The following is a 48,578-nucleotide window of genomic DNA, read 5'->3' as shown; positions in this document are numbered from 1 at the left end:
CGCGACACCCGCGAGCTTCTGACCTCGCGCGGCTACGAGGAGGGCAACCACGGCGAGGCCGCCCATTACGTCATCGAGAAGGCCTTCGTCGAGAAGTAGCCCGCCGCACAGGCCGGTTCGGTTTCAGCCCGGTGCGGTCCGCCGCGCCGGGCTTTTCTGTGCCGGCGCGGACCCGGTCGCGGGGGCGGGGCGCAGGATCGCCCCGTAGCCCTCCTGCGGGTCGCCGACGAAGCGGATGCCCGCCCCTTCGAGGACCGTGCGGATCGCCGCGAGGGTCCGCGTGCGGGGCTGGACCTGCTCGCTCTCGATCATGTTCAGGGTGACGACTGAGACCGCGGCGCGGCTCGCGAGAACCCCTTGCGTCCATTTGAGAAGTCCGCGGCCGGCGCGGATCTGGGCGGCAGTGATCATGGCTCCGGGATCGCCCGAACTGAAAGAATTATCAAGTTTCCGGTTGACGCAGGCCGAGCGCGACCGTATCCACCGCGCCATCGGCCTGCCGGGCCGGTGATCCGAGGGTCTCGCACCTTCGGGACGTCCGCGGTCCGCGTGCCGCGGGGGCGCCACGCCCCGTCCGCCGTGAGCGGTCACGACCGGCAGACCGTCGACCTTCACCGGCGCGGGCCGGAGACGCTCGGTTATCCCTGTCACGGATCACCTCCGAGCCTCATCGACACGCCCGCGTCACCCGCAGCCCCGTTCGGACGGAGCCTGGCATGAGACAGCACGACGGCATCGGCGTCGCGGCGTTCGCCCGTCCCGGGCTGACGCGACCGTTACGGTCGTATCGCGGGGCTCTCGGCCCGAGAGGCTGAGCGCGTCTCGAGGACCCTGCGGGCCGGCAGGGGACGGTTATCATCGGTAGAGCGCCGCGGGCTTGTCCCGCGGAGGTTGCGGGTTCGATCCCCGCCGGGGGCCGCGCGGTCGCCGGAGCTCATGCCCGTCCCCGACACCACGACCGCAGGGCCCCGCGAGACGAGCGCGGAGCCGACCGCGCGGATTCCGGCCGACGATGCGGGCCGGAGAGGAACGGTTATCCTTACGTAAGGGAGGTCGCGGGTTCGAATCCCGCCGGGCCGGGAGGCCCGTAGCTCAGCCCGGATAGAGCGCCCAGACATCGTTCCTCACGCCACGCCCGCATCGCCCGGACGCGGGCCGGAAGACGAAGGTTATCGGGATCCGAGGGGTGCGGGTGCGAGTCCCGCCGGGCCGTCAGGCCCGTAGCTCAAGCAGAGCATCGGACAAGCCCTTCGTCGCCGCCACGCCCGCCCCGCGGCCGGACGGAACCCCGACCCCGACGACACGAGAGACCGGCCGCCCGCGGGCGGCGGTGGACGACGCGCCGCGGCCGCGTCCCCGCCCAACCGCGCGCGCCGGAACGCGCCACCGGCCGGCGATCGGCCGCGATGGAGAGAGGAGAGACAGAGAGGAGCCCGCCATGACGAAGCTTGCACAGATGTTCCGGCTCCGCGCCACGCCGCAGTCGGAGCCGATCCCCGGCACGGTGCCGAACGCCGCCGGAGGCCACGCCTTCGCGGTCGGCGACTGGGCGCGGCTTGACCGCTTCCTGGTGCTCGGCTCCGAGGGCGGCTCGTACTACGCGAGCCCGCGCACCCTGACTGCCGCGAACGCGGCGGCGGTGCAGCGGTGCATCGCGCAGGACGGTGCCCGCGCGGTCGCCGCCATCGTGGCGGTGAGCGAGGCGGGCCGGGCTCCGAAGCAGGATCCGGCGATCTTCGCCCTGGCGCTAGCCGCCGCCTCGGCGGACCTCGCGACCCGGCGCGCGGCGCTCGCGGCCCTGCCCCGGGTCTGCCGCACCGGCACGCACCTGTTCCAGTTCGCCGAGGCGGTCGAGGCGATGCGGGGCTGGGGCCGAGGCCTGCGCCGGGCGGTCGGCGGCTGGTACGCCGACAAGCCCGTGGAAGCCCTGGCCTTCCAGGCGGTGAAGTACCGGACGCGTCAGGGCTGGTCGCACCGCGACCTGCTGCGGCTGGCCCACCCGGAGACGGAGGAGCCCGCCCGGAAGGCGCTGTTCGACTGGATCTGCCGCGGCACCGTGACCGAGGCCGCCCCCGGGATCGTCCACGCCTTCGCGCGGGTGCAGGCGGAGGGCGTCGACGGGGCGGTGGCCGCCGCACTGGTGCGCTCGCACGGCCTGCCGTGGGAGGCGCTGCCGACCGGGCTGATGGGCAGCCGCGCAGTGAACGAGGCCCTGATCGAGCGGATGCCGGTCGGCGCTCTCGTGCGCCAGCTCGGGCGTATGACGGCCGCGGGGGTGCTCGCGCCCTTCTCGGAGGGCACCGAGCATGTCCGGTCGGTCCTGTCGGACCGGGAGCGCATCCTCCGGGCGCGCCTGCACCCGATGGCGCTGCTGCTGGCCCTGAAGACCTACGCCTCCGGGCGCGGTCAGCGGGGCAAGCTCACCTGGGAGCCAGTGGCGGCGATCGTCGAGGCGCTGAACGCCGCGTTCTACACGGCGTTCGGCGCGGTCGAGCCCACGGGCCGGCGCCTCGTGCTGGCGCTGGACGTCTCGGGTTCGATGGGCGCAAGCACGGTCGCGGGCTCGACGCTCACGGCCCGGGAGGCGGCCGCCGCGATGGCGCTCGTCACCGCGGCGACCGAGGAGCGCTGGCAGGTGCTCGGCTTCACCGCCGAGGGCGGCCGGGCCTGGAGCCAGGGGGCTGCGCTGACGCCGCTGCCGATCGGGCCGTCGACGCGGCTCGATCAGGCGGTGCGGGCGACTGCCGACCTGCCGTTCGGCGCCACCGACTGCGGCCTGCCGATACGCTGGGCGCTGGAGCGGGGCGTCAAGGCCGACGCGTTCGTGGTCTACACGGACTCGGAGACCTGGGCGGGGCCGGTCCACCCGGTCCAGGCGCTGCGGGCGTACCGGGAGAAGACCGGGATTCCGGCGAAGCTGGTGGTCGTGGGGTTGGTCTCCAACGGCTTCAGCATCGCCGACCCGGAGGATCCCGGCATGCTCGACGTGGTCGGCTTCGACGCGGCGGCACCGGCCGTAATCGCGGATTTCATCCGCGCGTGAGACAGGGGCGGGCGGCTCTTCCGGGCTGCCCGTCCTATTGCTGCGGCACGCCCGGCAGCCCGTCCGCGAAGGGCCCGCCGCCGGCGCTGAACAGCTTGCGCAGGAAGCCCGGGGCGATCGCCGAGAGCGGGTTCACGCTCACGTCCGGCGAGGCGAGCTTGCCGGAGACGCGGAAATTGACCGCGAACAGGCCCTCGTTGTGTCCGCCCCCGAGGAGCGGCCCGAGCAGCGGCAGCTGCGAGGCCACGTTGTTCAGGCCGTAGAGCGGCACGAAGGTGCCGGTCATGTCGGTGCGCTCGCGGCCGGTATCGAGCCAGCCCGACAGGGTGAAGCCCATGGCGGCGTTCGAGATCGCGGCGTCGCTGAAATCGACGCGGGTGCCGGTGCGCACGAAATTGGCGCGCATGCGGTCGAAGGTGACGTCGCCGGCCCCCCGCCCCGGCGTGACCCGGCGGCCGCGGGCCGTCTCGGTGTCGGTCGGCTCCGGGCCCTGCGCCATGATGCTCGACAGCGCCGGCTCGTTGCGCAGGATGAAGTCGCGGATCTGCACGACGCCCGATTGCGGACCGTCGTTGAGGCCGATCCCGGCATTGAGCCGGCCGCCATACATCCGCCGGTACACGTCGACGAACCGCAGCGTGGCGCCGGCATCGGCCGAGTCCACCGCGAGCGTCGGCACGCCGCGCTCGCCGCGCGTGACCGTGGCGGCGAAGGGCGCCGCGCGGAAGCGCCCGGTGATGTTGGCGGCCCGCAGGGTCTTCCCGTGCAGGGAGAGCTTCAGATTGGCGCCGGTCAGCGCCTCCTCGTTGAAGCCGGCGACGATGGGCACCTGGATGTCGGCCTCGATATCCCTCGGGTTCGCGTCCTTCGATTCCCGGCCACCCTTGGGATCGGGGGCGCCCAGCGATTTCAGGAAGGGCCGGGCATCGACCACCGCGCCCCGGACCACGACCTTGTAGCCGCTGTTGGTCCGGTCGAGGCTCACGCGCAGGTCGTCGCCGGGGGAGAGCTTGACGCTGGTCAGGTCCGCCCGTTCCAGGCCGCCCTCGGGCGTGATCGAGACGGTGCCGCGCGCGCTGGCCGGGGCCGCGTCGAGGGCGAAGTCGCGCAGGTCGAAGCTCTGGCCGCTGTCGACGAGGGTAAAGGTGAGCCGCCCCGGCTTGCCCGGGGACTTCGTCAGCCCCGGGATCAGCCCGTCGATCCCGGCCTTCGCCAGATCCGCCTCGACCCGGATCGGCGGCTTGCCGGATCCCGGCCGGCCGATCTGCACCACCGCGCGGACCGGGATCGTGCCGGTGAGCTGCGGCGCGGTCGGCAGGCCCTTCCGGCCGCGGACCGCCTCGTCGAGCGACACGTTGATCACTGCCTCGCCGGGCTGCCCGACCTTCGGCTGGCGCAGGTCGACCGACATCGGCGCGCCCGCGACCCGGCCGTCGCCCTTCAGCGTGAAGGCGCCCCGGTCGTAGACGAGGTTGAACCGGCCCGATTCGAGCCGGTCCCGGCCCATCACCTTGTCGACCGAGAGGTCGGCCAGCGAGCCGGTCAGCGTCACCGGCAGGTCCGGCAGGTCGGGGATGTGCTTGAGGTCGAGGGGGAAGTCGACGCGCAGGTCGGCGCTGCCCTTGATCGTGGCCGGCTCGAGGTCGACGCTCATCACGCTCTTGAACAGCTTGGCCTGCAGAACCGAGGCCATGCCGTCGGCGCCGCCCGAGAGCCGCATCCCGATCTGCGCCACGACCCGGTCCGGGGTGATCTGCGGGATGACGAAGCTGCCGTCCGAGATGGCGAGCCCCCGCCCGTCCGGCCCGTGGACCTCGGCGGTCACGTTGCGCACCGTGGTCGAGCGCCCGGTGATCACGCCGACGACGTTGCCCTTGGTCACCGGCGGCGCGTCGGCGGTGACGTCGATGGCCGCGTCCGTGACGTGGAAGTCGATATGGACCGCGTCGTCCGGGGCGGGGTCACCGCGGGTCGCGGCGGCCAGGACCGAGCCCGACATCTTCACCTTGATGTCGACGGACTCGATCCGGCCGCGGCGGAGCTGGTCCACCAGGTAGGTGCGGGCCGGCGGCGCGATGTGCTCGGGCCAGAGCCGCAGACCGGTGCGGACCTCGCCGTCGTGGCCGGCGAGGTGGAGGGTCAGGCCGCCGTCGTCGGCACTGGTGCCGATCGTGCCGGTGATCGCGCCCTTCACGCCGGGACCCGACAGGCTGAGCGCGTCGATGGCGATCCCGCCGTCGCGGCCGGAGAGCTGCGCGTCCAGGGCGTCGATCTTCACCGGCGCGTCCTGCGGGGTCGCCCCGCGCAAGGTGGCGTCGCGACCCGCGAAACTCGCGGTCCAAGTCGTGCTCGCGTCCGCGGGGCTTCCCTTCCACGTCCCCGTGAGGTGCACGGCGTTGCCGGCCCCGCGATAGTCCAGGCCGGTCAGCGACATCACCCGGTTGGCCTCGTCCCAGTCCAGGGACGCGTCGAGGCTCTCGACCGTGACGGGGTTGAAGTCCTTCTCCTCGATCAGGAACGTGCCGTCGCCGGTGTGGAGCTTGGCGTTCATGGTCCGGATGCGGCCGGCCGTCAGGCTCACATCGGCGCGGGCCGAGAGCTTCAGGTCCGTGGTCAGCGGCAGACCAGAGTGGCCGGAGAGCAGCAGGAGATCGGTGACCGGCAAGTCGTCGAGAGTGATGACGCCTGAGCGCTCTTGCCCGTCCGCGCCGTCGCGCAGCGTGCCGCCGAAGCGCCACTCGCCGTGCGGCCCGTCGAGCCGCAATTCGAAGTTCCGGGTCCCGTTGACCGGATCGCGCCCGAACAGGCCGTTGACCCGCGCGAACACCGCGCGCTCGTGGCCGTCCTCGTCGATCAGCCGCAGCCGCGCATCGGTGACGCGGGCGCGGTCGAGGGCGCCGACGACGCCGCTCGGATCGAGGACGATCCCGAAGATCGACGCGATCGCGGCGGAGAGGGGCGAGACGCTGCCCCGCACCCCTTCCACGCTCGGCGGCGTGTGCGGCGCGACGTCGGCCGGATGGTTGGCCTCCGAGGCCGCGAAGGCGATGGAGCCGTCCCGGTGCAGCAGCGCGGTGGTCTGCGTCTCGCGGAACTCGATCGAGCGCGGCTGGAGGTTGAGCCGCAGGAGCCCCCAGGGGTCGAGGCTGACGAGCGCCAGGGGCGCGCGCACCACGAGGTCGCCCTGAGGATTGCGGATGTCGAGGCCGGAGAAGCGGAGGCTCAGGGCGTTCTCGCGGTCGAGTTCCAGGCTGCTACCGCGCAGCCCGATGCTCCAGCCGGGTCCGATCCGCTCGGCCACCGCGGCCGCGACGCGGCGCGACAGGCCGTCGATCTGCAGCGGGCCGTTCGACAGGCGCAGGGCCACGAGACCGACACCGGCGCCGAGGAGCAGCACCAGCGCGAGGGCGCTGACGAGGCAGACGCCACCCACGCGTCGCGCCCGCCCCCGAGGCCTGCCTGCCGACGTTGTCTCGTCCGCCATCGGGACCTTTGTTCCGGGGGCTCTGCACACGGTGCCGTCGGGCTCCGCGGCCGGTGGATCGAAGCGCGCCCGCGCTTTACAGCGGCCGCGACTCCGGGCTTGGCTCGGACGTGCGCGGCGCAATCGCTCGAGGCCGCGCACGAGATCGGTTGCACATCATCAATCGGCCGAAAGGAAGGCACGATGCCGCTGTCAGAGGGGGATGTCGCCCCTGATTTCGACCTTCCCGCCTCGGGCGGAGGGCGCGTCGGATTGTCCGCGCTCAAAGGTCACAAAGTCGTGCTCTACTTCTACCCGAAGGACGACACGAGCGGATGCACGCTTGAGGCACAGGACTTCAACGGTCTGCTGCCGGCCTTCGCGGAGTCCGACGCCAAGGTCATCGGCCTTTCACCGGACCCGGTGAAGAGCCATGACAAATTCTGCGGAAAGTACGGGCTCACCTTTCCGCTCGCTGCCGACGAGGCCAAGACCGTACTCGAAGCCTACGGTGTTTGGGTCGAGAAGAGCATGTACGGGCGCAAATACATGGGCGTGGAGCGCACCACCGTGCTGGTCGACCGCGAGGGGCGCATTGCCAGGATCTGGCCGAAGGTGAAGGTGCCGGGACATGCCGAGGCTGTGCTGGCGGCTGCTCGCGCCCTGCCTTGACGCGTCTTCCCTTGACCGGCCGGACGACCCGGCGCGCGACGGATCCTTAACCCTACTGAGGTCTGAGTGGCGGCTCTCCCGGGGCCGTCCCGATGCATCCTCCGAAGTTCCTCGAGCGTCTCATACTGCACCGGCCGGCTCCTTGGCTCGCCGTTGGCCTCGCCCTGGCGCTGGTCTGGGCGCTCGGCGCCACCTACCTGATTGTGTTCCACGACGACGTGCTCGCCGGCTTCGTGGCACGGCAGGCCGCCCTGCGCGACGCCTACGAGGCACGCATCGGTGAGCTTCAGGACCGCCTCGACGGCGATCGGCGCGACAGGGTCGGCAGCGAGGCGGGGTTGGCCGACCGCGTCGCGGCCGCCCTGGAGCGCCAGGCCGAGCTGGAACGGCGCACCGCGGCCCTCGCCGACCTTGAGCGGCAGGCGCTGTCCGAGCCCGTCACCACCGGCGCCCTGCCCGGGCGGTCCGATGGGGGGCACAGCGAGGGCTACGACGATCTCTTCCTGCGCCCGACCGAGGCCCCGGCTCCGGCGCCGCGATCTGCCCTCGATCCCCTGCCCGGCCGCGGCGCGCGCGAGGCGGAAACCGGGCTGATCCGGCTGCAGGCCCGGCTCGACGGCCTGCAGGCCGCCCAGGGCGAGCGCCTCGCCGGCCTGGCTGTCCGGGCCGGGAACGCAGTGCGGCGGTTACGCAGCCTGATCGGCCGCACCGGCCTCGATCCGGACGGCTTCGACGCGGCGGTGCCGGCCGCGGGCCTCGGCGGTCCTCTGGTCCCCCTGGACGGCCGCGCCCTGGACGGCGCCGGCTTTACCGAGGGGCTGGCGCTGGCCCGGCGGACCCTCGATGATGGCGAGCGGCTGCGCCGGCTCGCCGCCACCCTGCCCCTGGCACGTCCGATCCGTGGGCACTCGGCCGTGTCGAGCCCGTTCGGCACGCGCGCCGACCCCTTCACCCGCGGCCTCGCCCAGCATACCGGGCTGGACCTGAAGGCGGAGTACGGCGAGCCCGCCCGCGCCACCGCGCCGGGCCGGGTGGTCGCCGCCGAGGCCGTCGGCGGCTACGGCAACATGGTCGAGATCGATCACGGCCACGGCCTCACCACCCGGTTCGGCCACCTCGCCCGCATCGCGGTGCGCCCGGGACAGCGCGTGGCCGCGGGCGACGTGGTCGGCGCCGTCGGCTCGACGGGGCGCTCCACCGGCGCGCACCTCCACTACGAGACCCGCATCGACGGCGAGCCGGTGGATCCGCAGCGCTTCCTGGAGGCCGGCGCCACCGTCGCGGCGGCCCGGCTCGGCGCCGACTGAGTCCGTCGCCGCGCCGGCCGCCGCGTGCAGGCCTCCGCGTCGCGATCGGAGGCCGCCCTGGCATGGGCCGTGAAGCGCGAGCGCGCGCTGCCGGTGCTGTTGCGGGCGGCCGGCGCGATGCTACCATCCGGCCGAGGTGGGGATCGGCGATGGCTCTGGCCGCGAAGCGCGACGCGCGGATGGATGTGTCCGAGTTCAGGCTCTGGGTTGAGGGCCGGCCCGCGCACGAGCGCTGGGAGCTGCTCGACGGCGAGCCCGTACCCATGGCGCCGCCGCGGGAGAGGCATCAGGCGATCGTCGCGAACCTGATCCCCCGAATCGGCGACCTCGTGGACGCCAAGGACTGCCGCGCCATGCCGGGTCTGGCGATCCTCAGCGCCGCGATGGACGATTTCGCCCCCGTTCCCGACGTGGTCGTGCGGTGCGGGCCGCCCCTGCCGGAGGGCTACGCCGCCGACCCGCTCCTCGTCCCCGAGGTGCTCTCGCCCTCGTCGATGAGCCTCGACCGCGGCCGGAAGATCGACTTCTACCGGACCGTGCCGAGCCTCGCGGTGCTGCCGATCGTCTATTCCGACGAGGCGCGGGTCGAGGTCCGGCGACTCGAAGGCGACGACTGGAGCGTCGCGGCCCTCGGGCTCGACGGTACCGTGACGCTGCCGGAGCTCGACGGCACCGTGCCGGTGCGCGACCGCGGGCTCGCCTTCTGAGCGCCCGCACCCCACCTGATCGAACGGCGAAGCATCAAGGCACCGGACTTGCCCCATTTCGAAGATTTCTACGCGGCCAAGCTGCGCGGCTCCCTCGGCGTCACCGACGCCGAGTCGGTGCTCGACCTGCGCGGCACCAACCGGGCGACCGCCGAGGCCTCGCTCAAGGACATGCTGGAGCGCAGCCGCTTCGCCAAGGGCAAGACCGTGGCGATCCGGCTTGACCCGCCACCCGAGGGCGGTGGCGAGACCCTGTTCCAGCCGGCGGGGCGCCTGCTCCTCGACGCGAAGCGCCGCGGCCTGATCGAGCGCCTGCAGACCCTGCCGGCCCAGGACGGGCTCGGCTTCTACGTGGCGCTCACCGGGCGGGCCGAGCGGACGCCGATGTAGGCGGCCCCGGAGGTTGTGCCTGCAACGGATCGGGTGGGCGCCGCCGGGCGTTGATCGGTCCCGCCCGACAGGATGCCGCCCGTGCCCGCTGCCCGATTCCCTGCTGCCCGGCCCCGCCCATGAGGACTTTTCCCGGCGGTCGCAACACGATCGAGCGCATTGCCCGCTTCGGCTACGGCGCCCGCGGCGTGGTCTACATCGTAGTCGGCGGCCTCGCCTTGCTGGCGGCACTCGGGCATGGCGGGCGGGCCGGCGACAGCAAGGACGCCCTGCGCGCCGTGATGGCCGGGCCGTTCGGCGCGGCCATCGTCGGTCTGATCGCCCTCGGCCTTGCCGGCTTCGCCCTCTGGCGCCTCGTCGAGGGGATCACCGATGCCGACCGGCGGGGTACCTCGGCCAAGGGCCTCGCGGTGCGCGGCGCCCACCTGATCAGCGCCGTTCTCTATCTCGGTCTCGCCGCAAGCGCGGCCTCTCTCAGCCTCGGCCTGGGCATGAGCGGCGGCGACGGCGTGCATGACGGGACCGCGTGGCTCCTCAGCAAGCCCTTTGGCCGCTGGCTCGTGGCCCTCGTCGGCCTCGCGGTCGTGGGCGGCGGCTTCGGCTTCCTCGGCAAGGCCTGGCGCGGGGACGTCACAGACCGGCTCGCACTCGACGCTCAGGACCGTGACCGCTGGGCCGGCCCGATCGGTCGGTTCGGCTACGCGGCGCGGGGCCTCGCCTTCCTGATCATCGGCGGCTTCCTCGTCGCGGCGGCGTGGCACCAGCGCTCCTCGGATGCCAAGGGCCTGTCCGAGGCGTTCGCGCTGCTGCGCGCCCAGCCCTACGGCTGGATCCTCCTCGGGCTCGTGGCGGCCGGCCACGCCGCCTTCGGGGCCTTCGGGCTCATCCAGGCCCGCTACCGGCACATCGACGCCCCCGACATCGACCGGGTGGACGACGCGGCGGGCGCGGCCGCCCGGGCTCTGGGCTGAGGCTCGCGCGCCCTCCGGCCCCGGACGGGCCGCGTTGACAGGGCCGGTGCCGCGGCGGATACCCCGCGGCATCCCATCCGGCACACGATGCAGCAGCGCCTCTACAAGACCGCGGTGATGGTGACCCACGACCTCGCGGCGACCGCTGCCGCCGTGGTGCTCACCTTCCTGTTCCGCTTCCAGGGCGGCATGCTGGCCGAGCGCCTGCACGCCCTGCCCCTGCTGCTGCCGCCGTTCCTGGTCTTCGCCGGCCTCGTCTACGGCCGCTTCCGGCTCTACCGGACCAAGTGGCGCTTCGCCTCGCTGCAGGACCTCGCCGGCATCGTCCGCGCGGCCAGCGTCCTGGCCCTGGCGCTCCTGGTGACCGACTGGGTGCTGGTCTCGTCCGACCTCTACGGCTTCTACTTCTTCGGCAAGATCGCGATCCTGCTCTACTGGGTCCTGCAGATCTTCTTCCTGGGCGGCACGCGCTTGGCGTTCCGCTACCTCAAGGACACCCGCTCTCGGCAGTCGAGCGCGCGGGCCGCCACCGTCCCGACCCTGCTCCTCGGGCGCGGGGCCGATATGGACGTGCTGATCCGCGCCATCGAGGCGGGTTCGGTGAAGAAGCTCGCGCCGCGGGGCATCCTGTCGCCCCGCGCGGACGAGCGCGGGCAGTTCATGCGCGGCGTGCCGGTGCTGGGCGGCTTCCCGGATCTCGAGCGCGTGGTCGCCGACCTCGCGGGCCGCGGCGAGCCGGTGCGGCGGCTCGTGGCCGCCCCGAGCGCCCTCGTCCCTGAGGCGGCGCCGGACGACCTGATCGCCCGCGCCCGGCGCCTCGGCCTGCCCCTCGCCCGGGTCGTCGGCCTCGGCGAGGGCGTGCAGGGGCCGGAACTGGCGCCGCTCGAGATCGAGGACCTGCTGCTGCGGCCGACCGTCGCCATCGACCGGCCGCGCCTGGAGGCGTTCCTCGCCGGCCGCCGGGTCGTGGTGACCGGCGGCGGCGGGTCGATCGGTTCGGAGATCTGCCTGCGGGCCGTGGCCTTCGGGGCCGCCGCCGTGCTGGTGCTCGAATCCTCCGAGCCGGCGCTCCACGGCATCCTCAGCCACCCCGCGATCCTGGCCGCGGAGGCTGCCGTGACCGGCGTGCTGGCCGATATCCGCGACCGGGAGCGGACGCACGCGGTGATCGCGGCGTTCCGACCCGACTACGTGCTCCACGCCGCCGCGCTGAAGCAGGTGCCCTACCTGGAGCGGGACTGGCAGGAGGGCATCAAGACCAACGTGTTCGGCTCGATCAACGTCGCCGAGGCGGCGGTGGCGGCCGGCGCCCGCGCCCTGGTGATGATCTCCACCGACAAGGCGATCGAGCCGGTCTCGCAGCTCGGCGTCACCAAGCGCTTCGCCGAGATGGTCGCCCAGGCCCTCGACGCCGAGCAATCCGTGCGGCCGGACCACCCGACCCGGCTGATCGCCGTGCGGTTCGGCAACGTGCTGGGCTCCGTGGGCTCCGTGGTGCCGGTGTTCAAGGCGCAGATCGCCCGAGGCGGCCCGGTCACCGTCACCCACCCCGACATGGTCCGCTACTTCATGACCGTGCGCGAGGCCTGCGACCTCGTGCTGACGGCGGCCTCGCATGCCGACGGCGAGGCCCGCGGCGGCGCGGAGCGCGCCGCGGTCTACGTGCTCAAGATGGGGCAGCCGGTGCGGATCGCCGACCTCGCCGAGCGGATGATCCGCCTCGCCGGCTTCGAGCCCGGCACCGAGATCGAGATCGCCTATACCGGCGCCCGGCCCGGCGAGCGGCTCAACGAGATCCTGTTCGCCCGCGAGGAGCCCCGGATCGCCCTGCCGGGCATCGACGGGGTGATGGCGGCGCGGCCGGTCTTCGCCGACCGGGACCGGCTCGACGCCTGGGTGGCGCGCCTGCGCGACGCCGTGGCGGCCGGTGACCGGGCAGCCGCCGATTCCGTGTTCGAGGCGGCCATCCCGCATTTCCGCGAGCGCGCCGTCCTCCGTCCCGGGCCGCCCCAGGAGGCCGTGGAAGCGATCGGCGATCCGCCGCACGCCGACGCCGCACCCTTCGCCCTCGGCTGATCCCGGCGGCTTCCAGGCCGCCGCGGCTCTCACACCGTCGCGATCGGCGTCGTCGGCGAGCCGACCGCGCCGGGCAGGCGCAGCGGCGGGGCGGTGAGCAGGAAGCGGCTGCGGCCGCGGGCCCGCAGCCAGTCGGCGAGCGGCGTCAGGTGCCACAGCTCGCCGAGATTGACCCCGAGCTTGAACAGGCAGTGCTCGTGGAGCGGCAGCGTCGCGCAGCAGGCGGGGCCGGGGCCCGCCGGGTAGGCCTCCACCGCGTAATTGTCGGCGATCAGCGCGCACAGGCCGGAGCGCGTGATCCAGTCGAGGAGGCGCGGGTCCCGCCCGTCGAGCCCGGCGCAGAGGTTGTGGACGAGCTTCGGGTCCGGGTCCCCGCCCATGGCGATCAACCGCTCGGCGAAACCCGTGTGCAGGCAGACCATGTCGCCGGGCTCCACCACGACGCCGTCGGCCTCCAGGATCCGGGCGAGCTGGTGGTAGCCCACCTTGGTCTTGGCGTCGCCGAGATGGGCGCGCAGGTCGATCATCACGGCCCGGCCCTGCATGCCGGTCTCGGCGAGGCGCTCGATCCCGAGGCGCTTCGCCCGGGACGGCTGGTCCGCCGCCTCCGGGGCGCTCGGCCCGACGATATCCCGGCCGCCGCGGAAGCCGTTGTAGAAGGTCGGCGCCGCCCCAGTGCCGTCCGCGTCGAACAGCGAGCCGACATGCGCGAGCGAGTCCCACTGCGTCGAGTATTGCAGGTGGATAAGCGCCCGGTCGTCGCAGACCACGTCGGTGGCGCCGTCGACCTCCTCGCAGACCGGGAAGTTCATGTTCGGCCGGCCGTCGGCGCGGCGGGTGGGGGTGATCTGCGGCGGGTGGCGACGCGGGTTCAGGACGTTGCCGCCTGGCAGGTCCAGCGGCAGGCTGAGGCAGAAGGTCAGGCCCGCGCGCACCTCGGCGATGCCCTGCAGCACCTTTTCGGGGGTGAGCAAGTTCAGGCGCCCCAACTCGTCGTCGGGGCCGAAATCCCCCCAGGTCGAGCCCTCCGGCCGCCGGGTCCAGCGCAGGCTCATGCGCGCGATCCCGTCGCCCGTTGCCCCCTCGGGGCCGGCCACGGAACGGATCGTTCCCCAAGCCTCCAGGGCCGCGGTCCGGGGCGAACCCCGGCCGCGGCCGAGCGTGCGTTCCTCACCAGACCGTGCCCTTCTTCGAGGCCACCGGGCCCGCGCATCGCAGGGCCGCTGCGAGACTAGGACGCGGCGGCGCGCGGCGATAGTCCAGGGGGAAAACGACTCCGTGCAAACGTCACCGGCCGGTCCCGATCGGCCCCTTGTGATCCGTCGGAGCGCGGGTACAGTTCGTGCCAAGCCCGCGAATATAAAATTCGGGCATTGGGATGAGGGAACGCCGATGTCCGAGACCGTGCGCGCCGCCGCCCGGATTGCGCCGATTCGGCGCGCGCTGCCCGCGCTGGTCGCGGCGGGGCTGGTCGCCGCCGGGCCCGTGCGAGCCGCGGATCCGATCAGGATCGGGGTGATCGCCGAGGCGCAGTCGGTGGCCGGGGCCTCGATCCCGCAGGCGGTGCAGCTCGCCGCCGACGAGATCAACGCCCAGGGCGGCATCGACGGGCGCCAGATCCAGGTCGTCACCTACGACGACAAGTCCTCCGCCTCCGACGCGGTCCGGGCCTTCCAGCGGGCGGTCTCCGAGGACAAGGTCAACCTCGTCATCGCCAGCTACATCTCGGAGGTCGTGCTGGCGCTGATGCCCTGGGCGGCCCGGCTCAAGACGCCAATGATCACGCCGGGCGCGGCCTCGAACGAGATCAGCGTCGCGGTCCACAAGGATTACGCGCGCAACAAGTACACCTTCCACGGCTACCTGACCTCGCACGCCCTGGCGCAGGCGGTCTGCGACTCGGCCAAGGAGGTGCTGGTCGAGAAGCTCAAGGCCAAGACCGCGGCGATCATGAGCGAGGACGCGGCGTGGACCCGGCCGCTCGACGCCGCCTACCAGGAATGCCTGCCGAAATCCGGGCTCAAGGTGGTGGAGCACGTCCGCTTCTCGCCGGACACGGGCGACTTCACGCCGATCTACAACAAGATCGAGGCGGCCAAGCCCGACCTGATCGTCACCGGCATCGCCCATGTCGGCGTGCAGCCGACCGTGCAGTGGCAGAACCAGCAGGTGCCGATCGCCATGACCGGCATCAGCGGCCAGGCGACCTCCTCGACCTTCTGGGCCAACACCAACGGCGGCACGCAGGGCGTGCTGTTCGACAGCGTGGCGCTGCCGGGCGTGGCGCTCACCGAGAAGACGATCCCCTTCGCCGAGGCCTTCACCAAGCGCTTTGGCGGGGCGCCGTCCTACGCGGGCTACATGGCGTACGACGCGACCCACTACGCCGCGGAGGCGATCAAGCGGGCGGGCTCCACGGAGGCCGACAAGCTCGTCGAGGCCCTGGAGAAGACCGATTACGTCGGCACCGTCGGCCACCTGAAGTTCTACGGCAAGGACGACCCGTTCACCCACTCGATCCAGTACGGGCCCGGCCTGATGACCAGCGTGCTCGGGCAGTGGCAGAACGGCAAGCAGGTGGCGATCTGGCCGGCGGCGACCGCCAACGGGGCCATGATCCTGCCCCCTGCGGTCAAGCCGGCGGTCCAGTAGGCCGGGGCAGGAGAGCGCGGTGATCGGCCTCCAGATCCTCGTCGATGGCTTCGCCATCTCGGCCCTCTACGCCCTCGGCGCGATGGGCTTCACCCTGATCTTCGGGGTCTCGGGCGTCCTCAACCTAACGCACGGCGCCCTGATGGTCATGGCCGCGGTGGCGGCCTGGGCGGCCTCGGCTTTGTTCGGCCTCGGCTCCTACGCGGGCGCGGCGATCGGCGTGCTGTGCGGGCTCGCGGGCGCCCTCGTCACCTATTTCGCCGTCGTGGCGCCGATCGAGCGCAGCCGGGCGATCCCGCGAGAAGAGAAAGAAATCTTCGTGCTCACCGGCACGCTGCTCTGGGGGATCATGATCCAGGAGCTGGTGGCCTACTTCTTCACCGACAACCCGAAGACCGTGCTGCCGCTCATCGAGGGCGTGGTCGAGATCGCGGGCGTCCGCACGCCGAAGAACGAGCTCTTCACCGCGCTGATCTGCTGGGTGGTGATCGGGCTGCTCTGGCTGTTCGTGAACCGGGCGCGGGCCGGCAAGGTCCTGCTCGCCGCCTCCATGAACCCGCGCGGCGTCACGCTGCTCGGCCACGACATGGCGAAGATCTACGTGGCGGTCTGGGCGATCTACGGATTGCTCGCCGGCATCGCCGGGGTGCTGCTCGGCATGTTCCTGGGCGTCTCGTCCTACTCGGTGGGGCCGCTCACCGCGAGCGCCTTCTCGATCGTGGTGCTGGGGGGGTTGGGCAGCGTCACCGGCTCGCTGATCGCGGCCTACGTGGTGGGGTATCTCGAGACCGCCACCGCCTACCTAATCTCGCCCGCCTACCGGGTGATCCCGGCCCTGCTGCTGCTGGTGGCCGTCATGTACCTGCGCCCGCAGGGCCTCCTGGGGCGGCGGTGATGGTTTTTTTTGCGCCCCGGGTTTCCAGCCCGCGTCCTCATCCTGAGACGCGGCGAAGCCGCCTCGAAGGAGCCCTCCAGCCAGCCGCGCGATCCCTGAAGGCCTCCTTCGAGGCCGCTGGCGCGGCACCTCAGAATGAGGGGAGTGGGTGGGAAAGGCCTCTGCGCCGAACGAGCCGGATCGCTGCCGTGTGCGAGGCCAATCCATGAAGCTCCTCACCACCCCCGGCTTCTGGATCGCGATCCTCGCCGTCCTGGCCGCCGCCACACTGCCCTGGTGGGTCTCCGGCTACATCCTCGGCCTCCTGACCATCGCCTACTATTTCGGCGTATTCTCGATGGCCTGGGACCTGCTCTTCGGCTTCGCCGGCGAGGTGAATTTCGGCCCGACCTTCCTGATCGGGCTCGGGGCCTACGGCGCCGGCATCCTCAACAACCGCTACGAGCTGCCGATCCCCTACTGCCTCGCGGCCGGGACCGTGCTCGCCGTGGTCGGCGGCCTCGCCCTGGCGCTGCCGGCGCTGAAGGTCCGTGGCCCCTATTTCGGCCTGATCACCCTGGTGGCGGTCCTGCTCCTGCAGAACATGATCGTGGTCTTCTCCGACCTCACCGGCGGCGAGATCGGCCTGACCGTGCCGGACGTCATCTCCATCGACGCCGACACCAATTACTGGCTGGCGCTGGGCTTCATGGCGGTCTCGGGGCTGATCCTCACCGCCATCGCCCGCTCGCCCGCCGGGCTGATCCTCCAGGCCGCGGGCCAGGACCCGGTGGTGACCGGCGCGCTCGGCTTCAACGTCGCCAAGCACAAGCTCGCGGCCTTCGCGGTGAGCGCCGCCTTCTCGGGGCTCGCGGGCGGGCTGGTGGTCTTCTACATGGGCACCGCCTCGGTCGGCACGCTGATCAACACCTCGGTGGGCGTGCAGGTGATCATCGCGGCGGTGCTCGGCGGACGGCGCACCATTGTGGGCGCGGCGCTCGGCGCCGTGTTCCTGATCGCGGCGGGCGAGCTGCTGCGCCCGCTCGGCGGCCTCTCGACCTTCGTGGTTTCGGCGGTGGCGCTGCTGGTGATCCTGTTCGTGCCCTCGGGGCTCCTCGGCCTCGCGTCCTTCCGGAGCGCCCGATGACCGTCGCCGTGGCACCCCCGCCGGCCGTGTCTCCCGTCTTGGCCGAGCCCTGCCTCACTGTGCGCGGCCTGACCAAGCGCTACGGCGGCCTCGTCGCCGTCAAGGAGGTCGATCTCGACCTGCGGCCCGGCGAGATCCTCGGCCTGATCGGCCCGAACGGTTCGGGCAAGTCCACCGTGATGAAGCTGATCATGGGGCTCGAGCGGCCGAGCGCCGGCTCGATCCGTCTCGACGGCGCCGAGATCGGCGGGATGCCGGCCCACCGGGTGGCGCGCTCGGGTATCGGGCTCGTGTTCCAGCACGCCCGCCCGCTCCAGCGGCAGACCGTGCTGGAGAATATCAGCCTCGCGCTCCTGCCCGACAGCCTGATCCGGCTGGCCGCTGATCCGCACGTGGCGCGGCGCGCCAAGGAAATCGCCGAGCGCGTCGGCCTCGGCGCCGTCGTCGAACGGCGGCCCGGCACCCTGCCCTTCGCGGATCTGCGCCGGCTGGAGCTCGCCAAGGCCATCGCCCGCGATCCCCGGGTGGTGCTGGTCGACGAGCCCTTCGCGGGCCTGACCGGCGGCGAGGTAGCCTCGTTCTCCGAGCTGATCCGCGGCTTCCGCGACGAGGGCAAGGCCGTGCTCCTCGTCGACCACAACGTGAAGAGCGTCTCGGCCCTCGTGGACCGAGTGTTCGCCATGTATCTCGGCGAGCGCATCGCCGAGGGCTCCGCCGAATCCGTGATGGCCGACCCGACCGTGCGCCGGGTCTATCTCGGCGGCAGCATCGAGACGGCGGCCCGGCCCGAGGCGGCGTTCAAGCCCGACTCGCTGCTCACCGTCGAGGGCGTCGACGTGCTCTACGGCAAGGCGCAGGCCCTGCGCTCCGCCTCGATCCACGTCCACGAGGGCGAGTTCGTCTCGGTCGTGGGCCTCAACGGCGCCGGCAAGACGACGCTGTTCAACGCCATCTCGGGCCTCGTCCCGCATGCCGGCACGATCCGGTTCGGCGGCCAGGATCTCGCCCGGATGAAGCCTGCCGCCATCGCGCGCGCCGGCATCGTCCAGGTGCCCGAGACCCGCGAGCTGTTCGGCGACCTCAGCGTGCGCGAGAACCTCGACCTCGGCGGCCAGCATTTTCCGAAGGCCGAGAGCGCCAAGCAGCGCGACTGGCTCTACGAGCTGTTCCCGATCCTGAAGGCCCGCGAGGGCCAGACTGCCCGCACCCTGTCGGGGGGCGAGCAGCAGATGTTGACCATCGCCCGGGCGCTGATGATGCGCCCCCGCCTCCTGATCCTCGACGAGCCGACGCTCGGCCTCGCCCCGGTGATCCTGGAACTGCTGTCGAAAGCCCTGGAGAAGCTGCGCCAGACGACGCCGATCACGGTGCTGCTCGGCGAGCAGAACGTCACCTTCGCGCTCCCGCATGCCGACCGGGTCTACGTGCTGGAGCAGGCGCGGATCGTCTGGGAGGGACCGCCGCAGCGCTTCGCCAGCGAGATGGGATCGGCCTATCTGTGAGGGACGGATGATTTCGGTCCGTCGCGGCTTGCGCGTGCAGGTCGGGCCGACGCGCGGGTTCCCTCTCCCGGGCGGGAGGGGGGCCGTTGCGCCGCGGCGCAGGGCCGTTGGAAGGTGGGTCACCGGCTCGCGCAAGCTTGGCGCGCCAGTCCGGCAGACAATACCCTAGGGAGCGGACGCCGTGGACTTCAACCTCTCCCAGTCCCAGACCCACTGGCTTGGGTGCGTGCGCGCCTTCATCGCCGACGCGATTGTGCCGGCCGCCGCCGCGGTGGCGGCGGAGCGCGCCGCGAGCCGTGCGCCCGCCCCCACGATGGAGCGCCTCAAGGAGAAGGCCCGGGCCGAGGGCCTGTGGAACCTGTTCCTGCCGCCCTCCCCCGGGCACGACACGGATGCGTATCGCGGCGCCGGCCTGACCAACCTCGACTACGCCCTCTGCGCCGAGGCGATGGGCCGGGTCGGGATCGCCTCGGAATGCTTCAACTGCGCGGCGCCCGACACCGGCAACATGGAGGTGCTGCACCGCTACGGCACCGCAGCCCAGAAGGACCGGTGGCTGAAGCCCCTGATGGCGGGCGAGATCCGCTCGGCCTTCCTGATGACCGAGCCGGAGGTCGCCTCCTCGGACGCCACCAACATCGCCACGTCGATCCGCCGGGACGGCGACCACTACGTCATCGACGGCCGCAAGTGGTGGTCGACCGGCGTCGGCGATCCGCGCTGCCGGATCGCGATCCTGATGGGCAAGACCGACCCCGAGGCGCCGCGGCACAAGCAGCAATCGCAGATCCTGGTACCCATGGACACGGCCGGCGTGCGGGTGGAGCGGCTGCTCCCGGTCTTCGGCTACGAGGACGCCCCCAAGGGCCACGGCGAGGTGGTGCTGGAGAACGTCCGCGTGCCCGCCGAGAACCTGATCCTCGGCGAGGGGCGCGGCTTCGAGATCGCGCAGGGGCGGCTGGGACCCGGCCGCATCCACCATTGCATGCGCACGATCGGGGCCGCCGAGGTGGCGCTGGAGGCCATGGCGCGCCGGCTCGTGTCCCGGGTCGCCTTCGGCAAGCGGATCTCGGAGCAGTCGGTCTGGGAGCAGCGGGTCGCGGAGGCGCGGATCGACATCGAGATGACCCGCCTCCTCTGCCTGAAGGCGGCCGACATGATGGACAAGGTCGGCGCCAAGGGCGCCAAGCTCGAGATCGCCATGATCAAGGTCGCGGCGCCCCGGGTGGCGCTGAAGGTCATCGACGACGCCATCCAGGCCCATGGCGGGGCCGGCGTGTCGGAGGATTTCGGGCTCGCCAGGATGTACGCCCATATCCGCACCCTGCGGCTCGCCGACGGGCCGGACGAGGTCCACAACCGCTCGATCGCCCGGCTGGAATTCGGGCGCTACACCAATGCCCGTCCGGGCGCCGAGGAGCCGGAGCGCGCATGAGCGACGCCGATGTCTTCTCGGGCGTGAAGCCGGTCGAGCCGCGCCACCGGATCGACGAGGCGCGGCTCTCCGCCTGGATGACGGAGCACGTGCGCGGCTTCTCCGGCCCGCTCACCGTGCAGCAGTTCCGCGGCGGCCAGTCGAACCCGACCTACCGGCTCGACACGGCCGCCCAGGCCTACGTGCTGCGCCGGAAGCCCTTCGGCCCGCTCCTGCCCTCCGCCCACGCGGTGGAGCGCGAGTTCCGGGTGATCGGCGCCCTCTACGGCGAGGGCTTTCCGGTGCCCCGCCCCTTCGCGCTCTGCGAGGATCCGGACGTCATCGGCGCGGCCTTCTACGTGATGGAGGCGGTGGGCGGCGCCGTGCACTGGGACGGGGCGCTGCCGGGCCTCGACCCCCATGCCCGCCACCGGCACTACGCCGGCATGATCGCCACGCTGGCGCGCCTCCACGCGATCGACCCGGAGGCGGCCGGGCTCGCCGATTACGGCCGGCCCGGCAACTACTTCGCCCGACAGGTCGACCGCTGGACCCGCCAGTACCGCGCCGCCGAGGACGGGCGCCTGGAGGATGTCGAGCGGCTGATCGCGTGGCTGCCCCGCACCGTGCCCGAGCAGCAGGGCGCCTGCGTGGTCCACGGCGACTACCGCCTCGACAACCTGATCTTCTCCCGCGACGGCGGCGTCAGCGCGGTCCTCGACTGGGAATTGTCGACGCTCGGCGATCCGCTGGCCGATTTCAGCTACCTGCTGATGCAGTGGGAACTGCCCGCCGACGGGCGCAGCGGGCTGGGCGGCCTCGACCTGCAGGCGCTCGGCATCCCCACCCGGGACGAGGCGGTGGCGCTCTACTGCCGGGCGGCGGACCGGACGAGCCTGCCCGACCTCGACTGGTACTTCGCCTACAACCTGTTCCGGCTGGTCGGCATCCTCCAGGGTGTAGCCGCCCGCGCCAAGGCCGGCAACGCCGCGAGCGAGCACGCCTCCGCCATGGCGGCGCGGGTGCCGAAACTCGCCGCCGCGGCCTGGGGCTTCGCCGAGCGGGCGGGGGCCTGACGTGGATCGCGGCGTGGACCTCGGCGTGGATCCCGGCATGGATCTCGCCGGCCGCGTCGTCGCCGTCACGGGGGCCGCACGGGGGATCGGCCGGGCGCTCGCGGTCGCGGCCAAGGCCCGCGGCGCGACGATCGTAGCCCTCGACCGGGACGCGGCCGGGGTGGAGGCCGTGGCGGCCGGGCTCGGCGGCCAGGCCTTCGCGCTCGACGTGGGCGACGCCGCGGCGGTCGCCGCAATCCTGGCGCGGATCGAGGCCGAGATTGGCCCGGTCGCCCTCTATTGCTCCAATGCCGGCATCCTGGAGCGCGATCCCGATCCGGATCTCGCCACCTCCGCCGATCCGGAAAGCTGGGCGCGGTCCTGGGCGGTGAACGTGATGGGCCATGTCCACGCGGCGCGGGTTCTGGTCCCGCTCTGGCGCCAACGGGGCGGGGGCGCGTTCCTGGGCACCGTCTCGGCGGCCGGGCTGCTCAGCCAGATCGGCAGCGCCACCTACTCGGCCACCAAGCACGCGGCGCTGGCTTTCCTGGAGCATCTCGCCATCGCGCATGCCGAGGACGGCATCCGGGTCGCCGCCCTGTGCCCGCAGGGCGTCGACACCGCCATGCTGGGGGCGGCCAGCGCGGCCGCCCGCGACGGCGTGCTGTCGCCCGAGGCCGTGGCCGAGGCCGCCCTCGACGGGCTGGCATCCGGGCGCTTCCTGATCCTGCCGCACCCGCAGGTGGCGGCGTATGCCCGCCGCCGGGCCGAGGATCTCGAGCGCTGGCTCGCCGGCATGGCGCGCCTGCGCCGGGCGATGCGGGCGGAGCCGGACTCGTGAGGATGAGCGGCTTCGGGCGATCCGGTCGACCCTCTCGTGGGGCGCGGGTCCCCTCTCCCGTGCGGGAGCGGGACAGCGTGGGGGATCGGGTCTGTCCGGGTGGCGCGCACCCCGCACGCCAACCCTCGCCCGGACGGGAGCGGGTGCGCGTCGCGACCCTAACCGGCCGACGCGCACCGATCGAAGGTCTTGGAATGAGGGTGGAGGCCCTGCGCCGCACCATCCGGAGCAGAGCTGTGCCATGTCCCTGTTCGATCTGACCGGCAAGGTCGCGCTGATCACCGGCTCCTCCCGCGGCATCGGGCGGGCGATCGCCCTGCGGATGGCCGAGCACGGCGCCCGGGTGGTGATCTCCTCGCGCAAGCGCGAGGCCTGCGCGGCGGTCGTGGCCGAGATCGAGGCCGCGCACGGGGTCGGCCGGGCCGTGGCGATCCCGGCGAGCATCTCGGTGAAGGCGGAGCTGGAGGAGCTCGTCGCCGAGACCGAGAACCGGCTCGGTCCCGTGGACGTCCTGGTCTGCAACGCCGCGAGCAATCCCTATTACGGGCCGCTCGCCGACATCACGGACGCCCAGTTCCGGAAGATCCTGGACAACAACGTCCTGTCGAACCACTGGCTGATCCAGAAGGTCGCCCCCGGCATGATCGCGCGGCGGGACGGCGCGATCGTCATCGTCTCCTCGATCGGGGCGCTGAAGGGTTCGCCGGTGATCGGCGCCTACAACGTCTCGAAGGCCGCCGACCTCCAGCTCGCCCGCAACTACGCGGTGGAGTACGGTCCGGCCAACGTGCGCGTGAACTGCCTCTGCCCGGGGCTGATCCGCACCGATTTCGCCCGCGCCCTGTGGGAGGATCCCGCGATGCTGGCCGCCACCACGGACGCCGCGCCCCTGCGCCGGATCGGCGAGCCCGACGAGATCGCCGGCGCGGCCGTGTTCCTGGCCTCCCCGGCCGGCCGGTTCGTCACCGGACAGGCCCTCGTCGTCGACGGCGGCGTGACCATCGCCCGATGAGCGCCGATTCCCGCATCCCCGCCGGCTGGCCGGCCCTGCCCTTCCGCGACGCGGAGGCGCGGCTCACCGCCCCGGGCGCGCCCTTCGAGATCGCGACCATTCCGATCCGCGGCGTGCCGACCCGGATCTGGGTGAAGGCCCCGCCAACCCTGCGCGACCTGTTCCGGATCGCCCAGGGCCACGGGGACAGGACCTTCGTGGTCTACCGCGACGAGCGCGTCACCTTCACGGGCTTTTCCCGCGCGGCGACCGCGCTGGCGCGGGCGCTCACGGCTGCCGGGATCAAGAAGGGTGACCGCGTCGCCATCGCGATGCGCAACCTGCCCGAATGGCCGGTGAGCTATTTCGGCGCGCTCCTCGCCGGGGCGATCGCGACGCCGCTCAACGCGTGGTGGACCGGGCCCGAACTCGCCTACGGGCTCCGGCATTCCGGGGCGCGGGTGCTGATCGCCGACGGCGAGCGCTTCACCCGGATCGCTCCGCACCTCGGCGAATGCCCGGCTCTGCAGCGGGTCCTCACCACCCGGATGGAGCCCGATCCCCGGGCGACCCCGCTCTCCGACCTCGTCGGCCCACCGGCCGACTGGGCAGGTCTGCCCGACGCGCCCCCGCCCGACATCGCCCTCGGTCCGGAGGACGATGCGACCCTGTTCTACACCTCGGGCACCACCGGCCAGCCGAAGGGCGCGGTCGGTACCCACCGGGCGGCCGCCACCACCGTCATGGCCTATCCCTACTCGGCGGCCCGCACATACCTCCGCCGGGGCGAGAGCCCGCCGAAACCCGATCCGTCCGCGCCGCAGCGGGTCGCGCTGCTGGTGATCCCCCTGTTCCACGTCACCGGCTGCCACGCGAGCCTGGGCGCCGCGCTCTACGGCGGACACAGGCTGGTGATGATGCATCGCTGGGACGCGAGCGCGGCTCTCGACCTGATCGAGGCGGAGGGCTGCACCAGCGCGGGCGGCGTGCCGACCATCGCGTGGCAGCTCGCCACGGCGGCCCGGGAGGCCGGGCGGCCGCTGCCGAGTCTCGACGCGATCACGTACGGCGGCGCGCCCGCGGCCGGCGACCTCGTCCGGACCCTGGGCGCGGTTCTGCCGCGGGTCGTCCCCGGCACCGGCTGGGGCATGACCGAGACCTCGGCGACCTTCACCCATCACCAGGGCGAGGATTACCTCGCCCACCCCGATTCCTGCGGGCCGCCCCTGCCGGTCTGCGAGGTGCGGATCGTCGATCCCCTCGGGGAGGCGCTGCCGCCCGGCGCGGTCGGCGAACTCTGCGTGAAGGGCCCCAACGTGGTCCGCGGCTACTGGGACGACCCGGACGCCACCGCGGACGTCTTCTCCGAGGGCTGGCTGCGCACCGGCGACCTCGCCCGCGCCGACGCGGAGGGGTTCCTGACCATCGTCGACCGGATCAAGGACATGCTGATCCGCGGCGGCGAGAACATCTATTGCTGCGAGGTCGAGAACGCCCTCTACGCCCATCCGGACGTGATCGACGCCGTGGTGCTGCCGGTCCCCCATCCGACGCTGGGCGAGGAGCCCGGCGCCATCGTGGTGCTGGCGGAGGGGGCGGCGACCAGCCCGGAGGCGATCCGCGCCTTCGCGGCCGAGCGGCTCGCCGCGTTCAAGGTGCCGGTGCGAATCATGATCTGGGACGAATTCCTGCCGCGCAATCCCGCCGGGAAGATCATGCGGGCTCCCTTGCGGGCGGTATTCGCGGAGGGCTCAGATCAGAACGGCTCGCCCTCATCGTCCGGGCGGTAGACCCGCAGAGTCCGGCCGTCGGGGAACTGCACCGTCCGGCGGCGGACCACGACGTAGCCGGCGGCCTGCGCGCTGCTCAGGCGGTCCAGGCGATCGTCGGTATAGCCCTGGGCGTAGCCGTAGGCCGGTGCGTAGCCGTAGCCCGGCCCGTAATTGTAGGCCCGGTAGCGCGCGTAGCCTTCAGGCGGAGGCGGCGGGGCGGCGGCGACGCTCTGCGGAGCGCTGCGGATCGTTCGGGTCGGTGCCGCGACGACGCGCGCCCGGCGTGGCGTGGCGGCAACCCGCTTGGCCCCCGGAGACGCGGCGCGCGCCGTCTTCTCCGGCACATGCCGCGCCGCGACGGCCTTCCGTCGGCTGGACGCCGGCCGGGCACGGGTCGAGGCAGCGGGGGTCGTTGCGGCCGGCGCCGGTGCGGCGACCTTCTGGTCAGCGGCCGGCGCCTTCTCGGCGGCCGGCTTGTGGGCCGGCGGATCCGTCCAGGTCGTGGCAACGGATTCGGCAGAGGCGCTGCCGAGTCCGAGAGCCAGCATGAGGGCGGCGAGTCCCGTTCGCGCGGCGTGCGGCATGGTGCCCTCCTGACATCGCGGCGTCTTGGACAGGTCCGCTGGGCGTCGCAACAATAGATCGAACCGCCGCGCAGGGGAATTCCGTCGCTGCATTTCCGCGAAGATCGCCCAAACACGTTTAATACCGATGACGCTCCGACTGGGGACGCGTCGGGGCCGTTCCTCGTGACCCCGGCCCGCGGAACCCGGGGCGCCGCCCGCGGTTGCCCCGCCATGTCCGCCCCCGCCGATGTGTCTTCCGGTCCCCTGCCCGGCCTGCGGGTGAGCGTCGATCTCAACCTGTGCCAAGCCTATGCCCAGTGCTGCTATGCGGCGCCGCGGCACTTCCGCATCGAGGGGCACGAAGCCCTGTTCTACGATCCCGCACCCGCCGTGCAGGACCGGGACGCTATCGAGCGGGCGCGCGTCGCCTGCCCGGTCCAGGCGATCCGGGTCGAGGAGCCGGAGCGCGCCGCCTGATGGCGCAAGAACCCGGGCGTGTCCTGATCGTGGGCGCCGGCCTCGCGGCCCTGCGCGGCGCCGAGGCCCTGCGCGCGGCAGGATTTTCCGGCCCGCTCACCATCGTCGGCGACGAGCCCCATCCGCCCTACGACAGGCCGCCGCTCTCGAAGCACGTCCTCACCGGCGCGATCCCGGCGGATGCTACGACTCTGCCAGGGGTCGGCGGCCTCGCGGCCGACTGGCAACTCGGCAGCGCGGCTCTGCGCCTCGACCGGCAAGCGCGTATGGTGGGCCTCGCAGACGGGCGGACCCTCCCCTACGACCGTCTGCTCATCGCCACCGGCACCCGCGCCCGCCCCTGGCCGAACCCGCACGAGGGCCGCCTCGCCGGCGTCTTCACCCTGCGGGGGCGGGACGACGCCGCCGCCCTGCGGCAGGCCCTGGCCGCGGGCCCGAAGCACGTGCTGGTGATCGGTGGCGGCTTCATCGGCTGCGAGGTCGCCAGCCTGTGTCGGCAGCTCGGCTTGCCGGTCACCCTGGTCGAGCCCGGCCCGACGCCGCTGGCCCGCGTCCTCGGCCGCACCGTCGGGGCGTTCATCGGTGCGATCCACGAGGGACACGGTGTGGCGCTGCGCTGCGGCAGCGAGGTCGAGTGGCTGGAGGCGGAGGACGGCCGGCTGACCCGCGCGCATCTCGTCGACGGCAGCAGCCTTGCGACCGACGTTGCCGTCGTTGCGCTGGGAGCGGTGCGCAACACCGAGTGGCTCGACGGGGCCGGCCTGTCGGCGGATCCGGGCGGGGTCGATTGCGATGCGCGCGGCCATGTCCTCGATACCGAGGGAAGGCCCGACCCGCACATCGCCGCCGCCGGCGACGTGGCGCGCTTTCCGCACCCCCTCTACGACGGCCGACGCGTCGCGCTGGAGCACTGGAGCCACGCGGTGGCGCAAGGCATCCATGCCGGCCGGATGCTCGCCGGCGCAGAGCCCGAATCGCCCTATGACGCCCTGCCGACCTTCTGGTCGACCCAGGGAGACCTCGTGGTGAAATCGGCCGGCCTGACCGAGGGCGCCGACGCGGTGGCGATCACGCAGGGCGATCCGGCCGCCGGCCGCTTCGTCGCCCTCTACGGCCGTGCAGGACGCTGCATCGCGGCAGTCTCGGTGGATTCCGCCCGCTGGCTGCCGGCCCATGCCGAGCTGGTCGCCGCCCGCGCGCCGTTCCCACCCCGCGGCGCCGCGACCGACCGGCCGAACGGCGTCGCGATCTTCGAGCCGGGCTTTGCCTAACGCATCGTCCTCTGGACACGACGTTCGTGCTGTTCGCCGCGGTGAACGGCGCCACCGGCTCCCGCTCCGCCATTCCGGGACGCCGAATGCCGGCCTGGACTCCAGAACCGTAGGTTCCGCAAGACCTTGGTGCGCCGGCGGCCCTGGATCCGGGCTGCGCTGCGCCTCCCCTGGGTGACGGTGCGTGGGCGGAAGCCCGGCGCATCCCGGCCGACAACCAGGGCCTCTCGACCTCGCCACCCAGGTAGCGCGGACCCGGGGACGGAACCGCCACGACGCGCGCAGCCTTTGCTGTCGCGGCATCTTTTCCCGAAGGCCCGTGGCCGCCTTCCGGGTCGATGCGCGAAGGAGACCGCATGCCCGACGCCACTCTCCTCGATCAGGTCAAGGATTTTGCCAACCGGCCGAACCCCTACCCGGTCTACGCGAAGCTGCGGGAGCATCCCGTCTCGCGCCAGGAGGACGGCACGGAGGCGGGCACCTGGGTGGCGGCGACCCACGGCACCATCGCCAGCCTGCTGCAGGACCCGCGGGTCAGCTCCGACACCCTGCCGCCAGCCGACCGGCCGCGCACCGGCAATCCCCTCACCGACCTGATCGTCAAGCCGCTCAAGGACTGGATGATGGACCGGCACCGGGTCTTCATCTTCCGCGACCCGCCGGACCACGACGCCCTGCGCTCGGCTGTGATGCACCAATTCAGCCGCGAGCGCGTCCAGGCGATGCGCGCGCGCTCAGACCGGCTGGTCGCCGACCTCCTCAACGAGAAATGCGGCGCCCGGGAGATCGACGCGGTCGACGACCTCGCCTACCCGTTGCCCGTGACGGTCATCTGCGAATTGTTCGGCGTGCCCCGGGAGGACGAGCCCCAATTCCACGGCTGGGCGACGCAGCTCGCCACCGCGCTCGAACCCGACAGCCTGTCCGACCCCGAGATCCGCGCCAAGAACAGCCGGACCTTCGACGCGATCGGCGGCTACATGGCCGACCTGATCAAGGAGAAGCGCAGGCACCCGCAGGATGACATGCTGTCGGGGCTCGCCAACCACGCGACCCCGGCTGGGGTGAAGATGGGCGATTACGACCTGATCGCCACCTCGATCCTGATGCTGGTGGCGGGCCACGAGACCACCGTGAACCTGATCACCAACGGCCTGCTGACCCTGCTCCGGCACCCGGAGGAGCTGGAGCGCCTGCGGCAGGATCCGCTCCGGGCGCCGCGGCTCATCGAGGAACTGCTGCGCTACGAGCCGCCGGTGCAGTTCCGGACCCGCCGGACGCTCGCGGCCATCGACATAGCGGGGGTCACGATCCCTGAGGGCGCCGACCTCCTGCTGCTGCTGGCCGCCGGGAACCGCGACGCGACCGTCTTCCCGGATCCCGACCGATTCGACCCGGACCGCACCGGGATCCGCCATCTCGGCTTCGGCGGCGGCCTGCATTACTGCGTGGGCGCGCCGCTCGCCCGGTTCGAGGCGGAGGCGGCATTGACCGCCCTCGCGCGCCGGCTGAAGGCGCCGCGGCTGATCGCGGATCCACCGCCCTACCGGCCGGGCGCGGCCTTGCGCGGCCCGGAGCATCTGCGGGTGGCGATCGACGGGATCGCGTGAGTGCCCGCCCGGGTCGACGAAGCCGGAGCCGTCGCGCGTGGCGGTCTCGACCATCTCGGCGAAGTAGCGCTTGCCGCCCGCGATGTCGGTCTGGTCCAGCACCAGCTTGCCGACGTTCTTGGCGTTAAAGGCGTTGGCGATCAGATGCCCCTGGGCGTCGAGGACGAAGAAGTAATCCTCGTTGCCGAAGCGCAGGGCGGTGATCGCCGCGAGGGCCGCCTTCTGCGCCTCCGCCAGGGGTATCTGGCCCGTCCTGGCCTGCGCCTCGTAGTGGATGAGCAGGCCCTGCGCGACCTCGGTCAGGCGCTTCGTCATCAGGGCCCGGTCCGCGAGGGCCGAGCGGCGCATATCGACGAAGCTCAGGGCGCTGCTGGCCAGCAGCGCCAGGGCCATCACGGCTGCGAGCTTGTGGCGGAGCTTGAGGTTCGCGAGGTCTTGCCACGGCATGACACGCGCGGCGGGCGGGCGGCTGGTCTGGGTGGGGATCATCCAAGCACCGGAAGAGGACGCCTGCGGCCGGCATGGAATCGCTGCAGGCGTTGCACAGGGTCAACCTCGTGTAATCAAGTTAGTAAAACGCAAAGATTTGCGGTGATGGCCGGCAATGGGCGGGAGAAGATCGATAATAATCTTGAGATTCGATCTGATCTGCGGATTTTCATTGACCAGCGGCGTGGATTAGCTGGGATATGCCGTTGATCAACGTTGTGGCGGCTATCCGCTCACGCCGTATTGGATCGGCTTGAAGCTGCCGTTGTTCGATTGCAGGGCCGAGCAGGCGGTCAGCCCGATGATCAGGTCGGTCTCCGCCACGAACACGATCCGGTCCCCTGCCCGGCTGAGCGGCGGCGCGACGGTAAGCGCCCCGGTCGCGCTGTCGATCGGCACGTTCATGAAGCAGTTGAACGCCACCGGGATCGCGTCCGGCGCGATGCCGTAGGGGGCGAGCGCCGCCGCGAGGTTGCCGAAGCAGCCGCGATGCGGGTTCGTGTCGCCGTATATGATGCGGAACGTGTCGGCCGAGCACGGTGTCAGCAGGAAATCGTGCCGCCCCACCGTATCCTCGACGATCCGCAGCAGGATGTTGGAGCGGTTCGAGTAGAGCGGGTCGCCGGTTGTCAGGTAGATCCGGCTGGCATAGTCGAGGGTCCGGCCCGACGAGATCACCTCCCCCGTATCGTGGCGGTTGTAGGCGACAAGGTCGGCCACCTGCTCGCCGCAGGGGTCGATCACCGTGAGGCCCTGGCCCCGGCTGAGAGTGAAAGCGACGCCGGAGCGCGGTTCGATCTGCTGCACGTCCGCTTGGCACATGATGGGTCGACTCACTTCATTGTCGGCTGCATCAAACCCGTATCGCAGGCCGTGCCGCTCCGCCTCCGGGAACGCGCCGTCCGGCCCTGCGATCCGCGTGCCTCAGACCCCACTGCCCGGCAGACTGTGGTCCACAGGCAGGACCGGCGGGTGCCAGTCGTCCGTTTCGGGCGCAGGTGCCGGACGGCCCTGCATGGGGCAGCGCCAGTCCGCATCGACCACGCGGCCGCTGTATTGGCGCGCCTCCGACGCTTCGCCGTGGCGCGCCAGCATCGGGTTCACGCTCCCGGCGAGGGCCTCGTCACGCTCCAGGATCGCGGCGCGCAGCTTCTCGTAGCGTCCCTCCTCGCGCAGCCGCTCGAACTGGGCGTGCAGGTTGAAGACCAGAACCGGCGACGAGAAGCGCCGCGCCGGGCGACTGGCATTCGGATGGAGGCCGACCACGAAGAAGGCCTCGCCGCCGAAGCTGAGCGAGAAATGCGGATTGTCGGGATCGTCGGCGACGCGGGCATCGTGGGGCTGGCCGAGCCAGGCATCCTTGTCGGTCAGGGACTGCGCCCGCGCCCAAAGGTTCTGCTCGAACGCTTCCTCCGAGAGATCGCCGGGACCTTCGAAGACGACGGCGAAGCTCTGGAACAGGTCCGGCTGCGCCCGGTACTGGGCCACGAAGGCGAGCAGCGCCGGGTAGATGCGCATGTCGTCCCAGCCCGAAGTGATGTCCCGAGCTACTACAATCCGCATCCGTCCGCGGGACAGAGCCGACTTGGCGCCCACGCAGGGGAAGGGCGGGTTCCGGATGAAGTCGCGGAAGGCCTCGGCACGGGGGTGCGCTCGGTCGTCGCGGGGTAGCTGCATGCGCGTTCTGGCCGTTCTCTGCGCAGGAAGCCTCGCTGCAAGGCTCCCGCTGTTCGGGACTCCGGCAACACCATCGAACTGCTGCCGTTCCGTGCTGCGACAGGTCGCCCGGGGAAAAGGTGAATCCCGAGGCAGGGGGACAAGATTTGTCCGATGGCAGGGGCAATATTCTTGTGATCAAGAGGTCAGAATAAACATAAGTTAATGAGAAGACGACTCGAAATGCCGGCGGCCGCTCGGTGCTGTGTTGCCGCATTGGCCGCAAGGATTGCGGCGATCCGCGCCGAAGCAGGGGCTCAGGTCCGGCCCCCCAAACGCGCCCGGTGCCGAGTCGCCGCGGCGGCTCCGAAAGCCTCGAACAGGGCGCGGTTGATCGGGTTGGTTGCCGGGTCGTGCTCGGCGTGCCACTGGACCCCGAGCGCGAAGCCCGCCGCGTCGCGGATGCGGATCGCCTCGACCGTGTCGTCCTCGGCCACGCCCTCGATCACCACCCGCGCGCCCGGCTCCAGGATACCCTGGCCGTGCAGGGAGTTCACCCGGATCGTCTCGCGCTCCAGAAGGCGGGCGAAGGCCCCTCCGGGCGTCAGGCGGACCGCGTGACGGTCGGCGAAGATCACCTCCAGGTCCGGGTGGATCTCGCCGTTCGCGAGGCGCGGCATGCGGTGATTGAGCCGACCGGGCAGTTCGCGGATCTCCGGGTGCAGGCTGCCCCCAAAGGCGACGTTCATCTCCTGGAAGCCGCGGCAGATGCCGAAGAGCGGCACGCCGCGCGCCACACAGGCCTCGATCAGCGGCAGCGCCACGGCATCGCGGTCCTCGTCGTAGGGCTCGTGCGCCGCGCAGGGCTCGGTGTTGAACCGGGCCGGGTGGACATTGGCGCGGCCGCCCGTGAGCAGGACGCCGTCCACGGTGTCGAGGAGGTCGCCGAGATCGGTGATCGCCGGGGCGGCGGCGAACATCAGCGGAAGGGCACCGGCCACCGCGGCCACCGCCCGCATGTTGTTCTCGCCGACGATCTGCGCCGGGAACCGGCTGTCGATCAGGCGCGCGTTGCCGATGACGCCGATCACGGGTCTCGCCATCGTTCCCGGCTGCTCCTCGGTGCTGGCTGCATGTCGGGCCCTCGCTGCCCGCGGCAGGCTCTACGACCCACGCAAGGCCGGCGCCAGTCCCATCCGGGTCACGCTGGCGACAGAAGGCCCGCGTCCAAAGCCTCCGCGCGCAGCACCTCGGCCACCCGTTCCGGCGCCTCCTCGTGCGCGAGGTGGCCGAGACCGCGGATCAGGCGGACGCGGGCATCGGGCAGGCGATCACGCAGGGCGAAGGCGGTGTCCGGCAGGATGGCCTTGTCGTCGCCGCCGACGATCAGCAGGGTGCGGGTCGCGAGGCCGGGCAGCGCCCGGTGCAGCCCGGCGAGATCCCAGTTCGCCATCATCCCCAGCGCCCCGCGAACATGGCCGGCCCGGGCGAAGAGCCGGCGGTAGAGATCGATCCCCTCCGGACCGAGGCGCGAGCCGGTTCCCTCGATCAGCCGCTTGGCCGCGGATCGGTCCGCCGTCCAGGCGAAGATCCTCGGGGTGAAGGGGTTGAGGAACAGCAGCCGCGCCATGCTGGGAAACAGGAGGCTGGCCGCCCCCGGCAGGGGTGCCAGGGCGCCGTTGAAGGCCGCCAGCAATCGGGGTGCGATGGCGCCGTCGAGGCACATCCGCGCCAGCACGGCCGCCCCGGCCGAGTGGCCCGCCGCCAGGACGGGCGGACGGTCGAGCGCCGCCACGAGGCCCGCCACGGCCCTGGCCATGCCGGGCAGGGACAGGTCGGCGTCGGGCAGTGGATCCGTAAAGCCGTGGCCCGGCAGGTCCGGGGCGATCACGCGGAAGTCGCGGGCGAGGAGCGGCGCCAGCCCGCGCCACGAATGGCTGGCTGCCCCCGTCCCGTGCAGGAGCAGCAGAGTCGGGGCGTCCGGGCTCCCGAATTCCTGGACGTGCCAGCGCAGGCCCGCCGCCTCCATGAAGCGGCTAGCTTCCCGATGGGGCCAGTCGCGGCCCTCCACGGCCCAGTCGGGCCGGTCCGCGTCGAACTTGGTCAGCATGGGAGCGCATCCCGCACTGCGATAGGGGCGGGCGGTCCGGAGGAGGCGGGGGCGCTATCATTCATGGCCGGAAGTATTTCGTAACACTGAACAATCCTATGCGGCGGCCGCATGCCACCGGTGAGCGGAGGCTGATTGCTGCGTCGCAACAGGGCCGGCATATCACGGGTGAACAAGAGCAAGACACGTCCCCCGACTTTGGAGAAGGCCATGATCCTCTTCACCTCCTCGACCCAGAACATCGCCGCCCCGGTCTCCGGCAGCTGGAGCCTCAAGGCTCTCGTCCGCGAGATGCTGAACTCGTGGCTCGCCCACCACCAGCGCCTGGCCGACAGCGGGATCGGCGGCGACCTCTGAGTCACCGTCTCGCGCGTCGGAATCGCCGCGCTCAGAGCGCCGCCCGCACCGCCGCGCTGAGCTGACCGGCCTCGGCCCGCGGCAGCTTCAGGTAGCGGGCGCCCATCGCGTCCGCGACCGAACGGGCCTCGTCGCCCCGGGTGCCGGTATCGATCACCAGGGCCGGCAACCCGGCCGCTCGCAAGGCGCGCGCCGCCTGCAGGGCCTCCGAACCCGCCCGTGCGCGGCCGCCCTCCCCCGAACGGGCGACATTGGCGCGCCCGTCGGTCAGCAGTACGATCGCCGGCCGGCTGCCGCCGCGGCGCACGCCGAGGGCCACCGTGATGGCGGCGTCGATCCCTGCTGCGAGCGGCGTCCCGCCCCCGCCCGGCAGCCCCGACAACCCGCGCTTGGCCCGGGTGAGGGAGCGGGTCGGCGGCAGGACCAGCTCCGCGCCGGTGCCGCGGAACGCCACCAGCGCCACCCGGTCGCGCCGGACATAGGCTTCGGCCAGCAAAAGTTCGACGGCGCCCTTGGCCTCCGCCAGCCGCTCCAGGGCCGCCGAGCCCGAGGCGTCGACGCAGAACACCGTGGTGGTCTCGGTCCGCTGCCGCAGGATTCGGATCCGCAAGTCGTCCCGCCGCACCACGATGGCGCGCGTCTCCGCCGCATTCCGCCGTAAAGCCTGCCAGGGCGCCGCCGTCCGCAAGGTGGCGAGCAGGTCGAGGCGTCCCCGCCGCGGGTCGCCCCGCCGGCTGCCGACCGGGCGCCCCGTGCGGGCGGAGGCCGCCTGCCCCACCCGGCCCGCCTTCGCGGCCGCGAGATGCTGGCCACCCGCCAGCAACTGGTCGAGGAGGTTGGGCGGGATCGCGGCGCGCACCGCCTCAAGCACGATGTCGTCCGGCGCCTCCGCGGCGGCCGGATCCGCCCTCTCCTGCCCGGGCTGTTCCTGAGGCGAGTCCGCCGGCGGCGCCTCCGCGGTCTCGGGGGCTGGCTCCTCGGGCGCCGGCAGGCGCGTGGCGCGCGGTGCCAGGACGAGGCGCGCGGCCGACACGATCTCGGCCTGGCCGATCGGCCGCGCTCCCGCGAGGGCGCGCGCCACCCGTGCCGACAGGATCGGACCGCGCAGGGACGCGATGCCGAAGGCCTCGGCCAGGGCGCAGAGGCTGCCGACCGGGTCCGGCTCCGGAGCGCCCGGGGCGGGTTCTGGCACGGGCGCCGAGGCCTCCGCGCGGCCGAGGCCGTGCAGATTGATCCGGAAGGCGAGGCGATCGGCCAGCGCCTCGGCGACGGTCTCGTCCGCCTCGCCCTCGTCGAGGAGGATCAGGCCGAAACGGGCCGGCTGATCCGAGGCCATGCCGGTATCCAGAACGGCCGCGAGACGGGACGCGGTGCCGGGTGACAGGCGCTCGGCCATGGGGACGACGACGATCCCGCCATCGACCTCCGCCAGCAGGCCGGCCCGGGAGATCGGACGGCCGGCCGCCAGGGTCGCCGCGAGGTCGAGGCCGCCGAGCAGGGCATCGTCGCCGATGCCGGGGGGCAGGCGGCGCCAGGGTGTTCCGGGCGTGAGCGCGGCGCGCAAGGCTTCAAGCCAGCGCTCGCGGATCGGGCCGGGGGCGGCGCGCAGCACTGCGCCGCCGAGCCCGTGCGGGTCGGCGGCGAGCAGCCGGGCGGCAAGGTGGGCGTCGGCCCAGGATGGAGTGCCCCCGTTCTCCCCTGCGGAGCGACGATGGTCACGCATCGGCGTGTGCAGGCCGCCACCGGCCGCCATTCTCGCGCGGGAGAGGGTTGGGGTGAGCGGCGAGGAGGTTCAGGACAGGGCACGGCTTCGATGCGCGTCGAGGGCGCGTCGTCTCCCGACGCCACGCACCCCTCCTCACCCTGTCCCTCTCCCTCGAGGAGAGGGGACCGGCGCGCTGTCCTGAAACCACGCGACTCGGGCCGCAGGCTGGGTCCGCTGGTGTGGCGGCGAAGGGTGGCGCGCCCGTCACGCAAACACCTCCGCCAGCGCCCGCTCCACGCGGGCGGTGGATCCGGATTCGTCCAGCGGGTTGCGGCGCAGGCGGTGGCGCAGGGCCGCCGGAGCGATGCGGCGGAGGTGGTCGTCGGTGACGTCTCCGACGCCGTCGAGGGCCGCGAGTGCCCGGGCGGTCCGCATCAGGGTCAACTCGCCGCGCAATCCGTCGGTGCCGAGCGCCAAGCAGAGCTGCGCCGCGCGCTCCAGGGCCGCATCCGGCACGGTCACCGTTGGCAGGCGCTCCCGCGCCAGCAGGATTCGCTTTCGAATCGCAGCCTCGTCCCGGGCGCGGGCGGCGCAGAACCCCTCCGGATCACGCTCGTAGGCGTCCCGGGCACGCACCACCGCGATGCGGGTGGGGATGTCCTTCGGGGTCACGACCTCGCAGGCGAGGCCGAACCGGTCGAGGAGCTGCGGGCGCAGCTCCCCCTCCTCCGGGTTGCCGGACCCGACCAGCACGAAGCGCGCCGGGTGGCGCAGGGACAGGCCCTCGCGCTCGACCGTATTGACGCCGGAGGCCGCCACGTCGAGCAACAGGTCGACGAGGTGGTCCTCAAGGAGGTTGACCTCGTCGATGTACAGGAAGCCGCGATTGGCCCGGGCGAGCAGGCCCGGCTCGAAGGCCTTCACGCCGGCGCCGAGCGCCCGCTCAAGGTCGAGGGTGCCGACGACCCGATCCTCGGTTGCGCCGAGCGGCAGGTCCACCACCGGCACCGGTTTTTTTTCGGACTTTCTCCGCGCCCCCGGCAAGCTCGCGCAGTGGGGGCAGGATTCCGCCGGGCTGTCGGGGTCGCAATTGTACGGGCAGCCGACCATGGCCCGCATCGGCGGCAGCAGGGCGGCCAGCGCCCGGATCGCCGTGGACTTGCCGGTGCCGCGGTCGCCGAAGACCAGCACGCCGCCGACGGCCGGGTCCACTGCCGCGATCAGCAGCGCCTGGCGCATCTCGTCCTGGCCAACGATGGCCGAGAAGGGGAAAGTGGGCACGCGTTGCCTCGATGCTGCGGGGGCATCCAACCCACCCCCTCATCCTGAGGTGCCGAAGCGCAGCGGAGGTCTCGAAGGAGATCTCCAGAATTCGCGCGGCTGGCTGGAGCCCTCCTTCGAGGCCCGCTCCCGCGGGCGCCCCGGGATGAGGGTGCGGGTGGGGGAACGGAAGCCTACTCCGCCGCCTTCTGGCGGAGCCCGATCCGCCCCCAGATCGTGGTGAGCGCCTCGACGAGATGGGCGATGTCGGCATCCGTGTGCAGCGGCGACGGGGTAATCCGCAGCCGCTCGGTGCCGCGGGCGACCGTCGGATAGTTGATCGGCTGCACGTAGATGCCGAACTCGTCGAGCAGGGTGTCGGAGATCCCTTTGCAGAGCACCGGATCGCAGACCATCACCGGCACGATGTGGCTGTCGTTGGGCATGGTCGGGATGTCGGCGGCCTCCAGGGCCTGCCGGACCTTCGCGACGCGCTCCTGATGGCGGGCGCGCTCGCCGCCGCTTCCCTTCAGATGGCGGATGCTCGCCGCCGCGCCCGCCGCGACGGCCGGGGGCAGCGAAGTGGTGAAGATGAAGCCCGACGCAAAGCTGCGCACGAAGTCGCAGAGCTTCTCCGAGGCCGTGATGTAGCCGCCATGCACGGCGAAGGCTTTGCCGAGCGTCCCCTCGATCACGTCGAGCCGGTGGGCGACGCCGTCGCGCTCCGAGATGCCGCCGCCGCGGGCACCGTAGAGGCCGACCGCGTGGACCTCATCCAGGTACGTGAGCGCCCCGTGGGCCTCGGCCACGTCGCAGATCTCGGCGATCGGCGCGATGTCGCCGTCCATCGAGTAGACCGACTCGAAGGCGACCAGCTTGGGTCGGGCCGAGTCGATCAAGGCGAGCTTGCGGTTCAGGTCTTCCGGATCGTTGTGGCGGAAGATGTGGCGCTCGGCGCGGGAGAACCGGATGCCCTCGATCATCGAGGCGTGGTTCTCGGAATCTGAGAAGACCGCGCAGTTCGGCAGGCGCGAGGCCAGGGTCCCGAGCGCCGCCCAGTTCGATACGTAGCCGGAGGTGAACAGCAAAGCCGCCTCCTTGCCGTGGAGGTCGGCGAGCTCGCGCTCCAGGAGCACGTGGTAGTGGTTGGTGCCCGAGATGTTGCGGGTGCCGCCGGCGCCCGCGCCGCAGCGGTCGATCGCCTCGTGCATTGCCCCGGTGACGGCCGGGTGCTGGCCCATGCCGAGATAATCGTTGGAGCACCAGACGGTCACGGGTCGCGTGCCGCCGGCATGGTGGTGGGTCGCGTGCGGGAAGTTGCCGGCGTGGCGCTCGAGGTCGGTGAAGACCCGGTAGCGCCCCTCCCGGTGGAGCCCGGCGATTTCAGCCCCGAAGAAGGTCTCGTAGTCCATGTCGCCTCTCCCCGAACAAATCCTGCGGGTTGATCCCGCCTGTGACACCGGTTTTCGCACAAGACCAGTTCCAGATTGGTGGACGTGCGTCGCCCGTTGATGGTCCCTCGGCTCTACACAGGATCCCGCGGTCCCGCCGCGTCCCCGGATGCCCGGGCCGGCAGGCTCCAGCGCCACAGCTCCGCCGAGGGCAGCGGCAGCATCAGGAACCAGTGCTCCAGGGTGGCGAGCGCGGTCAGCGTCGCCAGGACCGTGAAGCCGATCAGCTCGTGTTCCAGCAGGTCCGGGCCCAGAGCCGCGCGCCCGAGCAGCGCCGCCGCGATGGTCCCGAGGCTCACCGAGACCGGGAACAGCAGGTTCATCGGCTTCCGGGATAGGTAGCAGGCGAGGTAGCCGAGATGGTCCGGCAGGAACTCGGCGTGGAGGTTGCGCACCCCCAGGAACAGGTTGAGCCGTGCCGAGAGGTTCATCACCACCAGCGTGCCGTAGGTCCACAGGGCGAAGCGGTTGGGACTGCCCCAGACGAGCGCCAGGATCGCAAGGCCCCCGATCACAATGGCGAATTCGTGCCACAGGCTGGTCGCGAGCGCCGCCAGGAACCGGTCGAACCCCCGCACCCCCGGCGCGCAGGCGGCCGGTTTCGGGCCCGATAGGAAGCCCATATAGTAGCTCATCTCCTGCCAGCCCCAGACGACGAGCGCCGCCGTGAAAGCCGTGTAGGCCCCCGTGGCGCTCGTGTCGGCGGCGCTGGACCGGATCGCCACCAGCGCACCGGCGAGCAGCAGCGTCGCCCCGGCCATGCTCCACGGATGCGTCCGTCGCGGGGCGTGGTCGAGCAGCAGGATCAGCCCGGTGGAGAACCACCAGAGCAGAACCGCGTACAGGACCGGGGCGGCGTAGGTCCCCATTCTACCAGACCGGCTGAAGGCGGATGTCGGCCGGTAGGGCGTTGGCCTTGACGGGCAGCAGATAGAGCCGCGCGAAGGTGAAGGCCGCCCGCGCCGCGTGGACGCCCTGCAGGACCTTGCCGGCAAATCCGCCCTTCGCCTTGGCGTCGGCGATCGCCCGGGAGCAGGCGAGCAGCCGGTCGAGCCCCGCCTTGAACTTCGGATTGTCGAGGTCGAGTTCCAGCGGGAAGGTCTGGCGGGAGATCTCCGAGGTGATCCGGAAGACCTTGAAGTCGTAGTCGGTCGGGTCGACTCCGAGCGCCGCGTGGAAGGCCGGGCGGTGATGGTCGCGCACATACATGGTCGCGAAGACAGCGAGCAGGAAGAACCGGATCCAGTACTGGTTCACGCCGCTCGTCAGCTTCGGATTCGCGCGCATCAGGAGCGCGAAGGCTTCGCCGTGGCGGAACTCGTCGTTGCACCATAGCTCGAACCACTTGAAGATCGGGTGGATGCGCCGCTCCGGGTGCCGCTCCAACTCGCGGAAGATCGTGATGTAGCGGGCGTAGCCGATCTTTTCCGAAAGATAGGTGGCGTAGAAGATGAATTTCGGTCGGAAGAACGTGTATTTCTTGGATTTTGTAAGAAAGCCAAGGTCCACGCCGATGCCGAAATCCTTCAGCGTGTCGTTGATGAAGCCGGCATGCCGCGCCTCGTCGCGGCTCATGAAGCCGAACAGTTCCTGGATGTCCTTGTTCTTCGCCCGCTTGCGCATCTCGGCGTATAGGACGCAGCCGGAGAACTCGGCGGTGATCGACGAGACCAGAAAATCCAGGAACTCCTTCCGCAGCTCGGGCTCCATCTGCGACAGGTCGCAGTCGAACTCCGCGTTGCGTGTGAAGTGGCGCTTGTTCGGATCGGAGCGCAGCTCGGCGATGAGCACGTCCCAGTCGCGCCGCACCGGCTCGACATTCGTCCGGTCGAGCTCGTCGAAATCGGTGGTGTAGAAGCGGGGCGACAGGAAGGTCGTCTCCTGCGCGGCCTTGGTCGATTCGTTGACCGGCGTCTTCGGGACCGGCTGTCCGATGGTCGGGGTGACGGGCGCGTTCACAGCTTCCTCCTCTCGGAAAAGCTGACCTCGTAGAGTTCGGTCAGCTCGAGATGGGCGATGAGCTTGGTCCAGACCCGCTCCAGCGCCCCGGCCCGGGTGATTGTGGCGGTGCGGCGCACCATCAGCCGCTCGCCATAGGGCACCGAGGTCGGCGCGTCGTGAACCTGGACCTCGTCGCCGGGCTCGATCTCGAAACCGGCATCGAGGATCACGTGCGCGTGCAGGCTCTCGGGCGTCTGCTCGATCTCCACCGTGCAGGGCACGGTGACGGTGCGGCCGCCGAACAGGCCCATCACCGCGTCTCCGTGGCTGGCGCGCCGGGCGCGGGCATCAGCCGGGCGAACGACCCGGCATTGGTGGGGCCGAAGGCCTCCAGGGGCACGCGGCGGCCGGTGGCCTCGTCGGCCAGCGCGAGGCGGCCGTCGTCGTAGCGGGTCAGGCTGAAGGGTTGCTCGGGACCAAGACCCTCGCGCTGCCGGGCCTGAGCGAGGCCCCGCAGTGTCCCGCGCAGGAAGCCGTCCTCGCCGGGGCGGATCCACGCGACGATGTGCCGGTCGGCGACGTCCCGCAGGGCGATCGAGCCGTCGACCTGATCCTCGGCACGGAATTCGAGCCGCGCCAGCGCCTTGGCGGGCGGCAGGGCGACGAGGCCGACGCCCTCGCTCCGGCCGATCAGGACCGCCAGCATGGTGAAGCCCATCAGCGCGCCCGCGCCGATCATCAGCAGCGCCGGTGCCGGTCCCGAGGCTGCCGGCCCCGTGGCCCGGCCGGTGCCCTCCGCCCGCTCGCCCATCGTGCCCCTCCCTACTCGGCCGCGACGAGGCGACCGGGATTCTCGCCCGCGCGCCCGAGCTGCGCCACCCGAACCGGCGGCGCGGTGCCGTCGGCATGGGCCGCGAGGGCGCGTGCCAGCAAGGCCGCCGCAGCCTCCGCCTCCGGCACGGAGCGCAGCATGGGCTCCGTCCGGGCGAGACGCCAGGGGCGGACATGCGGCCAGATATGAAGGTAGGCGATACGGAGGCCCGGCCGCAACCGTAACGGCAGGTCGCCGCTGCCATCCGTGAAGGCGCGCAGGGACGCGCTCTCGATCTGCGCGAAAGGCAGGTTATGGGTCACCGGCAGAGCGATGCCGGCCTGCAGCACGACGCGGCGGTTGGTCACCGTATAGAGCGTCGTCCGGTGGCTGAGCCAAGCGAGCAGCCAGAGCAGCGCGACGGCGCCGGCACCGATCACCAGGGTCGGCCCCACCACCGTCAGCGCCGCCGCGGGGGATCCCGCCGTGAGGCCGAAGGCTAGGGCGCAGACCGCAAACCACGCGATCACCAGGCGGGCGTGGAATACCCGGACCAGAAGGCCGGCGGTGGTCGGCGCACTCTGCCAGAGAATGCGCTCGCCCGCTGGCAACGGGCCGGGCAGACCCCGCAGGGTACCCTCAGGGAGGAAGTCGCCGCTCATATCAGGGGCTCCGCCCGGGCCGGCGTGGCGTAGAGCGTGCCGGCGCCGAAATACGACATGATCCGCTCCTCCTCGAGGAAGGTCACGCTGTCGGGATCACGGGTGGCCGGGATGTCGGCGAACTGGCTGGCGAGCAGCGCCTCGGTCGTCACCGTCTTGGTGAAGCCGCCGGCCCGGCAGAAGGTGGCCGGCATCAGCCGGCGGCCGCCCGTCGGAAGTTCAACCTCGTAGTAGCGGATCAGCGACTCGCCGCGGTCGACCCAGACGTCGCTGATGACGCCCGCCACGGCATCGTCGGTGCCGAACACGGTCATGCCGATCGGATTCGGGCCGTCCTCGTGGATGACGAAATTCTTCGCCACCCGCAGGGGTACGATGCGGATCTCCTCGTCCCAGGTCCGGTCGTGCACGTCGTGCCGCAACACCCAGGAGCCGGGACCGACGCCGGCCTGAAGCGAGGCGTCCGTGCGCTCGTAGGGGGCACCCGGCCAGGGCTCGACCTTGCGGGCCGGGATGCCGGTCTCGATGTCGTTTCGGCCGTGTACCGCCTGCGGTGCATAGGTGGTCTCGCCGCCGGGGAGGTGGAAGGCCTTGGACCGGGGGATCAGGATCGGATCGTCCGCCTTGCGGCGGCCGACGGCCTCGTTCTCAAGCGGGTAGCCCTCCCGCCGGTCCTCGCGGCGCAGCCAGAAGACCAGCCCGGCGAAGAAGATGAAGAACGCGTAGAGCACGACCTGAGCGACGTCGACATAGCCCGTAAGTGCGCCGGTTGGCATGGATGTCCTCCCCGAATGTCAGGCCGTCCGGCCGGCAAGGCCGTTGGCGATGCGGTCCCGATCCTCTGTCCGCGCGTCCTCACGCACCAACGGTCCGAGCGCGAGCAGCGCCGCGAACAGCAGGGCGATCTCGATGTGGTAGACGATGAGGTAGCCGATCGCGGGCTCGTTCATGCCCTCGCCGAGCACGCCCGACTGGGCGATGGCGCCGCCCACGTCACGCACGAGGCCGCTCGCCGCGATCGACAGACCCGCGGCGGTCGCCTGCACGGCGCCCCAGGCGCCGAGCGCCAGCCCGGTATCCTCGGGGCCGGCGCGGTTCATCGAGGCGGTGAGGGTGCCGTGGGCGAACAGGCCGCCGCCGAGCCCGATCAGGCTGACGCCGGCGGCGAACAGGTCGGCCGAGGCCAGGGGCGCGGCGAAGACCACCGCCGAGAAGGCGAGGATCCCGATCCCGACGCCGACGCCTGAGACCCGGAACGGATCGCCGCCGCGGCCGAGCCAGCGCGCCGCGATCAGCAGGCCGAGGCCGCCGCCGGCGGCCAGCAGCGCGGTCAGCGCCGTGGTGGCCGCCACCGAGAGGTGCAGGATCTGGCCGCCATAGGGTTCGAGCAGGATGTCCTGCATGGAGAACCCTGCGGTGCCGAGCCCGATCGCCACGAGGCGCCGCTGGGCGGTGCCCTGCCCCGCATAGGCCCGCCAGGAGGACCGGAAGTCGCGCTGCGGCGCTTCCCGGCTCCGATTGGGGTCGCGCGGCTCCTGCTTCCACAGGGCGAAGCCGTTGAGGATGATGGTGACCAAAGCCGCGCCCTGGATCACCTGGATCAGGCGCACCGGCGAGAAGTGGGCGAGGAACAGACCGAACACCACCGCGCTCGCCATCATCCCGAACAGCAAAGCCGCGCAGAGGAGCGCCACCACCTTTGGCCGTGCATGCGCGGGGGCGAGGTCGGTGGCGAGCGCCAGCCCGACGGTCTGGGTCGTGTGCAGGCCGGCGCCGACCAGCAGGAAGGCCAGGGCCGCCGCCAGGTCGCCGACCCAGAGCGGCCCGGTCGTGTCCCCCGACAGGATCAGCAGGGCGAACGGCATGATCGCCAGCCCGCCGAACTGCAGCAGCGTGCCGAACCAGATATAGGGCACCCGCCGCCAGCCCAGCACCGAGCGGTGCGTGTCGGACCGGAAGCCGACGAGCGCCCGCAGGGGGGCGAAGATCAGCGGCAGGGCCAGCATCATGGCGACGATCCAGGCCGGGACGCCGAGTTCGACGATCATCACCCGGTTGAGGGTGCCGATCAGCAGCACCGCGGCCATGCCGACGGTGACCTGGAACAGGGCAAGGCGCAGGAGGCGGCCGAGCGGCAGCTCGACCGTGGCGGCATCCGCGAACGGCAGGATCGCCGGGCCGAGGCGCATGAGGGCGGCTGTGAGCGTGCGTCCGGATCTCACGGGGCGGATCCTTCCGTCCGATCAATCCCCCTCATCCTGAGGTGCTGCACAGCAGCCTCGAAGGAGCCCTCCAGGGATCGCGCGGCTGGCTGGAGCTCTCCTTCGAGGCCTCCGTTGCGCTCCGGCACCTCAGGATGAGGGTGAGGTTGGGAGGCACGTTGGGTGCGCGTCAGCGCCACCGCGTTCGAGAGATAGAACCCGCTGTTGATCCGGTGGCTCTGCGCCCAGGCGAAGCCGTCGAGCGCGTGCTCGGACGAGATCCGCCGCCGTAGCCCATGCTCGGTCACTGGCACGATCGCCGGTGAGCGGTCGCCCCGCGGAAAGAACTGTCCGGCTGCATGCATCAGCGTCAGCAGCGCCGTGCGCGGCGCCACGGTGAACAGCATCGAGCCGTCCGTGCGCGCGCCCAGCACCGTCAGCGCCCGGGCGATGTCGGCGGCGCGGTAGTGGATCAGCGAATCCATCGCCACCACGTGGTCGAACCGCCCGAGCCCCGGATCGAGCATGTCGCCGACGCGGAAGTCGATGCGGCCCGCTCCCGGAATCGCTGGCAGCCGCTCCCGTGCGAGGCCGACCAGCGTCGGCGAGACGTCGATGGCGACCACCTCGGCGCCGCGCTGCGCCGCCTCGACGCTGAGCGCCCCGGTGCCGCAGCCGGCATCGAGCAGGCGCAGGCCGGTCATGTCGGCCGGCAGCCAGGACAGCAGCGTCGCCCGCATGGCGTCGCGCCCGGCCCGCACCGTGGCGCGGATCCGGCTCACCGGGGCGTCCGAGGTCAGGCGCGACCACGCCTCGACCGCGGTGCGATCGAAGTAGGTGGTCAATTCGCCCCGGCGGGCGTCGTAGCTGGCGCTGGCCATCGGTCGGACCCCAAACTCAATCGAAACCGAGGAACTCGAACAGGTCGCGGTCCTTCATTGGGACCGCCTCGCAGGGCGCGGCGCCCGACCAGAGCGTCTCCGCGAGCCGCATGTACTCGGCGGTCACGGCGTCGAGCTCCGGGGACGAGTCCATCTCGAACAGGGTCGACTTCTTGAGCCGCGAGCGGCGGACCACGTCGAGGTCGGGGAAGTGGGCCAGCCGCTTCAGGCCGACCGCGTCGTTGAACCGGTCGATCTCGTCGGTCTTGGCCGAGCGGTTGGCGATGACGCCACCCAGGCGCACCGGGTAGTTCTTCGACTTGGCGTGGATCGCCGCCACGATCCGGTTCATGGCGAAGATCGAGTCGAAATCGTTGGCGGTGACGATCAGCGCCTGATCGGCGTGCTGGAGCGGCGAGGCGAAGCCGCCGCAGACCACGTCGCCCAGCACGTCGAACACCACGACGTCGGTGTCCTCGAGGAGGTGGTGCTCCTTTAGGAGCTTCACGGTCTGGCCGACCACATAGCCGCCGCAGCCGGTGCCGGCGGGCGGGCCGCCGGCCTCGACGCACATCACGCCGTTGTAGCCCTCGACCACGAAATCCTCGACGCGCAGCTCCTCGGAGTGGAAGTTCACCGCCTCCAGGGCGTCGATCACCGTGGGGGCGAGGCGCTTGGTCAGCGTGAAGGTCGAATCGTGCTTCGGGTCGCAGCCGATCTGCAGCACCCGCTTGCCGAGCTTGGAGAAGGCCACCGACAGGTTCGACGAGGTGGTCGACTTGCCGATCCCGCCCTTGCCGTAGACCGCGAAGACCTTCGCGGTCTCGATCTTCAGGTCGGGGTCGAGGGCGACCTGGAGGCTCCCCTCCTCCTTCCGGGCGACGACGGGATTGCGGATCGCGATGTTCATGCGGCCACTCCTGCGGTGACGCCTTCCAGGCGGTCTTCCAGCTCCTCCTCGGCCCGGTCGAGGGCGTCGCGCATCTCTGCGTCGGGGGTCCAGAAGCCGCGGCGGTGCGCCTCGATCAGCCGCTGGGCGACCTTGGCGGAGGCGGTGGGGTTCAAGGCGGCCATGCGCTCGCGCATGTCCTTGTCGAGGACGTAGGTCTCGGTGATCCGTTCGTAGATCCAGGGCTGGACCGCGTTGGCGGTGGCCGACCAGCCGACCGTGTTGGTCAGGTGGGTCTCGATCTGGCGCACGCCCTCGTAGCCGTGGCCGAGCAGGCCCTCGTACCATTTCGGGTTGAGCATCCGGGTGCGCGTCTCCAGCGCCACCTGCTCCTCCAGGGAGCGGACGCGCCCCTCCCCGCGGGTCTGGTCGCTGATGTAGATCGGCACCGACTCGCCCTTGGCCCGGGCCACGGCCCGGCCCATGCCGCCGAGTCCGTCGAAGTAGTGGTCGACGGAGGTGACGCCGACCTCGACCGAGTCGAGGTTCTGGTAGGCCATGTCGACGGAGGCGAGCACCGCCTGCATCAGGGCGCGCTGCGGCGCCGGGCGGCCGGTGCGGCCGTACGCGAAGCTCTTGCGGCGCGAGAAGGTCTCGCACAGCTCGGCATCGTCGTCCCAGTTCCCGGAATCGACCAGGTGGTTGACGTTGGCGCCGTAGGCCCCCTCGGCGTTGGAGAAGACCCGCAGGGACGCGGTCTCCAGATCGCAGCCCTGCTCGAGCTGGATCGCCAGGGCGTGCTTGCGGACGAAGTTCTGCTCCAGCGGCTCGTCGGCGGTGGCGGCGAGGTATGAGGCCTCCGCCAGGAGCTTGGTCTGCAGGGGCAGGAGATCGCGGAAGATGCCCGAGAGGGTGACTACCGCGTCGATGCGCGGGCGGCCGAGGGTTTCCAGGGAAATCAGCTCGGCGCCGCTGAGCCGGCCGTAGCCGTCGAAGCGGGGGCTTGCGCCGATCAGCGCGAGCGCCTGGGCAATCGGGCCGCCCTCGCTCTTGAGGTTGTCGGTGCCCCACAGGACCAGGGCGACGCTCTCCGGGCAGGGTTTCCCGTCCGCTGCGAAGCGCTCGAGGATGCGGGCGACCTGCCGGGCGCCGTCCGCCACCGCGAAGGCCGAGGGCAGGCGGTAGGGATCGAACCCGTGCAGGTTGCGGCCGGTCGGCAGGATGGCGGGATTGCGCAGCAGGTCGCCGCCGGCCACCGGCGGCACGAAGCGGCCGTCGAGCGCCCGCAGCAGCGCGGGGACCTCGTGGTCTTGGGCGAGCAGCCGGTCGGTCTCGGCGAGGCTCGCGAAGGCGGCGCGGGTCTCGGGATCGCCGGGCAGACCGGAGGCCGCGAACGCCGCTTCGGTGCCGGCTCCGGCGACCAGTGCGTCGAGGCCGGCGCGGTCCGGCTTCAGCCCGTGCGAGGCCTCGGCCAGGGCGAGCAGGAGGTCGACCCGCTCCTCCGCCGGGACGCCGTCGCCGACCACGTGCAGCCCGTGCGGGATCAGGGTCTGCTCCAACTCCTGCACGGCGGACCAGAGGGCGCCGACCCGGGCGCCGAGATCGCCGGTCCAGACCGGCTCGGCGGCGACGAGATCGAGGGCCGCGCCCTGGTCCTGAATCATCCGGGCGAGGCTCTCGCGCTCGGGTCCAGCGTCGAGGTCGAGGCCGCGCCAGCGCTCCATCGAACTCTTCAGGTCGATCAGCCCGCGGTAGAGCCCGGCGGCCGCGAGGCTCGGGGTCAGGTAGCTCACGAGCGTCGCGGCCGAGCGGCGCTTGGCGAGCGTCCCCTCCGACGGGTTGTTGGCCGCGTAGAGGTAGACGTTGGGCAGAGCCCCGATCAGCCGCTCCGGCCAGCAGGCCTCGGACAGGCCGGTCTGCTTGCCGGGCATGAATTCGAGCGCCCCGTGGGTGCCGAAATGCAGCACGGCGTCGGCGGAGAAATCCTCGCGCAGGTAGCGGTAGAAGGCCGAGAAAGCGTGGGTCGGCGCGAAGCCGCGCTCGAACAGCAGCCGCATCGGGTCGCCCTCGTAGCCGAAGGCGGGCTGGACCCCGACGAAGACGTTGCCGAACTGGGCGCCCAACACGAAGATCTCGGCGCCGTTGGTCTGGTGGCGGCCCGGCGCCGGACCCCACTGAGTCTCGATCTCGGCGAGGTAGGGCTCGCGCCGCAGGTGATCCTCAGCCGGGATGCGGGCATGGACGTTGGCCTGGGTGCCGTAACGCTTGGCATTGCCGTCGAGGATCGCCGCGCGCAGGGCATCGACGCTCTCCGGCACCTCCACGGCGTAGCCGTCCGCCGCCAAGCCCTTCAGCGTGTTGAGGAGCGAGGCGTAGACCGACAGGAACGCTGCCGTGCCGGTGGCGCCGGCATTCGGCGGGAAGTTGAACAGCACCACGGCGAGCCGGCGCTGGGCCTTCGCTGTCCGGCGCAGGGACACGAGTTGCGTGACCCGCTCGGCGAGACGCGTGGCCCGCTCGGGATGGACCCGCATGTCGCGGGAATTGTCGCTGCCCGACGCGGCGGAGCGGCCGCCGAACACCATCGGGGCGGTGGCGCCGTCGAGTTCGGGGATGGCGACCATCATGGTGGCCTCCACCGGCGACAGGCCGCGCTCGCCCGCCTCCCACTGCTCGAGGGTCTGGAACTCCAGCGCCTGGGCGGCGAGGTAGGGCACGTCGAGCCGGGCCAGCATCGCTTCGGCGGAAGCGGCGTCGTTGTAGGCGGGGCCGCCGACCAGGGAGAATCCGGTGAGGGACACGAGGGCGTCGATGCAGGCGCGCCCGTCCCGCATGAAGAAGGATTCCACCGCCGGGCGGTTGTCGAGGCCGCTGGCGAAGGCGGGCACCACGTCGAGGCCCTTCGCCTCCAGGGCCGCGATGACGCCGTCGTAATGGGCGGTGTTGCCGGCGAGCACGTAGCTGCGCATCACCAAGAGTCCGACGCGGCCCTTCGCGCCGGGGAGGCGCGGCAGCCGGGACGGGTCGGCGCCGATCCGGCCGGGCAGGCGCGGGTGGTAGAGACCGGTCTCGGGATAGTCGAGGGGCGCGGGGGGCGCCGGCCCGTCGCGCCACGCCGCCCGCGTGCCCGCCGCGTAGCGGTGCACGAGGAAGCGCACCAGGGCGGCGACGTTCTCGTCGGAGCCCGCCAGCCAGTATTGCAGGGTGAGGAAGTAGGCACGCACGTCCTGCGCCGAACCCGGGATGAAGCGCAGGATCTTCGGCAGCTTGCGCACCAGGGCCATCTGCCGGCCGGCATTGCCCTGCTGGCCGGGCTTGCCGCGCAGCTTCTTGAGGAAGTCGAGGGCGCTGCGCTTGTTGCCGC

Annotated in this window: 41 protein-coding genes, 1 tRNA gene and 2 pseudogenes (1 of these 44 cut by a window edge); 22 read left to right on the top strand and 22 right to left on the bottom strand. The window is 71.8% G+C overall.

All coding sequences use genetic code 11. The features are described 5' to 3' along the window. A pseudogene (locus CIW48_RS05320) lies at window positions 1-99 on the top strand (ferredoxin--NADP reductase); the annotation flags it as partial. Window positions 100-123: 24 nt separating this feature from the next. Here CIW48_RS05320 and CIW48_RS05315 read toward each other — a convergent pair. Further along, a complete protein-coding gene (locus CIW48_RS05315) occupies window positions 124-411 on the bottom strand; it encodes a helix-turn-helix transcriptional regulator (RefSeq protein WP_091776086.1) in 288 nt (95 codons plus the stop codon). A 604-nt stretch (window positions 412-1,015) separates the two neighbouring features. Between CIW48_RS05315 and CIW48_RS05310 the strand changes: the two genes are divergently transcribed. Together CIW48_RS05310 and CIW48_RS05305 are read left to right on the top strand one after the other, a co-directional pair. After that, window positions 1,016-1,080 (top strand) — tRNA-Ser (locus CIW48_RS05310). A gap of 358 nt (window positions 1,081-1,438) precedes the next feature. Continuing rightward, window positions 1,439-3,043 (top strand): TROVE domain-containing protein, encoded by a 1,605-nt coding sequence (locus tag CIW48_RS05305; RefSeq protein WP_149309698.1) that lies wholly within the window; start codon window positions 1,439-1,441, stop codon window positions 3,041-3,043. A gap of 34 nt (window positions 3,044-3,077) precedes the next feature. Here CIW48_RS05305 and CIW48_RS05300 read toward each other — a convergent pair whose 3' ends face one another. Continuing rightward, on the bottom strand, window positions 3,078-6,527 hold the full coding sequence (locus CIW48_RS05300; protein ID WP_149309696.1) for a DUF3971 domain-containing protein: 3,450 nt from the start codon (window positions 6,525-6,527) through the stop codon (window positions 3,078-3,080). Window positions 6,528-6,710: 183 nt separating this feature from the next. Between CIW48_RS05300 and CIW48_RS05295 the strand changes: the two genes are divergently transcribed. From CIW48_RS05295 to CIW48_RS05270, 6 genes are all read left to right on the top strand, one after another. Beyond that, complete coding sequence (locus CIW48_RS05295; protein WP_149309694.1) at window positions 6,711-7,178, top strand: peroxiredoxin; 468 nt, start codon at window positions 6,711-6,713, stop codon at window positions 7,176-7,178. A gap of 92 nt (window positions 7,179-7,270) precedes the next feature. After that, window positions 7,271-8,485: a M23 family metallopeptidase gene (locus CIW48_RS05290; protein WP_149309692.1), complete on the top strand. Its 1,215-nt coding sequence runs from the start codon at window positions 7,271-7,273 to the stop codon at window positions 8,483-8,485. Between the two features lie 149 nt (window positions 8,486-8,634). After that, the gene (locus CIW48_RS05285; protein WP_149309690.1) at window positions 8,635-9,192 is read left to right on the top strand and encodes a Uma2 family endonuclease; all 558 of its coding nucleotides are present in this window, start codon (window positions 8,635-8,637) and stop codon (window positions 9,190-9,192) included. A gap of 48 nt (window positions 9,193-9,240) precedes the next feature. Continuing rightward, complete coding sequence (locus tag CIW48_RS05280; protein ID WP_012318792.1) at window positions 9,241-9,582, top strand: hypothetical protein; 342 nt, start codon at window positions 9,241-9,243, stop codon at window positions 9,580-9,582. 119 nt (window positions 9,583-9,701) lie between these two features. Next, window positions 9,702-10,553, top strand: coding sequence for a DUF1206 domain-containing protein (locus CIW48_RS05275; RefSeq protein ID WP_149309688.1), 852 nt, complete (start codon window positions 9,702-9,704; stop codon window positions 10,551-10,553). An 87-nt stretch (window positions 10,554-10,640) separates the two neighbouring features. Next, window positions 10,641-12,629 (top strand): SDR family NAD(P)-dependent oxidoreductase, encoded by a 1,989-nt coding sequence (locus CIW48_RS05270; RefSeq protein ID WP_149309686.1) that lies wholly within the window; start codon window positions 10,641-10,643, stop codon window positions 12,627-12,629. Between the two features lie 29 nt (window positions 12,630-12,658). Here the strand turns inward: CIW48_RS05270 and CIW48_RS05265 are convergent, their stop codons facing one another. After that, complete coding sequence (locus tag CIW48_RS05265; protein WP_149309742.1) at window positions 12,659-13,684, bottom strand: cyclase family protein; 1,026 nt, start codon at window positions 13,682-13,684, stop codon at window positions 12,659-12,661. A 337-nt stretch (window positions 13,685-14,021) separates the two neighbouring features. On the opposite strand from CIW48_RS05265, the gene CIW48_RS05260 reads away from it, so the two are divergent. From CIW48_RS05260 to CIW48_RS05215, 9 genes are all read left to right on the top strand, one after another. Then, a complete protein-coding gene (locus CIW48_RS05260; protein ID WP_149309684.1) occupies window positions 14,022-15,281 on the top strand; it encodes an ABC transporter substrate-binding protein in 1,260 nt (419 codons plus the stop codon). A 19-nt stretch (window positions 15,282-15,300) separates the two neighbouring features. Beyond that, the gene (locus CIW48_RS05255; protein ID WP_043386828.1) at window positions 15,301-16,176 is read left to right on the top strand and encodes a branched-chain amino acid ABC transporter permease; all 876 of its coding nucleotides are present in this window, start codon (window positions 15,301-15,303) and stop codon (window positions 16,174-16,176) included. 205 nt (window positions 16,177-16,381) lie between these two features. Then, window positions 16,382-17,302: a branched-chain amino acid ABC transporter permease gene (locus CIW48_RS05245; protein ID WP_149309682.1), complete on the top strand. Its 921-nt coding sequence runs from the start codon at window positions 16,382-16,384 to the stop codon at window positions 17,300-17,302. After that, window positions 17,299-18,804 carry an ATP-binding cassette domain-containing protein gene (locus CIW48_RS05240; protein ID WP_149309680.1) on the top strand — a complete coding sequence of 502 codons (1,506 nt, stop codon included), beginning with the start codon at window positions 17,299-17,301 and terminating at the stop codon, window positions 18,802-18,804. Before CIW48_RS05245 ends, CIW48_RS05240 begins: the two co-directional genes overlap by 4 nt. Window positions 18,805-18,985: 181 nt before the next feature. Then, window positions 18,986-20,239 carry an acyl-CoA dehydrogenase family protein gene (locus CIW48_RS05235; RefSeq protein WP_149309678.1) on the top strand — a complete coding sequence of 418 codons (1,254 nt, stop codon included), beginning with the start codon at window positions 18,986-18,988 and terminating at the stop codon, window positions 20,237-20,239. After that, window positions 20,236-21,294: a phosphotransferase family protein gene (locus CIW48_RS05230; RefSeq protein ID WP_149309676.1), complete on the top strand. Its 1,059-nt coding sequence runs from the start codon at window positions 20,236-20,238 to the stop codon at window positions 21,292-21,294. The genes CIW48_RS05235 and CIW48_RS05230 overlap by 4 nt, the downstream gene beginning before the upstream one ends. Window positions 21,295-21,331: 37 nt before the next feature. Beyond that, window positions 21,332-22,114: an SDR family oxidoreductase gene (locus tag CIW48_RS05225; protein ID WP_149309740.1), complete on the top strand. Its 783-nt coding sequence runs from the start codon at window positions 21,332-21,334 to the stop codon at window positions 22,112-22,114. Between the two features lie 241 nt (window positions 22,115-22,355). Beyond that, window positions 22,356-23,126, top strand: coding sequence for an SDR family oxidoreductase (locus tag CIW48_RS05220; RefSeq protein ID WP_149309674.1), 771 nt, complete (start codon window positions 22,356-22,358; stop codon window positions 23,124-23,126). Further along, window positions 23,123-24,895 (top strand): class I adenylate-forming enzyme family protein, encoded by a 1,773-nt coding sequence (locus CIW48_RS05215; RefSeq protein WP_149309672.1) that lies wholly within the window; start codon window positions 23,123-23,125, stop codon window positions 24,893-24,895. Before CIW48_RS05220 ends, CIW48_RS05215 begins: the two co-directional genes overlap by 4 nt. Here the strand turns inward: CIW48_RS05215 and CIW48_RS05210 are convergent. Further along, complete coding sequence (locus CIW48_RS05210) at window positions 24,862-25,461, bottom strand: hypothetical protein (protein WP_149309670.1); 600 nt, start codon at window positions 25,459-25,461, stop codon at window positions 24,862-24,864. The two genes, CIW48_RS05215 and CIW48_RS05210, sit on opposite strands and share 34 nt — an antisense overlap. A 213-nt stretch (window positions 25,462-25,674) precedes the next feature. Between CIW48_RS05210 and CIW48_RS05205 the strand changes: the two genes are divergently transcribed. From CIW48_RS05205 to CIW48_RS05195, 3 genes are all read left to right on the top strand, one after another. Beyond that, window positions 25,675-25,920 (top strand): ferredoxin, encoded by a 246-nt coding sequence (locus tag CIW48_RS05205; RefSeq protein WP_149309668.1) that lies wholly within the window; start codon window positions 25,675-25,677, stop codon window positions 25,918-25,920. After that, complete coding sequence (locus tag CIW48_RS05200) at window positions 25,920-27,191, top strand: FAD/NAD(P)-binding oxidoreductase (RefSeq protein ID WP_149309666.1); 1,272 nt, start codon at window positions 25,920-25,922, stop codon at window positions 27,189-27,191. Before CIW48_RS05205 ends, CIW48_RS05200 begins: the two co-directional genes overlap by 1 nt. 356 nt (window positions 27,192-27,547) lie before the next feature. Further along, entirely contained in the window at window positions 27,548-28,801 is a 1,254-nt protein-coding gene (locus CIW48_RS05195) for a cytochrome P450 (RefSeq protein ID WP_149309664.1), read from the top strand. A 72-nt stretch (window positions 28,802-28,873) separates the two neighbouring features. On the opposite strand, the pseudogene CIW48_RS33810 reads toward CIW48_RS05195, so the two are convergent. From CIW48_RS33810 to bchO, 5 genes and pseudogenes are all read right to left on the bottom strand, one after another. After that, window positions 28,874-29,116 (bottom strand): annotated as a pseudogene (locus CIW48_RS33810) (cache domain-containing protein); the annotation flags it as partial. Window positions 29,117-29,515: 399 nt separating this feature from the next. Then, window positions 29,516-30,112 (bottom strand): urea carboxylase-associated family protein, encoded by a 597-nt coding sequence (locus tag CIW48_RS05185; RefSeq protein WP_149309738.1) that lies wholly within the window; start codon window positions 30,110-30,112, stop codon window positions 29,516-29,518. Window positions 30,113-30,214: 102 nt separating this feature from the next. Then, window positions 30,215-30,967 carry a guanitoxin biosynthesis heme-dependent pre-guanitoxin N-hydroxylase GntA gene (gene gntA, locus CIW48_RS05180; protein ID WP_149309661.1) on the bottom strand — a complete coding sequence of 251 codons (753 nt, stop codon included), beginning with the start codon at window positions 30,965-30,967 and terminating at the stop codon, window positions 30,215-30,217. Between the two features lie 296 nt (window positions 30,968-31,263). Continuing rightward, window positions 31,264-32,049 carry a gamma-glutamyl-gamma-aminobutyrate hydrolase family protein gene (locus CIW48_RS05175; protein ID WP_149309659.1) on the bottom strand — a complete coding sequence of 262 codons (786 nt, stop codon included), beginning with the start codon at window positions 32,047-32,049 and terminating at the stop codon, window positions 31,264-31,266. A 98-nt stretch (window positions 32,050-32,147) separates the two neighbouring features. After that, the gene (bchO, locus tag CIW48_RS05170) at window positions 32,148-33,056 is read right to left on the bottom strand and encodes an alpha/beta fold hydrolase BchO (protein WP_149309657.1); all 909 of its coding nucleotides are present in this window, start codon (window positions 33,054-33,056) and stop codon (window positions 32,148-32,150) included. Between the two features lie 210 nt (window positions 33,057-33,266). Between bchO and CIW48_RS33120 the strand changes: the two genes are divergently transcribed. After that, a complete protein-coding gene (locus tag CIW48_RS33120) occupies window positions 33,267-33,413 on the top strand; it encodes a hypothetical protein (protein ID WP_173009180.1) in 147 nt (48 codons plus the stop codon). Between the two features lie 31 nt (window positions 33,414-33,444). On the opposite strand, the gene CIW48_RS05165 is transcribed toward CIW48_RS33120, so the two are convergent. The 13 genes from CIW48_RS05165 to CIW48_RS05105 form a co-directional block, all read right to left on the bottom strand. Beyond that, window positions 33,445-35,136 (bottom strand): magnesium chelatase subunit D, encoded by a 1,692-nt coding sequence (locus CIW48_RS05165; protein ID WP_149309655.1) that lies wholly within the window; start codon window positions 35,134-35,136, stop codon window positions 33,445-33,447. 246 nt (window positions 35,137-35,382) lie between these two features. Beyond that, window positions 35,383-36,399, bottom strand: a complete 1,017-nt coding sequence (gene bchI, locus CIW48_RS05160; RefSeq protein WP_149309653.1) for a magnesium chelatase ATPase subunit I — start codon at window positions 36,397-36,399, stop codon at window positions 35,383-35,385. A gap of 173 nt (window positions 36,400-36,572) precedes the next feature. Further along, window positions 36,573-37,790 carry a 5-aminolevulinate synthase gene (gene hemA, locus CIW48_RS05155; protein ID WP_149309651.1) on the bottom strand — a complete coding sequence of 406 codons (1,218 nt, stop codon included), beginning with the start codon at window positions 37,788-37,790 and terminating at the stop codon, window positions 36,573-36,575. 113 nt (window positions 37,791-37,903) lie between these two features. Continuing rightward, window positions 37,904-38,698 (bottom strand): putative photosynthetic complex assembly protein PuhE, encoded by a 795-nt coding sequence (gene puhE / locus CIW48_RS05150; protein ID WP_149309649.1) that lies wholly within the window; start codon window positions 38,696-38,698, stop codon window positions 37,904-37,906. A gap of 1 nt (window position 38,699) precedes the next feature. Then, the gene (acsF, locus tag CIW48_RS05145) at window positions 38,700-39,788 is read right to left on the bottom strand and encodes a magnesium-protoporphyrin IX monomethyl ester (oxidative) cyclase (protein ID WP_149309647.1); all 1,089 of its coding nucleotides are present in this window, start codon (window positions 39,786-39,788) and stop codon (window positions 38,700-38,702) included. After that, window positions 39,785-40,081: a hypothetical protein gene (locus CIW48_RS05140; protein WP_149309736.1), complete on the bottom strand. Its 297-nt coding sequence runs from the start codon at window positions 40,079-40,081 to the stop codon at window positions 39,785-39,787. The genes acsF and CIW48_RS05140 overlap by 4 nt, the downstream gene beginning before the upstream one ends. Then, window positions 40,081-40,581 (bottom strand): photosynthetic complex assembly protein PuhC, encoded by a 501-nt coding sequence (gene puhC, locus CIW48_RS05135; protein WP_149309645.1) that lies wholly within the window; start codon window positions 40,579-40,581, stop codon window positions 40,081-40,083. The genes CIW48_RS05140 and puhC overlap by 1 nt, the downstream gene beginning before the upstream one ends. Window positions 40,582-40,592: 11 nt before the next feature. Next, window positions 40,593-41,243, bottom strand: a complete 651-nt coding sequence (puhB, locus tag CIW48_RS05130) for a photosynthetic complex putative assembly protein PuhB (protein ID WP_149309643.1) — start codon at window positions 41,241-41,243, stop codon at window positions 40,593-40,595. Then, window positions 41,240-42,019, bottom strand: coding sequence for a photosynthetic reaction center subunit H (gene puhA / locus CIW48_RS05125; RefSeq protein ID WP_149309641.1), 780 nt, complete (start codon window positions 42,017-42,019; stop codon window positions 41,240-41,242). Before puhA ends, puhB begins: the two co-directional genes overlap by 4 nt. An 18-nt stretch (window positions 42,020-42,037) precedes the next feature. Continuing rightward, window positions 42,038-43,465 carry a BCD family MFS transporter gene (locus CIW48_RS05120; RefSeq protein ID WP_149309639.1) on the bottom strand — a complete coding sequence of 476 codons (1,428 nt, stop codon included), beginning with the start codon at window positions 43,463-43,465 and terminating at the stop codon, window positions 42,038-42,040. Beyond that, window positions 43,462-44,325, bottom strand: a complete 864-nt coding sequence (gene bchM, locus CIW48_RS05115) for a magnesium protoporphyrin IX methyltransferase (protein ID WP_149309637.1) — start codon at window positions 44,323-44,325, stop codon at window positions 43,462-43,464. The genes CIW48_RS05120 and bchM overlap by 4 nt, the downstream gene beginning before the upstream one ends. 16 nt (window positions 44,326-44,341) lie before the next feature. Continuing rightward, the gene (gene bchL, locus CIW48_RS05110; protein ID WP_149309635.1) at window positions 44,342-45,235 is read right to left on the bottom strand and encodes a ferredoxin:protochlorophyllide reductase (ATP-dependent) iron-sulfur ATP-binding protein; all 894 of its coding nucleotides are present in this window, start codon (window positions 45,233-45,235) and stop codon (window positions 44,342-44,344) included. After that, a protein-coding gene (locus tag CIW48_RS05105; protein WP_149309633.1) for a magnesium chelatase subunit H crosses the window boundary here: on the bottom strand, window positions 45,232-48,578 show its 3' portion. Its footprint extends 358 nt past the window's final position; 3,347 of the gene's 3,705 nt are visible here — the last part of the coding sequence; the start codon falls outside the window, past its right edge; it ends in the stop codon at window positions 45,232-45,234. The genes bchL and CIW48_RS05105 overlap by 4 nt, the downstream gene beginning before the upstream one ends.

The organism is Methylobacterium sp. P1-11 (assembly GCF_008329595.1).
In the GTDB taxonomy this organism is placed as follows: domain Bacteria; phylum Pseudomonadota; class Alphaproteobacteria; order Rhizobiales; family Beijerinckiaceae; genus Methylobacterium.
Note: the sequence above shows the minus strand (reverse complement) of the source record. Positions and strands in the feature narration are given on the sequence as shown.

Bases quoted from the DNA above. Each gene is read 5' to 3' on its own strand.
- CIW48_RS05315 (WP_091776086.1), bottom strand. From the start codon at position 411: ATGATCACTGCCGCCCAGATCCGCGCCGGCCGCGGACTTCTCAAATGG.
- CIW48_RS05305 (WP_149309698.1), top strand. From the start codon at position 1,439: ATGACGAAGCTTGCACAGATGTTCCGGCTCCGCGCCACGCCGCAGTCG.
- CIW48_RS05300 (WP_149309696.1), bottom strand. From the start codon at position 6,527: ATGGCGGACGAGACAACGTCGGCAGGCAGGCCTCGGGGGCGGGCGCGA.
- CIW48_RS05295 (WP_149309694.1), top strand. From the start codon at position 6,711: ATGCCGCTGTCAGAGGGGGATGTCGCCCCTGATTTCGACCTTCCCGCC.
- CIW48_RS05290 (WP_149309692.1), top strand. From the start codon at position 7,271: ATGCATCCTCCGAAGTTCCTCGAGCGTCTCATACTGCACCGGCCGGCT.
- CIW48_RS05285 (WP_149309690.1), top strand. From the start codon at position 8,635: ATGGCTCTGGCCGCGAAGCGCGACGCGCGGATGGATGTGTCCGAGTTC.
- CIW48_RS05275 (WP_149309688.1), top strand. From the start codon at position 9,702: ATGAGGACTTTTCCCGGCGGTCGCAACACGATCGAGCGCATTGCCCGC.
- CIW48_RS05270 (WP_149309686.1), top strand. From the start codon at position 10,641: ATGCAGCAGCGCCTCTACAAGACCGCGGTGATGGTGACCCACGACCTC.
- CIW48_RS05265 (WP_149309742.1), bottom strand. From the start codon at position 13,684: ATGAGCCTGCGCTGGACCCGGCGGCCGGAGGGCTCGACCTGGGGGGAT.
- CIW48_RS05260 (WP_149309684.1), top strand. From the start codon at position 14,022: ATGTCCGAGACCGTGCGCGCCGCCGCCCGGATTGCGCCGATTCGGCGC.
- CIW48_RS05245 (WP_149309682.1), top strand. From the start codon at position 16,382: ATGAAGCTCCTCACCACCCCCGGCTTCTGGATCGCGATCCTCGCCGTC.
- CIW48_RS05240 (WP_149309680.1), top strand. From the start codon at position 17,299: ATGACCGTCGCCGTGGCACCCCCGCCGGCCGTGTCTCCCGTCTTGGCC.
- CIW48_RS05230 (WP_149309676.1), top strand. From the start codon at position 20,236: ATGAGCGACGCCGATGTCTTCTCGGGCGTGAAGCCGGTCGAGCCGCGC.
- CIW48_RS05225 (WP_149309740.1), top strand. From the start codon at position 21,332: ATGGATCTCGCCGGCCGCGTCGTCGCCGTCACGGGGGCCGCACGGGGG.
- CIW48_RS05220 (WP_149309674.1), top strand. From the start codon at position 22,356: ATGTCCCTGTTCGATCTGACCGGCAAGGTCGCGCTGATCACCGGCTCC.
- CIW48_RS05215 (WP_149309672.1), top strand. From the start codon at position 23,123: ATGAGCGCCGATTCCCGCATCCCCGCCGGCTGGCCGGCCCTGCCCTTC.
- CIW48_RS05210 (WP_149309670.1), bottom strand. From the start codon at position 25,461: ATGCCGCACGCCGCGCGAACGGGACTCGCCGCCCTCATGCTGGCTCTC.
- CIW48_RS05205 (WP_149309668.1), top strand. From the start codon at position 25,675: ATGTCCGCCCCCGCCGATGTGTCTTCCGGTCCCCTGCCCGGCCTGCGG.
- CIW48_RS05200 (WP_149309666.1), top strand. From the start codon at position 25,920: ATGGCGCAAGAACCCGGGCGTGTCCTGATCGTGGGCGCCGGCCTCGCG.
- CIW48_RS05195 (WP_149309664.1), top strand. From the start codon at position 27,548: ATGCCCGACGCCACTCTCCTCGATCAGGTCAAGGATTTTGCCAACCGG.
- CIW48_RS05185 (WP_149309738.1), bottom strand. From the start codon at position 30,112: ATGTGCCAAGCGGACGTGCAGCAGATCGAACCGCGCTCCGGCGTCGCT.
- gntA (WP_149309661.1), bottom strand. From the start codon at position 30,967: ATGCAGCTACCCCGCGACGACCGAGCGCACCCCCGTGCCGAGGCCTTC.
- CIW48_RS05175 (WP_149309659.1), bottom strand. From the start codon at position 32,049: ATGGCGAGACCCGTGATCGGCGTCATCGGCAACGCGCGCCTGATCGAC.
- bchO (WP_149309657.1), bottom strand. From the start codon at position 33,056: ATGCTGACCAAGTTCGACGCGGACCGGCCCGACTGGGCCGTGGAGGGC.
- CIW48_RS33120 (WP_173009180.1), top strand. From the start codon at position 33,267: ATGATCCTCTTCACCTCCTCGACCCAGAACATCGCCGCCCCGGTCTCC.
- CIW48_RS05165 (WP_149309655.1), bottom strand. From the start codon at position 35,136: ATGCGTGACCATCGTCGCTCCGCAGGGGAGAACGGGGGCACTCCATCC.
- hemA (WP_149309651.1), bottom strand. From the start codon at position 37,790: ATGGACTACGAGACCTTCTTCGGGGCTGAAATCGCCGGGCTCCACCGG.
- puhE (WP_149309649.1), bottom strand. From the start codon at position 38,698: ATGGGGACCTACGCCGCCCCGGTCCTGTACGCGGTTCTGCTCTGGTGG.
- CIW48_RS05140 (WP_149309736.1), bottom strand. From the start codon at position 40,081: ATGGGCCTGTTCGGCGGCCGCACCGTCACCGTGCCCTGCACGGTGGAG.
- puhC (WP_149309645.1), bottom strand. From the start codon at position 40,581: ATGGGCGAGCGGGCGGAGGGCACCGGCCGGGCCACGGGGCCGGCAGCC.
- puhB (WP_149309643.1), bottom strand. From the start codon at position 41,243: ATGAGCGGCGACTTCCTCCCTGAGGGTACCCTGCGGGGTCTGCCCGGC.
- puhA (WP_149309641.1), bottom strand. From the start codon at position 42,019: ATGCCAACCGGCGCACTTACGGGCTATGTCGACGTCGCTCAGGTCGTG.
- bchM (WP_149309637.1), bottom strand. From the start codon at position 44,325: ATGGCCAGCGCCAGCTACGACGCCCGCCGGGGCGAATTGACCACCTAC.
- bchL (WP_149309635.1), bottom strand. From the start codon at position 45,235: ATGAACATCGCGATCCGCAATCCCGTCGTCGCCCGGAAGGAGGAGGGG.